This window comes from Rhodococcus sp. NPDC003318, assembly GCF_042879035.1.
Classification (GTDB): domain Bacteria; phylum Actinomycetota; class Actinomycetes; order Mycobacteriales; family Mycobacteriaceae; genus Rhodococcus_G.
In genome coordinates this window covers 1-55,477 of sequence record NZ_JBIAOU010000013.1, presented here as the reverse complement: position 1 = coordinate 55,477, position 55,477 = coordinate 1, and the positions used below count along the sequence as shown (strand labels likewise).

The 55,477-nt window shown below is 70.2% G+C and carries 54 protein-coding genes (1 of these 54 cut by a window edge); 30 read left to right on the top strand and 24 right to left on the bottom strand.

All coding sequences use genetic code 11. The features are described from left to right. The 5 genes from ACFYVR_RS19395 to ACFYVR_RS19375 all read right to left on the bottom strand — a co-directional run. Positions 1 to 232 carry the 5' portion of a phage holin family protein gene (locus tag ACFYVR_RS19395; protein ID WP_387476107.1) on the bottom strand. Its footprint begins 221 nt before the window's first position, so 232 of the gene's 453 nt are visible here — the first part of the coding sequence; its start codon is at positions 230 to 232; its stop codon lies off the left edge, out of view. 177 nt (positions 233 to 409) lie between these two features. Beyond that, positions 410 to 1,255, bottom strand: a complete 846-nt coding sequence (locus ACFYVR_RS19390; RefSeq protein ID WP_387476105.1) for an MFS transporter — start codon at positions 1,253 to 1,255, stop codon at positions 410 to 412. A 118-nt stretch (positions 1,256 to 1,373) separates the two neighbouring features. Continuing rightward, positions 1,374 to 1,913 (bottom strand): carboxymuconolactone decarboxylase family protein, encoded by a 540-nt coding sequence (locus ACFYVR_RS19385; RefSeq protein WP_387476103.1) that lies wholly within the window; start codon positions 1,911 to 1,913, stop codon positions 1,374 to 1,376. Between the two features lie 182 nt (positions 1,914 to 2,095). Next, a complete protein-coding gene (ramB, locus tag ACFYVR_RS19380) occupies positions 2,096 to 3,514 on the bottom strand; it encodes an acetate metabolism transcriptional regulator RamB (RefSeq protein ID WP_387476101.1) in 1,419 nt (472 codons plus the stop codon). Between the two features lie 271 nt (positions 3,515 to 3,785). Further along, entirely contained in the window at positions 3,786 to 4,649 is an 864-nt protein-coding gene (locus ACFYVR_RS19375; protein ID WP_387476099.1) for a TetR/AcrR family transcriptional regulator, read from the bottom strand. 55 nt (positions 4,650 to 4,704) lie between these two features. Between ACFYVR_RS19375 and ACFYVR_RS19370 the strand changes: the two genes are divergently transcribed. After that, positions 4,705 to 5,700: an ABC transporter ATP-binding protein gene (locus ACFYVR_RS19370; protein WP_387476097.1), complete on the top strand. Its 996-nt coding sequence runs from the start codon at positions 4,705 to 4,707 to the stop codon at positions 5,698 to 5,700. After that, positions 5,697 to 6,521 carry an ABC transporter permease gene (locus tag ACFYVR_RS19365; RefSeq protein WP_387476095.1) on the top strand — a complete coding sequence of 275 codons (825 nt, stop codon included), beginning with the start codon at positions 5,697 to 5,699 and terminating at the stop codon, positions 6,519 to 6,521. Before ACFYVR_RS19370 ends, ACFYVR_RS19365 begins: the two co-directional genes overlap by 4 nt. A gap of 140 nt (positions 6,522 to 6,661) precedes the next feature. On the opposite strand, the gene ACFYVR_RS19360 is transcribed toward ACFYVR_RS19365, so the two are convergent. Both ACFYVR_RS19360 and ACFYVR_RS19355 read right to left on the bottom strand, forming a co-directional pair. Continuing rightward, on the bottom strand, positions 6,662 to 7,450 hold the full coding sequence (locus tag ACFYVR_RS19360) for a hypothetical protein (protein ID WP_387476093.1): 789 nt from the start codon (positions 7,448 to 7,450) through the stop codon (positions 6,662 to 6,664). A 213-nt stretch (positions 7,451 to 7,663) separates the two neighbouring features. Next, positions 7,664 to 8,578, bottom strand: a complete 915-nt coding sequence (locus ACFYVR_RS19355; RefSeq protein WP_387476091.1) for an MBL fold metallo-hydrolase — start codon at positions 8,576 to 8,578, stop codon at positions 7,664 to 7,666. A 670-nt stretch (positions 8,579 to 9,248) separates the two neighbouring features. On the opposite strand from ACFYVR_RS19355, the gene aceA reads away from it, so the two are divergent. The 7 genes from aceA to ACFYVR_RS19320 all read left to right on the top strand — a co-directional run bounded on the left by aceA (position 9,249) and on the right by ACFYVR_RS19320 (position 16,499). After that, positions 9,249 to 10,538, top strand: coding sequence for an isocitrate lyase (gene aceA, locus ACFYVR_RS19350; protein WP_387476089.1), 1,290 nt, complete (start codon positions 9,249 to 9,251; stop codon positions 10,536 to 10,538). A 166-nt stretch (positions 10,539 to 10,704) separates the two neighbouring features. After that, positions 10,705 to 11,601: a 3-hydroxybutyryl-CoA dehydrogenase gene (locus ACFYVR_RS19345; protein WP_387476087.1), complete on the top strand. Its 897-nt coding sequence runs from the start codon at positions 10,705 to 10,707 to the stop codon at positions 11,599 to 11,601. Positions 11,602 to 11,697: 96 nt separating this feature from the next. Next, positions 11,698 to 13,980, top strand: coding sequence for a 5-methyltetrahydropteroyltriglutamate--homocysteine S-methyltransferase (metE, locus tag ACFYVR_RS19340; RefSeq protein WP_387476085.1), 2,283 nt, complete (start codon positions 11,698 to 11,700; stop codon positions 13,978 to 13,980). Between the two features lie 208 nt (positions 13,981 to 14,188). Next, a complete protein-coding gene (locus ACFYVR_RS19335; RefSeq protein ID WP_387476083.1) occupies positions 14,189 to 15,229 on the top strand; it encodes an NAD(P)-dependent alcohol dehydrogenase in 1,041 nt (346 codons plus the stop codon). A 102-nt stretch (positions 15,230 to 15,331) separates the two neighbouring features. After that, the gene (locus tag ACFYVR_RS19330) at positions 15,332 to 15,898 is read left to right on the top strand and encodes a type 1 glutamine amidotransferase domain-containing protein (RefSeq protein WP_387476081.1); all 567 of its coding nucleotides are present in this window, start codon (positions 15,332 to 15,334) and stop codon (positions 15,896 to 15,898) included. A 113-nt stretch (positions 15,899 to 16,011) separates the two neighbouring features. Beyond that, positions 16,012 to 16,281 (top strand): hypothetical protein, encoded by a 270-nt coding sequence (locus ACFYVR_RS19325; RefSeq protein ID WP_387476079.1) that lies wholly within the window; start codon positions 16,012 to 16,014, stop codon positions 16,279 to 16,281. After that, entirely contained in the window at positions 16,278 to 16,499 is a 222-nt protein-coding gene (locus tag ACFYVR_RS19320) for a hypothetical protein (RefSeq protein WP_387476077.1), read from the top strand. The genes ACFYVR_RS19325 and ACFYVR_RS19320 overlap by 4 nt, the downstream gene beginning before the upstream one ends. 3 nt (positions 16,500 to 16,502) lie before the next feature. On the opposite strand, the gene ACFYVR_RS19315 is transcribed toward ACFYVR_RS19320, so the two are convergent. Then, positions 16,503 to 17,360 (bottom strand): polyphosphate kinase 2 family protein, encoded by an 858-nt coding sequence (locus ACFYVR_RS19315; RefSeq protein WP_387476075.1) that lies wholly within the window; start codon positions 17,358 to 17,360, stop codon positions 16,503 to 16,505. 46 nt (positions 17,361 to 17,406) lie between these two features. Next, positions 17,407 to 18,084, bottom strand: coding sequence for a TetR/AcrR family transcriptional regulator (locus ACFYVR_RS19310; protein WP_387476255.1), 678 nt, complete (start codon positions 18,082 to 18,084; stop codon positions 17,407 to 17,409). Positions 18,085 to 18,256: 172 nt separating this feature from the next. Between ACFYVR_RS19310 and ACFYVR_RS19305 the strand changes: the two genes are divergently transcribed. The 6 genes from ACFYVR_RS19305 (at position 18,257) to ACFYVR_RS19280 (ending at position 23,468) form a co-directional block, all read left to right on the top strand. Beyond that, positions 18,257 to 19,519 (top strand): DUF445 domain-containing protein, encoded by a 1,263-nt coding sequence (locus ACFYVR_RS19305; RefSeq protein WP_387476253.1) that lies wholly within the window; start codon positions 18,257 to 18,259, stop codon positions 19,517 to 19,519. An 84-nt stretch (positions 19,520 to 19,603) separates the two neighbouring features. Continuing rightward, positions 19,604 to 20,038, top strand: a complete 435-nt coding sequence (locus ACFYVR_RS19300) for a helix-turn-helix domain-containing protein (protein WP_387476073.1) — start codon at positions 19,604 to 19,606, stop codon at positions 20,036 to 20,038. Then, a complete protein-coding gene (locus ACFYVR_RS19295; RefSeq protein WP_387476071.1) occupies positions 20,035 to 20,937 on the top strand; it encodes a heparin-binding hemagglutinin in 903 nt (300 codons plus the stop codon). Before ACFYVR_RS19300 ends, ACFYVR_RS19295 begins: the two co-directional genes overlap by 4 nt. Positions 20,938 to 21,064: 127 nt before the next feature. Further along, a complete protein-coding gene (locus ACFYVR_RS19290) occupies positions 21,065 to 21,367 on the top strand; it encodes a DUF2516 family protein (RefSeq protein WP_387476069.1) in 303 nt (100 codons plus the stop codon). A 129-nt stretch (positions 21,368 to 21,496) separates the two neighbouring features. After that, positions 21,497 to 22,420, top strand: a complete 924-nt coding sequence (locus ACFYVR_RS19285) for a diiron oxygenase (RefSeq protein WP_387476067.1) — start codon at positions 21,497 to 21,499, stop codon at positions 22,418 to 22,420. A gap of 58 nt (positions 22,421 to 22,478) precedes the next feature. Continuing rightward, positions 22,479 to 23,468, top strand: coding sequence for an alpha/beta fold hydrolase (locus ACFYVR_RS19280; protein ID WP_387476251.1), 990 nt, complete (start codon positions 22,479 to 22,481; stop codon positions 23,466 to 23,468). Between the two features lie 215 nt (positions 23,469 to 23,683). On the opposite strand, the gene purU is transcribed toward ACFYVR_RS19280, so the two are convergent. The 3 genes from purU to ACFYVR_RS19265 form a co-directional block, all read right to left on the bottom strand. Continuing rightward, on the bottom strand, positions 23,684 to 24,574 hold the full coding sequence (gene purU, locus ACFYVR_RS19275) for a formyltetrahydrofolate deformylase (protein ID WP_387476065.1): 891 nt from the start codon (positions 24,572 to 24,574) through the stop codon (positions 23,684 to 23,686). A 71-nt stretch (positions 24,575 to 24,645) separates the two neighbouring features. Further along, positions 24,646 to 25,464, bottom strand: coding sequence for a class I SAM-dependent methyltransferase (locus ACFYVR_RS19270; RefSeq protein WP_387476063.1), 819 nt, complete (start codon positions 25,462 to 25,464; stop codon positions 24,646 to 24,648). A gap of 29 nt (positions 25,465 to 25,493) precedes the next feature. Then, positions 25,494 to 26,018: a GNAT family N-acetyltransferase gene (locus tag ACFYVR_RS19265; RefSeq protein ID WP_387476061.1), complete on the bottom strand. Its 525-nt coding sequence runs from the start codon at positions 26,016 to 26,018 to the stop codon at positions 25,494 to 25,496. A gap of 74 nt (positions 26,019 to 26,092) precedes the next feature. Here ACFYVR_RS19265 and deoC point away from each other — a divergent pair, with 74 nt between their 5' ends. Then, entirely contained in the window at positions 26,093 to 26,797 is a 705-nt protein-coding gene (deoC, locus tag ACFYVR_RS19260; RefSeq protein ID WP_387476059.1) for a deoxyribose-phosphate aldolase, read from the top strand. Positions 26,798 to 26,804: 7 nt separating this feature from the next. Here the strand turns inward: deoC and ACFYVR_RS19255 are convergent, their stop codons facing one another. Further along, on the bottom strand, positions 26,805 to 27,581 hold the full coding sequence (locus ACFYVR_RS19255) for a DUF2993 domain-containing protein (protein ID WP_387476057.1): 777 nt from the start codon (positions 27,579 to 27,581) through the stop codon (positions 26,805 to 26,807). 120 nt (positions 27,582 to 27,701) lie between these two features. Here ACFYVR_RS19255 and ACFYVR_RS19250 point away from each other — a divergent pair, with 120 nt between their 5' ends. Further along, positions 27,702 to 28,295: a type IV toxin-antitoxin system AbiEi family antitoxin gene (locus ACFYVR_RS19250; RefSeq protein ID WP_387476055.1), complete on the top strand. Its 594-nt coding sequence runs from the start codon at positions 27,702 to 27,704 to the stop codon at positions 28,293 to 28,295. Between the two features lie 8 nt (positions 28,296 to 28,303). Here ACFYVR_RS19250 and ACFYVR_RS19245 read toward each other — a convergent pair whose 3' ends face one another. The 4 genes from ACFYVR_RS19245 to ACFYVR_RS19230 all read right to left on the bottom strand — a co-directional run bounded on the left by ACFYVR_RS19245 (position 28,304) and on the right by ACFYVR_RS19230 (position 30,703). Continuing rightward, positions 28,304 to 29,089: a class I SAM-dependent methyltransferase gene (locus ACFYVR_RS19245; RefSeq protein WP_387476053.1), complete on the bottom strand. Its 786-nt coding sequence runs from the start codon at positions 29,087 to 29,089 to the stop codon at positions 28,304 to 28,306. A gap of 7 nt (positions 29,090 to 29,096) precedes the next feature. Continuing rightward, entirely contained in the window at positions 29,097 to 29,600 is a 504-nt protein-coding gene (locus tag ACFYVR_RS19240) for a DUF2505 domain-containing protein (protein WP_387476051.1), read from the bottom strand. 69 nt (positions 29,601 to 29,669) lie between these two features. Continuing rightward, a complete protein-coding gene (locus ACFYVR_RS19235) occupies positions 29,670 to 30,173 on the bottom strand; it encodes a DUF2505 domain-containing protein (RefSeq protein WP_387476049.1) in 504 nt (167 codons plus the stop codon). 29 nt (positions 30,174 to 30,202) lie between these two features. Beyond that, positions 30,203 to 30,703 carry a DUF2505 domain-containing protein gene (locus ACFYVR_RS19230; protein ID WP_387476047.1) on the bottom strand — a complete coding sequence of 167 codons (501 nt, stop codon included), beginning with the start codon at positions 30,701 to 30,703 and terminating at the stop codon, positions 30,203 to 30,205. On the opposite strand from ACFYVR_RS19230, the gene ACFYVR_RS19225 reads away from it, so the two are divergent. Next, the gene (locus ACFYVR_RS19225; protein ID WP_387476045.1) at positions 30,702 to 31,817 is read left to right on the top strand and encodes a UDP-N-acetylmuramate dehydrogenase; all 1,116 of its coding nucleotides are present in this window, start codon (positions 30,702 to 30,704) and stop codon (positions 31,815 to 31,817) included. The two genes, ACFYVR_RS19230 and ACFYVR_RS19225, sit on opposite strands and share 2 nt — an antisense overlap. Positions 31,818 to 31,864: 47 nt before the next feature. Next, positions 31,865 to 33,139 carry an Ig-like domain-containing protein gene (locus ACFYVR_RS19220; RefSeq protein WP_387476043.1) on the top strand — a complete coding sequence of 425 codons (1,275 nt, stop codon included), beginning with the start codon at positions 31,865 to 31,867 and terminating at the stop codon, positions 33,137 to 33,139. Positions 33,140 to 33,320: 181 nt separating this feature from the next. Here ACFYVR_RS19220 and ACFYVR_RS19215 read toward each other — a convergent pair whose 3' ends face one another. From ACFYVR_RS19215 to ACFYVR_RS19200, 4 genes are all read right to left on the bottom strand, one after another. Then, on the bottom strand, positions 33,321 to 34,355 hold the full coding sequence (locus ACFYVR_RS19215) for a DUF2804 domain-containing protein (RefSeq protein WP_387476041.1): 1,035 nt from the start codon (positions 34,353 to 34,355) through the stop codon (positions 33,321 to 33,323). A 6-nt stretch (positions 34,356 to 34,361) separates the two neighbouring features. After that, a complete protein-coding gene (locus ACFYVR_RS19210) occupies positions 34,362 to 35,105 on the bottom strand; it encodes an SDR family NAD(P)-dependent oxidoreductase (protein WP_387476039.1) in 744 nt (247 codons plus the stop codon). Between the two features lie 83 nt (positions 35,106 to 35,188). Continuing rightward, the gene (locus ACFYVR_RS19205; RefSeq protein ID WP_387476037.1) at positions 35,189 to 37,507 is read right to left on the bottom strand and encodes an arylsulfatase; all 2,319 of its coding nucleotides are present in this window, start codon (positions 37,505 to 37,507) and stop codon (positions 35,189 to 35,191) included. Next, positions 37,507 to 38,451 carry a TauD/TfdA dioxygenase family protein gene (locus tag ACFYVR_RS19200; RefSeq protein ID WP_387476035.1) on the bottom strand — a complete coding sequence of 315 codons (945 nt, stop codon included), beginning with the start codon at positions 38,449 to 38,451 and terminating at the stop codon, positions 37,507 to 37,509. The genes ACFYVR_RS19205 and ACFYVR_RS19200 overlap by 1 nt, the downstream gene beginning before the upstream one ends. A 550-nt stretch (positions 38,452 to 39,001) precedes the next feature. Between ACFYVR_RS19200 and ACFYVR_RS19195 the strand changes: the two genes are divergently transcribed. The 7 genes from ACFYVR_RS19195 (at position 39,002) to rffA (ending at position 46,354) form a co-directional block, all read left to right on the top strand. Continuing rightward, positions 39,002 to 40,312 (top strand): ROK family protein, encoded by a 1,311-nt coding sequence (locus ACFYVR_RS19195; RefSeq protein WP_387476033.1) that lies wholly within the window; start codon positions 39,002 to 39,004, stop codon positions 40,310 to 40,312. After that, a complete protein-coding gene (locus ACFYVR_RS19190) occupies positions 40,309 to 40,434 on the top strand; it encodes a hypothetical protein (RefSeq protein ID WP_387476031.1) in 126 nt (41 codons plus the stop codon). Before ACFYVR_RS19195 ends, ACFYVR_RS19190 begins: the two co-directional genes overlap by 4 nt. 294 nt (positions 40,435 to 40,728) lie before the next feature. Then, positions 40,729 to 41,268 (top strand): ABC transporter substrate-binding protein, encoded by a 540-nt coding sequence (locus tag ACFYVR_RS19185; protein WP_387476029.1) that lies wholly within the window; start codon positions 40,729 to 40,731, stop codon positions 41,266 to 41,268. Further along, positions 41,262 to 43,496, top strand: a complete 2,235-nt coding sequence (locus tag ACFYVR_RS19180) for a hypothetical protein (protein WP_387476250.1) — start codon at positions 41,262 to 41,264, stop codon at positions 43,494 to 43,496. Before ACFYVR_RS19185 ends, ACFYVR_RS19180 begins: the two co-directional genes overlap by 7 nt. Continuing rightward, positions 43,493 to 43,960 carry a GtrA family protein gene (locus ACFYVR_RS19175; protein WP_387476027.1) on the top strand — a complete coding sequence of 156 codons (468 nt, stop codon included), beginning with the start codon at positions 43,493 to 43,495 and terminating at the stop codon, positions 43,958 to 43,960. Before ACFYVR_RS19180 ends, ACFYVR_RS19175 begins: the two co-directional genes overlap by 4 nt. A gap of 193 nt (positions 43,961 to 44,153) precedes the next feature. After that, positions 44,154 to 45,218: a glycosyltransferase gene (locus ACFYVR_RS19170; protein ID WP_387476025.1), complete on the top strand. Its 1,065-nt coding sequence runs from the start codon at positions 44,154 to 44,156 to the stop codon at positions 45,216 to 45,218. After that, positions 45,215 to 46,354 carry a dTDP-4-amino-4,6-dideoxygalactose transaminase gene (rffA, locus tag ACFYVR_RS19165; RefSeq protein ID WP_387476023.1) on the top strand — a complete coding sequence of 380 codons (1,140 nt, stop codon included), beginning with the start codon at positions 45,215 to 45,217 and terminating at the stop codon, positions 46,352 to 46,354. The genes ACFYVR_RS19170 and rffA overlap by 4 nt, the downstream gene beginning before the upstream one ends. 29 nt (positions 46,355 to 46,383) lie before the next feature. On the opposite strand, the gene ACFYVR_RS19160 is transcribed toward rffA, so the two are convergent. After that, entirely contained in the window at positions 46,384 to 47,241 is an 858-nt protein-coding gene (locus ACFYVR_RS19160; RefSeq protein ID WP_387476021.1) for a class II glutamine amidotransferase, read from the bottom strand. Between the two features lie 98 nt (positions 47,242 to 47,339). Here ACFYVR_RS19160 and ACFYVR_RS19155 point away from each other — a divergent pair, with 98 nt between their 5' ends. Continuing rightward, complete coding sequence (locus ACFYVR_RS19155; protein WP_387476019.1) at positions 47,340 to 48,206, top strand: alpha/beta fold hydrolase; 867 nt, start codon at positions 47,340 to 47,342, stop codon at positions 48,204 to 48,206. On the opposite strand, the gene ACFYVR_RS19150 is transcribed toward ACFYVR_RS19155, so the two are convergent. Both ACFYVR_RS19150 and ACFYVR_RS19145 read right to left on the bottom strand, forming a co-directional pair. Then, positions 48,169 to 49,059, bottom strand: a complete 891-nt coding sequence (locus ACFYVR_RS19150) for an RNA polymerase sigma-70 factor (protein WP_387476017.1) — start codon at positions 49,057 to 49,059, stop codon at positions 48,169 to 48,171. The genes ACFYVR_RS19155 and ACFYVR_RS19150 overlap by 38 nt on opposite strands. Then, positions 49,056 to 50,222: an NAD(P)/FAD-dependent oxidoreductase gene (locus ACFYVR_RS19145; RefSeq protein WP_387476015.1), complete on the bottom strand. Its 1,167-nt coding sequence runs from the start codon at positions 50,220 to 50,222 to the stop codon at positions 49,056 to 49,058. The genes ACFYVR_RS19150 and ACFYVR_RS19145 overlap by 4 nt, the downstream gene beginning before the upstream one ends. Positions 50,223 to 50,353: 131 nt before the next feature. Here ACFYVR_RS19145 and mshA point away from each other — a divergent pair, with 131 nt between their 5' ends. The 3 genes from mshA to ACFYVR_RS19130 all read left to right on the top strand — a co-directional run. Further along, positions 50,354 to 51,685, top strand: a complete 1,332-nt coding sequence (mshA, locus tag ACFYVR_RS19140; RefSeq protein ID WP_387476013.1) for a D-inositol-3-phosphate glycosyltransferase — start codon at positions 50,354 to 50,356, stop codon at positions 51,683 to 51,685. A 13-nt stretch (positions 51,686 to 51,698) separates the two neighbouring features. Next, positions 51,699 to 52,253, top strand: coding sequence for a YbjN domain-containing protein (locus tag ACFYVR_RS19135; RefSeq protein WP_387476011.1), 555 nt, complete (start codon positions 51,699 to 51,701; stop codon positions 52,251 to 52,253). Between the two features lie 156 nt (positions 52,254 to 52,409). Beyond that, the coding region (locus tag ACFYVR_RS19130; protein WP_387476009.1) for a protein kinase at positions 52,410 to 55,477 on the top strand (3,068 nt) is incomplete at its 3' end.

Here is a 55,477-nt window from a genome sequence, read left to right as displayed (position 1 = left end):
ACAGTAGGAGGAGCACCCCGGCGCCGGAGACACCGACACCGGCGCCGATGCGTGCACCCTTGCCCTTCATCTCGGCCGCGCCGTGTCTGATCTCGGTGCGCACCAACGCCGTCACCTGATCGGTGAGCCGCTCCACCAGCTGCACGGTCGACAGGTCGTCGACCTGCCGTGCCGGTCCGGGAGGTTCGCCTGTCCGTGGCGGGGCGTGTCCGGTGTGGCTGATCTCGGCCATGCTCGCTCCTCTCGCCGCACGGTGTGGTCCCGGTCCTCGACAGCGTTCCCAGCGGTCCGTCGGCCCAAACCGACCCCGCAGAACGCCGAGGTCCGCCCTAGTGGATGCCGACGGCACCCTCGGCGGGCAGGTCGTCCTTCCCCGCCCTGACCAGTGCCGGCGCGATCGGGCAGACGATCACGAGAAGGGCTGCGGCCCAGCCGAACACGTGCACGTATCCGGAGATCTCGACCGGGAACGGGTGCGCGGCCGGGTTCGCTTCGGCGTACGACGACTTCGCGGCGACGTAGATCGTCGTGAACAGCGCGGTGCCCAGGGTGCCGCCGATCTGCATGGTGGCGTTGCCAGGGCGCTGGCGGCGCCGGCGTCGTGGTCGCGGACACCGACCAGGGCGACGTTCTGCATCGGCGCGATCATCAGGCCGATCCCGAACCCCGACACGAGCAGTGCGGGCAGCACGACGGTCCGGTAGGAGCTGTCGACGTCGATGCGCGTCAGCATCGGCACCAGCCCCGCTGCCGCGACGACCGGGCCGACGGCCATCGGAATCTTGGGCCCGACACGGGTGCTGACCTGCGCCGCGACGCGGGCGGCGATCGTGATCGCGACCGTCAGCGGCAGCGACGCCACACCCGAGACGAACGGGCTCATCCCGAGCGCGACCTGCAGGTAGAACGTCAGGTACAGGGTGCCGCCGATCAGGACGGAGCCGACAACCACCGACCCGATCAGGCCGGGCGCACGATTGCGGTCCCACGGAATGTGCAGCGGGAGAAGGGGGTGCGACGACCGCTTCTCGACCGCCACGAAGGCGGCGAGCGTGAAGATCGCGATCGGAACGTTCACGAGCAGGCACGAACGGCAGTCGGCGTACTCGGTCAGCAGGCCGCCGAGCAGCAGGCCGACCGCCGCGCCGCCGCCGGAGATCGCGCCGTACACCGCGAACGCCTTCGCACGCTCGGCACGGCCGGAAGATGTCAGCGTAACGACGTCGGTGCTCGCTTCGTACGCGAGCGTCGGCATCCTCACATCCGCTTGCGGCAACCGTCCCCCGGTGTGAGCACGCCGCGCCGCCGCTACCCGCGGGTGTGCACCTTTCGACGCGTGCACCCGCAGGATGCGTCGCCGTACGGCGGGTGGATCAGCGGAAGGTGTCGCGCTCGATGCGGAGGGTGTCGATGGTGGTCGCGAGCATGTCGTATTGCCCTACCAGCAGGACGAATTCGATCAGCCCGCGCTCGTCGAGGTGCGCGGCGAGGGCCGACCAGGTGCCTTCGGCGAGGTTCTTCGTGGTGATCAGGTCGTCGACGCCGGCGAGCAGTGCCCGGTGACGCGGACTCCACCCCGGCGCGTCCGGGCCGGAGAGGACCCGGGCCAGGTGGCCGGGGGTGACGCCCGCGCGGCGGCCGAGCCGCGCGTGGTGGTCCATCTCGTAGTCGCAGCCACGCAGGTGCGCGACGCGCAGGATCACCAGTTCCGTTTCGTGTCGCGAGATTCGGCCGCCGGGACGCAGGAACGTCGCGCCGAAGTGCAGCCATCCGCGGTAGGTGCCGCCGGCGCGACCGAGCGTGCTGAACAGGTGCGCGTCGGGCGTGCCCGACACCAGCGACACCACCTTCCACACGGCCCAGTTGACGGGGCCGAGTCGGCGCAACCGGCCGGGGGTGATCCGCGCGCTCATCGCGTCCGGTTCGAACGTCGTCGGGTGAGTCGGACCGGCGCCCGTAGCGCGTCCCCTCCGAGGTAGTGGATCGGTCTGCGATGCACCGTGATTCCCTTCTCGCGGGCGGAGTCCGCCGTCGGGGACGGCTGCGGGCCGCCCGGTACGCAAACTAACACCACAGCCACCCGTGATGCCCCGGTTCAGGTCTCGGCGATCAGGTACGGCGACACCGAGCTGCGGTGCTCGTTGATGTCGAGTTCCTTGCCGAGCGGCGGGAACGCCCGCTGCGGACAGTTGATCCGCTCGCAGACCCGGCAGCCCGACCCGATCGGGGTCGCCGCGGCCTGGTTGTCGAGGTCGAGGCCGTCGGCGTACACGGTGCGGTGCGCGTGCCGCAGCTCGCACCCGAGGCCGATCGCGAACGTCTTGCCCGGCTGCCCGTACCGGGTGGCGCGGCGTTCGACGGTCCGCGCGACCCACAGGTAGCTGCGGCCGTCGGGCATCTGCGCGATCTGCGTGGTGATCTTGCCGGGGTAGGCGAACGACTCGTAGACGTTCCACAGCGGGCAGGTGCCGCCACTGGACGAGAAGTGGAATCCGGTGGCGGACTGACGCTTCGACATGTTGCCCGCCCGGTCGACGCGGACGAACGACCACGGCACCCCGCGGAGCTTGGGGCGCTGCAGGGTGGAGAGCCGGTGACTGATCGTCTCGTACGACTGAGAGAAGAACGCGGAGAGGCGTTCGATGTCGTACCGGAAGTCCTCGGCGATCTCGTGGAACGGGCCGTAGGGCAGCACCGTCGCCGCGGCGAAGTAGTTGGCCAGGCCGAGCTTGGCCAGCGAGCGGGCCGCGTCGGAGGTGAAATTGCCCTCGTCGACGAGTTTCTCGATCAGGTCGCCGCATTCGAGATAGGCGAGCTCGGCGGCGAACTTGAACACCTTCTGCCCGCCGGAAAGGTGCGGCGAGATCTCGAGGACGCGCGCGTCGGGGTCGAAGCGGTGCAGGACACCCTCGCCGAGGTCGATCCGCTGGACGATCTGGACGTCGTGCACCGACTGCAGCCGCTTGGCGATCTCGCCGGCCACGTCGCCGCGGTGGAATCGCATCTTCGCCGTCAGATCCTCGGCGGCGGTGTCGAGTTCGTGCAGGTAGTTCTGCCGCTGGTAGAAGTAGTCGCGCACCTCCTCGTGCGGCATCGTGATCGAGCCGGAGCCGCTGCCGTCGCTGTAGCGGTCCTCGGTGGCCGCCGCGAGTTGTGCGGTGGTGTTGCGGTAGCGGCGGTGCATGTTGACCACGGCCCGCGCGAGCGACGGGTGCCCGGACACCATGTCCGCGAGTTCCTGCGGGTCCGCGTCGAAGCCGATCTCCTGGTCGAGGGCCACCTCGCGCAGCTCGGCGATCAGGCGGGTGTCGTCCTGGGAGGAGAAGAAGGTGGTGTCGACGCCGAACACCTCGGTGATGCGCAGCAGCACCGGGACGGTCAGCGGTCGGACGTCGTGCTCGATCTGGTTGAGGTAGCTCGCCGAGATCTCGAGCGTCTGCGCGAGCGCGGCCTGACTCATGCCCCGCTCGGTCCGCAGCTGGCGGAGTCGTGCTCCCACGAAGGTCTTGGCCATTACACGAGGCTAGAGCCGGTCCGAGCCCTTCGCAACCATGGGTTAGCAGGATTAGCGGTTCATTGCCGCCGTGAAGTGCGTGGCAGGTGCTGCGTCGAGGTTCTCCCGGCCGCTGTCGGTGGCATTCGTCGCCGTTCCGGCGGTCGCGGTCAACCAGGGCATGTCGATCAGTCGGCTGGTGATCGCGAGCGTCGCTGTGGCCGGGGGTATCCGAATCCAGGTGCCGGCCGGCGCCCCCTGCGGCTCTCGGTTCCCCCGCCGTTTCCACCCCTCAGTTCGACGTGTCCTCCGGCGAGTTCGCCGGGGACGCGCAGCCCGCGACGTCGGGGTCGGGCCACGGCACCCGCATGCAGTCGTCGAACGACGGGATGGTCGCGCCGCCGGACTTCTCGATGAGCAGTTCGATGGTGTCGAGGAGGGCGCCGATCCGCAGGTCGAACGGGGTCGCTGCGTCGTCGAACGCGCCGACCGTCCACAACCGCGTCATGGTCGGATAGCGCGCAGGATCGAAGGTGTTGCGCCAGAAGTCGGTCTGCGCCGCCCAGTAGGTCTCGTAGTCGGTGCCCTGGCTGTGCGCGTCGGCGTCCTCCGCGGCGGCCGCGCGGGCGAAGCCGGACACCGCCTGGTTCAGGATCGCGATCGTCTCGACGACCTGGCTCGCGGACAGTCCGGTCTCGACGAGGATGCGATACCCCGACTCCTCGGCGTCGAACACGTGCGGCGCCAACGGCATTCGCCAGGTGTTCACGGACGTCAGCCAGGGGTGGGCGCGCAGCAGGACGAAGTATCCGTGGGCGTAGGCCTCGAGCGCGGGCCGCCAGGGCAGGCCGCGGGCGGGGAGCTCGAAGTCGGCGTACGCCCGGTCGATCATCGCGTCGACCAGGTGCTCACGGCCGGGCACGTGGGAGTACAGCGTCATCGTGCCGACTCCGAGTGCGCGGGCCACCGACCGCATCGACACCGCATCGAGGCCGTGCTCGTCGGCGACGGCCACGGCGGCGTCCACCACCTGCGTGCGATTGACCCGGGCGGGTCGGCCGCGGGTGGCCGGTGGTGTCGCGTCCTCCCACAGCCGGGCGAAGCGCTGGTTGTCCGCCGGTGGCGGCGCCGGCGCGTCCGCATCGAGTTCGCCCATGGAATCTCCTCGACATGCATTGCGGGCATTTATCGTGCAGCGTACCGTAAATCCTGTGACTCAATCGGTACGGCGTACGGAAAATGCGATTCGGGCGCGAGGGCTCACCAAGACCTTTCGTCGCAAGAAGGAGATCGTCGAGGCCGTCAAGGGTGTCGACCTCGACGTCGCCCGGGGCGAGCTGGTCGCGGTTCTCGGTCCGAACGGTGCGGGGAAGTCGACGACGATGCGGATGCTGACCTCGGTGCTCGCCCCGACGTCGGGCACCGCCGAGGTCGCGGGCTGCGACGTCGTCCGGCAGCCGGCCGACGTGCGGGCCAGGATCGGGTACGTCGGGCAGGGCAACGCGGGCGGTTACTCGTACCGGGTGGCGGACGAGCTGCGCAATCAGGGGCGGTTCTACTCGGTGCCCGGCGAGGTCGCCCGCCGCCGGGCCGCCGACCTCCTCGAAGCCCTCGAACTCACCGGGATGGAGAAGCGGACGGTGCAGTCGCTCTCCGGGGGCCAACGCCGACGCCTCGATGTCGCGATGGGCCTGATGAACCATCCACGGCTGCTCTTCCTCGACGAGCCCACCACCGGTCTGGACCCGCATGCACGCGCCAACCTGTGGGAACACGTCCTGCGGCTGCGCGAGGAGAACGACATGACGCTGCTGCTCACCACCCACTACCTCGACGAGGCGGACGCGATGGCCGAGCGGATCGTGCTCATCGACCACGGCACCGTCATCGCCGACGCGACACCCGAGGCACTCAAACGCGACCACGCGGACGATGTCGTCACCGTCGAGTTCGCGGTGGGGCACAGCGCCGCGGCCGCGCGGTCGGTGCTGCCGACCAGCGTCACGTCGGTGACCGAGACGATCACCGACGCCGGAGCCGTCCGGCTCGCACTGAGCACGCACAACGGGCCCGAGTTGGTGCCGCCGCTGCTGCGGACCCTCGACTCGGCCGGCGTCCCGGTCGTGTCGACCGACGTCGAACCGGCCTCGCTGGACGACGTGTTCCTCAACCTGACCGGACGCAGCCTGCGTGAGGAGGCGGCATGACCGAGGTGATCAACCAGACAGCGGAGACGGCCTTCGCCCTGCCCCAACGATCCCGCATCGGCAAGTGGCTCCACGACACCGGAGCGGTGTTCACCCGCGAGATCCTCGTCGTGATGCGGGATCCGTTCACCCTGATCTTCTCGTTGCTGCAGCCACTGGTGTTCCTCGGGCTGTTCGGCCCGCTGCTCGACGGCACGATCGGTGCCGGCGGGATCGAGGGCGAGTCGGCGCTGCAGTGGTTCCTGCCCGGCGTGCTCGTGATGATCGCGATCTTCGGCACCGGCATGGTCGGTGGAAACCTGCTGTACGAGTTGATGACCGGCGCCTACGAACGCATCCTCGCCACCCCGCTCGACCGCTCCTCGATCCTGGTGGGGCGGGCGCTCAAGGAGTTCGCGCCACTCGTCGTCCAGGCCCTGCTCATCACCCTCGTCGCGATTCCCTTCGGGCTCACCTTCCACCCGCTGCACGTCCTCGTCGGGCTGCTGATCCTCGGCGTGTTCGGCATCGGCCTCGGCGCGCTGTCCTACGCGCTCGGACTCGCCGCGAGGAACCGCGAATGGGTGTTCTGGGGCGTGCAGCAGTCGGTGATCTTCCCGCTGCTCCTGCTTGCCGGCATGATGCTGCCCCTCGAATCCGGACCCGACTGGATGCGGGCGGTGTCGCGCGTCAACCCGCTGACCTACATCGTCGACGCCGAACGAGCCCTGTTCACCGGCACGATGTGGGACGCCGACGTCGCGTGGGGGATCGTCGCCGCCGCAGCCACCTGCGCCGTCGGCCTCTGGGTCGGCATCAAGGCGGTCCAGCGCTCGGTCTGACCCCAGCCCTGCCCCGTCTCGCCCCGGCCTCGCGAAACCCCCTGTGCACACATGCGTTCCCGCATGCACAGGGGATTTCGGCGGGGAGAAGGGCGTGTTCGTGCGAGAGCCTGTGTGCAGGAGACGGTCGGTGCCCGCGGTCAGGACCCCGCGAGCACCGGGGCGGCGGACGCGTCGACGGCAGGAAGCCTCAGCGGCACCCCGAACGCCCGATACGTCTTGACCCGGAAGCCGTCGTCCTCCCGGACCAGGTACCCGTCCCGGTTCACCCAGTAGTGCAACTCCTCCGGGGCCTTCTCTTCCAGATCCTTCAGTTCCGACGCGTCCAGGTCCTGTGTTGCGCTCGGCAGGAGCCGCATGGCCAGATCGACCACCGCCTTCGGATCCGGTGTCACGACGAAATGCGTCGTCCGGGATCCGTCCACGTCCCCGCTGCCCTTCACCTCGACACCGATCGCGGTGTCGACCAACGACGTGATCGCGTCGACGTCGAAGAGGACGGACAGCGTCCGCCGGCTTTCCTCGGTGTCCGCCATTCGATACCACGTGCCTGCTTCGGCGCCGTTCACGGCCGTCGAGAACCGGACGAGTGCCGCGTCGTCACGCAGCAGAAGGCTCTGATCGGGTGCCGCCGCGCCGCCGCTGAACTCCTCCCAGAGCACGATCCGTCGCGCCGCGTCGATCTGGCCCTCGGACCTCACGCCGCCCGATTCGGTCGAGACCCGGTACGGACCCGACATCACCGTGCTGGTCATCGCTGCAGTCAGTTGGTCGGCGGGCGGCGCGGACGTGTCCGGCGCGGTGCGGTCGAAGGCACTCACGGGGACCGCGGAACCTGCCGTCTCCCCACCGCACGCGGCGACACAGACGGCGGTGGCGGCCAGCAGAACGCCCACGACGGCGCGACGAGCGGGATGCGACAGGATCATTCAGGTCTCTCGTTCCGAACAGGGTGGGCCGCGCCCGCCCCGGGAAGTCCCGACAGGAACACGCCCACAGGTGCGTGCAGGACACCAACTTGGACGCGACCGCCACGGCGACGGTTCCACCGAACGTCAGCGAGGTCCGGCGAGTGTGCAGAGGTCGCCGCGGATCCCAGGAGGATCCGACGGCAGGCGCACACCCGGCGAACCGGGGCCGGGTCAGGCCCAGGGGTTCTCGCGGGCGAAGACGGTGGGGAAGCTCAACTCGACGCCGTCCGCCGCGGCGAGGCGGGTGAGCACCGCCATCGTCCGGTCGAGGTCGTCGCCGGCGTAGGGGAGCGCGCGCAGCGGCCGGGTGAGGGGTCGGAAGAAGTCGTCCCAGTGCGTCAGCACGGCTCGCCGCGCGCCGACGGTTCGGATCGTCTCGTTCCAGTACGTCTCGATGTACTGCTCGGACTGCAGGCCCAACTGGCCCACACCGAGGTACGCCACGTCGGCCCGCCTGCCGTCGAGCGAGCCCGCGACGTAGCCGGCACTGCCCTGGACGAGCACCGAACGCCCCGTCCCCGGATGGCGCACGATGATCGACCACGCCTCGCCGCACCGGTACGCCGCTGCTCGGACCGGCGGTGTCACGGGCGCCGTGATCTCACCGGGGTAGCGGTCCGGCGGGCAGTGGTGGGACTCGATCAACGTCACCTCGAACACGCCGAGACGTTGCGCGTCGCCGGGAGTCGCGCGGACGATCCGGCCCTCGGGCAGGCCGTGGCCGCGTCCGATCTGGACCGTGGACGCGCCGCCGACCAGCGCGGCTCCGGTCTTGCGTGCCACGACCGCCGAGTCCAGTGCGTGATCGAAGTGCGTGTGCACCGGAATCACCGCGGCGAGCGCGCTCACGCCGGCCCGGTCCAGGGCCTCGTCGATCCGCGTGAGGTCCGGTGCGATCCGGCCGAACGCGACCCGGGGCAGTGACGGCCGGGAGAAGTAGCCGTCGGTCAGGATCGCCGAGCTGCCGCCGTCGATCAGCAGGCTGGAGACGCCGAGGAACGTGACCGCGAATCCACCGTCGGCGGGCGGCACGTCGAACCGGTCGCGGTACGCGGAGATGTCGGGGCGTCCGAGTCGCAGTCGCACACCCCGACGGTATCCGCGTCCGCGACGCCCGCGCGTGCGTCCGCGTGACCTGTCGGCAGACCCCGTGTGCAGCGGTGTCACGGCGTCGGCGAGGCGTCGGGCCGGCGCACACAATCCGTGCGCACAGGGTCCGTGTGCGCAGGGTCCGTGTGCAGAGGGGTTTTCGCCCACGCACAGGGGAGATGTGCGCGCAGTAGGAGTGTGCGCGCGGCAGAACCCGTGTGCACAGGGTTCTGCCACAACGGACGTCCTTCGCAACCGGCGAAGATCGGACGCCGATTGCCCTGGTCTCCGCCCGTTGTGCAAGTCGGGCAGCGGTGATTGTCCTCACATGCGCTGGGTTGGCTGTGTGATTTCGGGCGCCGCGGGGTCGCGCCTCGGCTGCGTGCGGTTGCCGCGCGGATCGGCTCTCCTGCCTGCGCAAACGGACTACTCGTCAGTAACTTACTGTCTGGTTATACGACCGAAAACCCAGTGCTTAAATTTGCAAAGTTAGCAAGCGATGGTGGAAACGTAGCCAAGATTGGCATTAGTAACAGGTAGACGGCAGTTTTTACGTGTGCCACTCTCGATACGTACATCAGAGAGGCCTGGCAAGCATGTGAAGCCGTACGGACGTACTGGACGGAGCATCCTCAAGGGCCGGCAGATCAGAGAGAGTGGAGTCTTGATGTCGACCACCGGCACCCCGAAGACCGCAGCTGAGATCCAGAAGGATTGGGACACCAACCCTCGCTGGAAGGGCGTCACCCGCAACTACACCGCCGACCAGGTCGTCAAGCTCCAGGGTTCCGTCGTCGAGGAAGCCACCCTGGCCCGCCGTGGCTCGGAGATCCTGTGGGACCTGGTGAACAACGAGGACTACATCAACTCGCTCGGCGCCCTCACCGGCAACCAGGCCGTGCAGCAGGTCCGCGCCGGCCTCAAGGCCATCTACCTCTCCGGCTGGCAGGTCGCCGGTGACGCGAACCTCTCCGGCCACACCTACCCGGACCAGAGCCTCTACCCGGCCAACTCGGTGCCGCAGGTCGTGCGCCGCATCAACAACGCGCTGCTGCGCGCCGACGAGATCGCCAAGGTCGAGGGCGACACATCCGTCGACAACTGGCTCGCCCCGATCGTCGCGGACGGTGAGGCCGGCTTCGGTGGCGCGCTCAACGTCTACGAGCTGCAGAAGGCCATGATCGCCGCCGGTGTCGCCGGTTCGCACTGGGAGGACCAGCTCGCGTCGGAGAAGAAGTGCGGTCACCTCGGTGGCAAGGTGCTCATCCCGACCCAGCAGCACATCCGCACCCTGACCTCGGCGCGTCTCGCGGCCGACGTCGCGGACGTCCCGACGGTCGTCATCGCCCGCACCGACGCCGAGGCCGCCACCCTGCTGACCTCCGACGTCGACGAACGTGACCGCGAGTTCCTCGACGGCACCCGCACCGCCGAGGGCTTCTACGGCGTCAAGAACGGCATCGAGCCCTGCATCGCGCGGGCCAAGGCCTACGCGCCGTACGCGGACCTGATCTGGATGGAGACCGGCGTGCCGGACCTCGAGGTCGCCAAGCGGTTCGCCGAGGCCGTGCGCAGCGAGTTCCCGGACCAGCTGCTCGCCTACAACTGCTCCCCGTCCTTCAACTGGAAGGCGCACCTGGACGACTCGACCATCGCGAAGTTCCAGAAGGAGCTCGGCGCGATGGGCTTCAAGTTCCAGTTCATCACCCTCGCCGGCTTCCACTCGCTCAACTACGGCATGTTCGACCTGGCGCACGGCTACGCCCGCGAGGGCATGACCGCCTTCGTCGACCTGCAGGAGCGTGAGTTCAAGGCCGCCGAGGAGCGTGGCTTCACCGCCATCAAGCACCAGCGTGAGGTCGGTGCCGGCTACTTCGACACCATCGCCACCACGGTCGACCCGAACACCTCCACGGCTGCCCTGAAGGGCTCCACCGAGGAAGGGCAGTTCCACTAAGCTCGTCCGCCTCTCCGGGGACTTCAGCGCACCAGTCAGGCGGCCCGCACTTCGCGTTGCGGGCCGCCTGTCCGGAATTCGGGGCATGTGGGCGTACCCGGTGAGTTACCCATGTTCTTGCCAAATCTGTTGTCACCGAACCACACGTACGCTGAGGAGTTACGACGTGACCAGCGAGAAGATTCAGCGCGTCGGGGTGATCGGCGCCGGACAGATGGGCGCCGGGATCGCCGAGGTGTGTGCCCGCGCGCACGTCGACGTCCTGGTGTTCGAACAGACCCGTGAGCTCGCCGCCGCAGGACGCGCGCGCATCCTGCGCTCGCTCGACCGCGGCGTGAGCACCGGCAAGGTCACCGAGCGTGAGCGGGAGCAGGCGGCCTGGCGGCTGCGTTTCACCTCCGACCTCGGCGACTTCGCCGACCGGCAGTTCGTCGTGGAGGCCGTGGTCGAGGACGAGAAGGTCAAGAGCGAGATCTTCGCCGAGCTCGACCAGATCGTCACCGACCCCGACGCGGTTCTCGCGTCCAACACGTCGTCCATCCCGATCATGAAGCTCGGCATCGGCACCAGCCGGCCCGAGCGTGTCGTCGGCATGCACTTCTTCAACCCGGTGCCCGTGCTCCCGCTCGTCGAGCTGGTCACCACGCTCAAGACCAGCGCTACGGTCTCCGAGCGCGCCGAGCGGTTCGCCTCCGACGTCCTGGGCAAGCAGGTCGTGCGCTCCGCCGACCGGTCCGGGTTCGTCGTCAACGCCCTGCTGGTGCCGTACCTGCTGTCCGCGATCCGCATGGTGGAGTCGGGTTTCGCCACCAAGGAGGACATCGACAAGGCGACCGTCCTGGGCCTCGCGCACCCGATGGGTCCGCTGGCCCTGACCGACCTGGTCGGCCTGGACACGGTCAAGTCGATCGCGGACTCGATGTACCAGGAGTTCAAGGAGCCGCTGTACTCGGCGCCGCCACTGCTGCTGCGCATGGTCGAGGCCGGTCTGGTCGGCAAGAAGGTGGGCCGGGGCTTCTACGAGTACGCCGACAACGGGCGGATCGCGAAGAAGGCCGGCTAGCCGCAGAATCCGTCGGTCGAGAATCCGTCGGTCGAGCATCAGTTGGTCGAGCATCAGTTGGTCGAGCATCCCGGCGCATCAGGAAGGGCAGCACCGATGTCGAGCAGCGCAGCCACTTACGGCTCCAGCGTCCTGGGCTACCCGCGGATCGGCCCCCGGCGTGAACTCAAGCGGGCGCTCGAGGCGTACTGGCACGCGCAGATCCCGCAGGCGGAGCTCGTCGCGGTCGGACGCGAGTTGCAGGAACAGACCTGGAGCGAGCTCGCCGCCACCGGGCTGACGCAGGTTCCGGGCAACACCTTCTCGTACTACGACCACGTCCTCGACAACGCGCTGCTGTTCGGCGCCGTCCCGTCGCGGTTCGCGCCGCTGCAGGGTGAACTCGACGAGCTCGACTTCTATTTCACGATGGCACGCGGGCGTCCCGACTTCCCGCCGCTCGAACTGGTGCGGTACGTCGACACCAACTACTACTACCGTCAGCCGGAGCTCGACGAGAAGACCGTCTTCTCGCTGCACGCCGAGGCGGTGACGGACGAGTTCGCGCGGGCGAAGGAGCGCGGCATCGAGCTGCGCCCCGTGGTGCTCGGGCCGGTGTCGTTGCTGCTGCTGTCCAAGGTGGGACCGGATGCGGCGGAAGGGTTCTCGACGCTCGACCTGCTCGACGCGCTGCTGCCGCAGTACGAGGCGCTGTTCGAGATCCTGGCCAAGGCCGGCGCCACCTGTATCCAACTCGACGAGCCGATGTTCACCCAGGACCGCAGCGGCGACGAACTGGCGGCGCTCGAGCGTGCGTACGCCGCGCTGTCGCACGCGCCGCTGCGTCCGCGCATCCTCGTGACCGGTCCGTACGGCAACCTGGGGGAGGCCCTGCAGATCCTCGCCGCCACCTCGATCGAGGCCGTCGGTCTGGACCTGGTGTACGGCCGGATGTCGGCCGACGAGCTGGCGACGATTCCCGGCCTGCGTCGCAAGCGTCTGTACGCCGGCGTCGTCAACGGTCGAAATGTCTGGCGCGCAGACAATGTCGTCACCCTGACGTACCTGTCGCAGCTGCGGGACGTGATCCCGGACCTGGTGGTCTCGACGTCCTGTTCGCTCATGCACGTGCCCTACGACGTGCTCGCCGAGTGGGACATCGAGGGCGACGTCGCGGACCGTCTCGCGTTCGCCAAGCAGAAGGTCGGCGAGGTGGTGTCGTTGGCGAAGGCGCTCACCGAGGGCCCGTCCGAGCGGTGGCGCAAGAAGCCGACCTCGGTGCACTTCAAGCAGAAGCACGAAGTGCGGTCGCGGGTCAACGCGATCCGACCCGAGCATCGCGTCCGCGCTCCCTACGAGGAGCGTCGGGCGGCGCAGCAGGCGCGGCTGAACCTGCCCCTGGTACCCGCGACCACGCTCGGGTCGTTCCCGCAGACCACCGAGATCCGCAAGGTGCGTTACGACCTCGGCGAGGGTCGGCTCGAGTACCCGGACTACGTCAAGCGCGTCCAGGAGGAGATCGAGCGCACCATCCGCCTGCAGGAGGACATCGGACTCGACGTCCTCGTGCACGGTGAGCACGAGCGCAACGACATGATCCAGTACTTCGCCGAGCTGATGGACGGATTCGCGTGTACGCACGCCGGCTGGGTGCAGGCGTACGGGTCACGGTGCGTGCGTCCGCCGATCCTGTACGGCGACGTCCGTCGGCGCGGACCGATGACCACCTCGTGGATCGGCTACGCGCAGTCGCTGACCGACCGGCCCGTCAAGGGCATACTGACCGGCCCCGTCACCATGCTGGCGCGCTCGTTCGTCCGGCAGGATCAGCCGCTGCACGAGACCGCCGACCAGCTGGCGCTGGCGATCCGCGACGAGATCGCGGACCTCGAGGCGGCGGGCATCGCGATCATCCAGGTCGACGAACCCGCGATCCGAGAACTGTTGCCGCTGCGCGCCGGTGGACGTTCCGAGTACCTGGGCTGGGCGGTGGACGCGTTCACCCTGGCGACCGGCGGTGCGAAGCCGCAGACGCAGATCCACACGCATCTGACGTACACCAGCCGCGCCGAGGTGGTGGACGCGATCGAGCGGATGGACTGCGACGTCACCGCGATCGTGGCCACCCGGTCCATCGAGTGGGTCCTCGACGCGATCAAGGAGCGCAAGCTGACCCACGGCGTGGGACCCGGTGTGTACGAGTCCCGTTCGGCGAGGATCCCCGACATCGACGAACTCGACGGGCTGCTCACCGAGGCCGCCGAGTCGGTGGATCTGGACCGGCTGTGGGCGAACCCGGACGGCGGACTCAAGACGCGGCACTACTGGCAGCTGGAGCCGTCGCTGCGGAACCTGGTCGCCGCCGCGCATCGACTGCGGCGTCGGGCGGCGGCGGGCTGAACGCCGCGAAAGTCGTGCACACCGTTCGCGGCCCGTGAGTGGTCGCGGCCGCGGACGGTGCGGCCCGAGGGGCCCGGACTACTGTGGGTCCGGGAGGAAAGGCCCCGAACCGAACCGGTTCGGGGCCTTTTCCTGTCCCCGGCGACGGCGGGCTCCCGGAGTCGCGCCCGGTTGGCGCGGTCACCGATGTCCGGATAGACATGTAGGCATGCTCACCGTTTCCGCGTACGCCGCGACCGCCGCCGACGCGCCCCTCGAGAAGACCACCGTCGAACGCCGCGACCTCGGCCCGCTCGACATCCTGATCGAGATCAAGTTCGCCGGCATCTGTCACTCCGACATCCACACCGCCCGCAACGAATGGGGCGGCACCCGCTACCCCGTCGTCCCCGGCCACGAGATCGCCGGCATCGTCACCGCCGTCGGCTCCGACGTCACCCGGCACAAGGTCGGCGACCGGGTCGGCGTCGGCTGCTTCGTCGACTCCTGCGGCACCTGCGGGCCCTGCGAGGCGGGCGAGGAGCAGTACTGCGCCAACCGCGTCACCGCCACCTACAACTCGGTCGGCAAGGACGGCAAGGTCACCCAGGGCGGCTACTCCACGCACATCGTCGTCACCGAACGCTTCGTCGTCTCCATCCCCGACGGGCTCGACCTCGCCGCCGCCACCCCGCTGCTGTGCGCGGGCATCACCCTCTACTCGCCGCTGCGGCACTGGAACGCGGGCCCCGGCTCGAAGGTGGCCGTCGTCGGCATGGGCGGCCTCGGCCATGTCGGCGTCAAGATCGCCCACGCGATGGGCGCCGAGGTCACGGTGCTCAGCCAGTCGCTGTCCAAGCAGGAGGACGGCCTGCGATTCGGCGCCGACCACTACCGCGCGACCGCCGACCCGGCGGTGTTCAAGGAACTGCGCAGCAGCTTCGACCTGATCCTCAACACCGTGTCGGTCAACCTCGACATAGACGCCTACCTGAGCCTGCTCGCGCTGGACGGCACCCTCGTCCTCCTCGGCCTGCCCGAGAAGCCGATCTCCGTGCGCGCGTTCTCCCTCGCGGGCAACCGTCGCAGCCTCGCGGGCTCCAACGTCGGCGGCCTCCGCGAAACCCAGGAGATGCTCGACTTCTGCGCCGAGCACGGCATCGTCTCCGAGATCGAACTGATCTCCGCCGACGAGATCAACGACGCCTACGAGCGGGTGCTCCGCAGCGACGTGCGCTACCGCTTCGTCATCGACGCCGCCACCTTCTAGATGGCGGGCGCCAGTGGTGCACTTTCGGACGCCCCGACATCCGAAAGTGCACCACTGCGCGGAAGCGCATAATGGAAACACCTCTGGTGAAGGGTCGGGGCGATGAACAGGCAACTTCACGGACATCGTGTGGCGATCCTCGCCGCCGACGGTGTCGAACAGGACGAACTCGTCGCACCACGGCGTGCGGTCGAGGAGGCGGGCGGCACCACCGAGTTGCTGTCCATCTCGCCGGGGGAGATCCAGGCGTACCGGGCCGACGTCGTGGTCGGGGACCGCTTTCCGGTGGACCGTCTCGTCGGACGCGCCAGCGTCGACGACTACCACGCGCTGATCCTGCCCGGCGGCACGCTCGGTCCGGACCGGCTGCGCACCGACGACCACGCCGTCGCCTTCGTGCGGCACTTCATGCACATCGGCAAGCCGGTGGCGGCGATCGGCCACGCCCCCTGGATGCTGATCGAGGCCCGCGCCGTCGGCGGGCGCACACTCACCAGCTGGCCGAGCCTGCGCACCGACATCGTCAACGCCGGCGGAGTCCACGTCAACGAGAAGGTCGTCGTCGATCGGAACCTCGTCACCAGCCGTGGGCCGCTGGATCTTCCGTGCTTCTGTTACGCGCTGGTCGGCAAGTTCACGCAGCACCCGCAGCCCGTCGGCCAGTTCTGACGCCTGCCGTCACGCACCCTTGTCGGGCTCGGTTCGGCGGGCGTAGCGTCGAACCGAGATCCGATCCTCGACCCGAGGAGGGATCCGATCCTCGACCCGAGGAGGAGTGAACGATGAAGCTGCATCTGTTCAGTGAGTGGTCCGGATACGTACTCGGTCTCGCTGCGGTCATCACATTCGCCCTCGCAGTCGTCGCGATGGCGTCCGGTTTCGAGGGGTGGGCGTTGGTCGCCGGGATTGCCTGCCTCGCCTCGCTCGCCGTCGGGCTGAGTGTGGTCGGCGGTGCCCTGCACCACGACCACAAGCAGCGCAGGCACGAGCCGCGGTTCCCGCTTCCCGGTGGCCTCGCCTGGCCCGGCCGCAACGAGGGAGTGGGTCGATGAGTCTGAACACGGTGGCCGTCTGGGTCGGCTTCGGCTGCGCGCTGCTGGCCGTGGTGGCGACGGGTATGTTCCTGGTCGCCGCGGGATCCGGTCACGGCGGCTGGGCCGTGCTGGCCGGCGGATTCTTCGTGCTCGTGGTCGCCACCGCCGCCCTCGTCGTCGGTGGGACCGTCCACCACGACCACAAGCTGGGACGCGAAGGCCCGCACTTCCCGTAACAGTCAGGACCCGGCGAGTCGGCGTTTCTCGGCCTCGACGTCGAAATTGGCGGCGGGCCAGTCCAGGTCGAGACGCTGCAGGGCGCCGATGAGCAGTTCGGTCACGGCCAGCCTGCTGTACCACTTCCGGTCGGCGGGAACGACGTGCCACGGTGCGTGCGGTGTCGACGTGCGATCCAGCATCGCCTGGTAGGCCTCCTTGTACTGGGGCCAGAACTCGCGTTCGGTGATGTCACCGGGGTTGTACTTCCAGTGCTTGTCGCGGCGTTCGAGGCGTTCGGCCAACCGCGCCTTCTGCTCGTCCGGAGAGACGAACATCGCGACCTTCACCAGCGTCGTGCCCGACTCGACGAGTTCGTGCTCGAACGCGTTGATCTCGTCGTAGCGGGCCTCCCACTCGCTGCGCGGCACCAGGTCGTGCACCCGCACCACGAGGACGTCCTCGTAGTGGGAACGGTCGAACACCCCGAGCTGTCCCTTGCGTGGCAGTGCCTTCCGGATCCGCCACAGGTAGTGGTGGCGCTTCTCCTCCGGGGTCGGGACGCCGAACGACGCGTGGTCGACGCCCTGCGGATCGACGTGGCCGATGACGTGCCGAACCACGCCGCCCTTGCCCGCGGTGTCCATGCCCTGCAGTACCAGCAGCACCGACCGCTGCTCGTCGCGGGCGCGGGCGTTCGCGAAGAGCTTCTCCTGCAGATCGGACAGCACCGCGCCGCGCTCCTCGAGCAGCCTCTCGCCGACCGACTTGCCGCCCACGAAGCCGGGGGTGGCGGTGGTGTCGAGCCCGTCCACGTCGGTGTCCGGCCCGACCCGCAGTGCCTCGGTCGCCGGGAGCTGCCAGCCTTCGCGTGTACCCACGCGAGTGACTCTGTCACGCCCGGCGCCGGTTCGTCGGGACCGGCGGTCAGAGACTCTCGGTGCCGCTCTTGAGCAGCGGGTGCGGCACCGAGCGGAACCGCGCCGGCGACCCCGCGACCGCCGCGATCCCCGTCACGCCGCCCCAGGCCATCATCACCAGGTAGTCGATCAGGTCCTCGGCCCTCATCGACCGGTTCGAGATCCACCAGTGCGTGGCCAACTGGACCGCCCCGACGATGCCGTACGCCCAGGGCAGGGAGCCGCCCGAGTCCATCTCCATCTGCCGCAGCCGCAGACCGAGCACCGCGGACAGCGCCTCGGCGATCATCCGCTCCGACTCGGCGACCACGTCCCGGTTCGCGCCCGAACTGTTGGCCATCACGTAGAGGTACACCTCGGTGTCCTCGGAGACCGTCTCCACGTAGGCGGTGATGGCGACGCGGACGAGTTCGTATTCGGCCATGTCGGCGCCGATCGCGGCGTACATCCGCGGAGCGAGGACCGTCTCGACCCAGCGGGTCATCGTCGCGCTGGTGAGGTCGTTCTTGTCGTTGAAGTAGCGGTACAGGACGGTCTTGGAGACGCCGATCTCCGACGCGATCTCGTCCATTCCGATGTCCCGGCCGCGGGCCCGGATCGCGGACAGGGTGCCGTCGACGAGTTCCTCCCGACGGGCGATCTTGTGCTCGCGCCAGCGTCGCTTGCGGCCGTCGGTCTTCGGCAGCTCGGGGCCGACATCGGTGACCTCAGGGGTGTCGAGGTCGGGTGCGGTCTTCTTCGGCAAGGGGTCGCCATCCGTTCAATTCGATCTTTTGGGTGCAAGTTTAAGGCCACGTACCAGTCCGGGCGGATGCTCACCCCGGTGTCGTGACGAATTTCGGCACAATGGCCAGGTGATGCAGTTGTTGAGTGTTGACGACACCGCCAAACAGCGGGATCTGCGCCGAATGAAGGCGGTCGCGACCGGATTCCTGGCCTTCGCGACGGTGGTGTACCTGTTCTGCCGGTGGGCGGAGACGCGGGGTGCGGGCTCCTGGGTCGGGTACGTGCGGGCGGCGTCCGAGGCGGGCATGGTCGGCGCCCTCGCCGACTGGTTCGCGGTGACCGCCCTGTTCCGGCATCCGCTGGGACTGCGGATCCCGCACACCGCCATCATCAAGCGGAAGAAGGACCAGCTCGGGTCGAGCCTGGGCAACTTCGTCGGCGCCAACTTCCTCGCACCGGAGGTGGTGTCGCAGAAGGTGCGTGCCGCGCAGGTGCCGTTGCGGCTGGGAACCTGGCTGGCCGAGCCAGTTCACGCCGAGCGCGTCGCGGCCGAGACGGCGACGCTGCTGCGCGGTTTCGTCGGGGTCCTGCGCGACGAGGACATCCAGCAGATCATCGACAACACCATCGTGCGCCGCATCGCCGAGCCGGCGTGGGGGCCGCCGATCGGCAAGGTGCTCGCCGAGCTGCTTGCGCAGAACCGGCAGCTGCCGCTGCTCGACATGCTCGCCGAGCGTGCCCACCAGTGGGCGCTGGGCAGCCAGGAGACGATCGACCGGATCATCGACCGCGACAGCCCGTCCTGGTCGCCGAAGTTCGTGGACCTGCTGCTCGGTGAGCGGATCCACAAGGAACTCGTCGAGTTCACCTGGAAGGTGCGGTCGAACCCACAGCACGAGGTGCGGTTGGCGGCCAACCGGTTCCTGATCGAGTTCGCGCACGATCTGCAGCACGACCCGGCGACGATGGCGAAGGCCGAGAAGATCAAGACCGAGCTGATGGGTCGTAAGGAGGTCACCGGCGCGGCCGAGGCGGCGTGGAAGGTGGCCAAGCGGATGATCCTCGAGTCTGCGGACGACCCGAACAGCTCGCTGCGGGCCAAGACCCGCGACACCGTCATCCGGCTGGGGGAGCGGCTGCGCGACGAGCCGGAGCTGCGCGCGAAGGTCGAGGGCTGGCTCGACGCGGCGGCCCGGTACGTCAGCGCCAACTACACCCCCGAGATCACCGGGATCATCACGGACACGGTCGCCCGGTGGGACGCGGAGGAGGCGAGCCGCAAGATCGAATTGCAGGTCGGACGCGATCTGCAGTTCATCCGGATCAACGGCACCGTGGTCGGTGCGCTCGCCGGGCTGGCCATCTACACCCTCTCGGAGCTGCTGTTCTCCTGACCGCCACCCGACTGCTAACAGGAGTGCTTGCAATTGTTAGCACCCTTCCGTACCGTGGATGGTGCATGTCGTGAAGGGGAGAACATGACCGACGAGACCCGGTCGACCGGTGACAGTGCGGGAGAAGTCGCGGCTCGGGTGGTCAGCTCGGCGGCGCAGGACATCGGCAGCTTCATCAAGTCGCAACGCGAGGCCGCGCAGGTGTCCCTCCGGCAGCTGTCGCAGCTCGCCGGTGTCAGCAATCCGTACCTGAGCCAGATCGAACGCGGATTGCGCAAGCCGTCCGCCGAAGTGCTCGGTCAGATAGCGAAGGGCCTCCGGATGTCCTCGGAGGTGCTGTACATGCGGGCTGGACTGCTCGAGCAACGCCCAGCCAGTCCGGTGCGGGACGCACTGCTCTCCGACGTCTCCATCACGGAACGTCAGAAGCAGGTGCTCCTCGAAATCTACGAATCGTTCCAGCGGGAGAACCTCCCGTCGACGGAACCCCAGGCCGATGAACAGGAGAACGAACGATGACCGAACTCAAGGGTTTCGACACCGTGAAGACGCCGATCCTCGCCGCGGTCGGTGCCGGTGACGTCGTGGTCCAGGCCGTCGCCGACCTCGTCGCGCAGGTCCGCGAGCGCGCCACCACCGCGGGCGACGACCTCACCGTCGACGCCGCCCGCGACCGCTTCGACAAGCTGGCCGGCGACGTCACCGACGGCGTCGAGGCGCTGCGCGAGCGTCTGGCGGGCCTGCCGTCCGAGCTGCCCGAGGAGCTTGCCGAGCTGCGCGAGAAGTTCAGCGCCGAGGAGCTCCGCAAGGTCGCCGAGGCGTACCTCAAGATCGCGTCCGACATCTACGCCTCGCTGGCCGAGCGTGGTGAGGAGACCGTGGAGCGGCTCCGCAAGCAGCCCACCATCGAGGAGGGCATCGGGCGCGCCCAGTCCGCGCTCGGTGACGCGGCCGAACTGACCGAGGAGGCGCTCGGCACCGTGGCCCGGCAGACCCGGGCCGTCGGCGAGCAGGCCGCCAAGTTCGCGGGACGTGCCGCCGAGAGGATCGGCGACGTCGCGGACGAGGTGTCCGACGCCGTTTCCGGTGCCGGCGAGCAGGTCGCCAGCCGCTTCGCCGGCGCCGGCGAGAAGGCCGAGGCCACCGCCGAATCCGCGGCCAGCAAGGTCGAGGCCTCCGCACCGAAGGTCGCCGCCGCCGTCAAGCCGGCGACGCCCGAGTCCGAGTCCGAGTCCGAGCCCGAATCCGCGTCCGAGTCCGAGCCCGCGAAGCCGGCCGCCACCAAGGCCGCGCCCGCGAAGGCGGCGCCCGCCAAGCCCGCGCCGGTGAAGGCGACCGCCGCCAAGCCGGTCCCGACGAAGGCGACCCCGGCCAAGGCGCCCGCCAAGAAGGCCGCTCCGAAGCCGCCCGAGGCCTGACGCTCCGAAGTCGCCCGAGGCCTGAACCGCGACGGTCGTGTCCGAACGGCGCGACCCGACCGGCGTGACCGAACGTCGAACGTCCACCCCCGTGCAGCCCGCTGCACGGGGGTGGACGTCCAATAGAATGGAAAACGTGACCACCGCCTACAACCTCACCGCGATGATCATGATCGCCCTGCGCCTGCTCGCGCTGGGGGCAGGCGCGTTCGCGATCTTCCACGCGATCCGTCAGCGCACCGACGCGTTCACCGCGGTCGACAAGCTGAGCAAGCCGATCTGGCTGGGCATCCTCGTCGTTGCGACACTGATCGTGTTCGCATTCGGGGTGGTGTCGTTCTTCGGGCTCATCGCGGTCGTGGCGATCGGTGTGTACCTCGTCGACGTGCGTCCGCGGGTCGACGAGATCCAGCGCGGCCCGCGCTGGTGAAGCGTTCGTGAGAACGTAAGTCACAGATACCGTTGACAACAGGTATCTGCTCGTCGCATTGTTGAAGTGACCGTCGTCGCGCCGGTGATGCCGGCGCCACGATCGCAGCACTCGACGAGGAGCGCCGACATGTCGATCACGCACGATCGCCGGCACGAATCCCGCCCGGTCAAGGCAGGTGACCGGCAGGAGACCGCAGCCAGACTGCTCGCGTCCGCGGCCCGCAAGTCCTACGACCCGCTCGTCGAAGTCGACTGGGACGCGCCGATCCCCGACGACCTCTACGGCATGACCCCGGAATGGTGCAGCCTGTACGGCACCGATCTGTGGGACTCGATGACCGAACAGCAACGCGTCACGCTCACCAAGCACGAGGCCGCGAGCATCGCGGGCACCGGCATCTGGTTCGAGATGATCCTGATGCAGATGCTGCTGCGCGACATCTACTCGCACGACCCCTCGACACCGCACGTCCAGTTCGCACTCACCGAGATCGCCGACGAGTGCAGGCACTCGACGATGTTCGCCCGGTCCGCCGCCCGCTTCGGCGTCCCGTCGTACCAGCCGCGCGGCTGGATCCGGCAGTCCGCCCGCGTCTTCAAGGCCACCGCGACCGGGTCCCTGGCGTACGGCGGCACGCTGTTCGCCGAGGAGATCCTCGACATGATGCAGCGCGACTTCATGAAGGACGACCGCGTCCAGCCGATCACCCGCACCGTCAGCCGGATCCACGTCCTCGAGGAGGCGCGGCACATCAGGTTCGCGCGCGAGGAGACCGTCCGCCGCGCCGCGAACGTCTCCCGGTTCGCCCGAGCCCGGATCCGCCTGCTGCTCGGCATCACCGCCTACTTCGTCGTCACCAGCCTGGTGAACCCCAAGGCGTACGCGGCCGCCGGCCTCGACCCGAAGCAGGCGCAGGCCGCCGCGCGGGCCAACAAGCACTACCACGCCAGGATCCGCGAGGGCAGCGCGAAGACCGTCGAATTCCTCGACGACGTCGGGCTGATCGGCGGCCCGTCGAGGCAGCTGCTGCGACGCGCCCACATCATCTGACCTGCACACTCACCCAACACGCTCGGAGGTACCCACGTTGTCGGTTCGGACACGGCAGATGCTCGTCGGCGCCGCGGTCGGCACCGCTGCACTCGCGGCGGTGACCGCGGTCCGGTCCCGGCGGAGGCTCGACCGGACCCCGTCCGCCGAACCGAATCCCGCCCTCGCCGACCCGATCCTGCATCCCGAGACCCTCGATGTCGTCTCGGCGGACGGGCACCGCATCCACGCCCTCGCCTACGGCGACCCCGACGCCCCACCGATCGTGTTCGCCCACGGCTGGACCTGCTCGACGACGTTCTGGTACCCGCAGATCAACGCACTCGCCGACGACCACCGGGTGATCGTCTACGACCAGCGCGGCCACGGCCGCACCGCACTCGGGTCGGCCCGGCTGACCGCCGAACTGCTCGGCGACGACCTCGACGCGGTGCTCTCCGCCGCGGTGCCCGACGGTCGGAAGGCGGTCGTCGTCGGGCACAGCATGGGCGGCATGTCGATCATGTCGTGGGCGTTGAAGTACCCGCAGCGGGTGCCGGAGAAGGCGAGCGCGGTACTGCTCGCGAGCACCGGCCCGGACCGCCTGATCGACGAGACCACCGTCATCCCGCGCGGCAAGCGGGCACCGGTCGTGCCGGCGCCCGTCGCCCGCGCCATCCTCGGCTCGACGGTGCCGCTCATCGAGACTCCGCTGACCCGCCGCGGAATCCAGTACGTCGCGCTGGCACCGGGGTCGACGCGTCAGCAGGTCGACTTCTGCGCCCGCATCGTGCGGGAATGCGCCCCCGCGACCCGCGGCGGCTGGGGCCGGGCGCTGAGCACCCTCGACGTCGGCGACGCCCTGGACAACCTGACCGTGCCCACGACAGTTCTCGTCGGGAGCGCCGACCGGCTGACACCGCCGGGCCACTCGGTGCGGATGGCGGACCGCCTCGACGCGCACGACCACCTGTCCCGGCTGATCCGGCTGCCCGGCATCGGCCACATGGCGACCATCGAGAGCCACGACGAGGTCAACGCCGAGATCAGGCGGCTCCGCCGCCTGTGAGTCCTTCCGGTGTCCCTGGGGGCCGGTAGGACTCACGGGCGCGCAGCGCGGCTAGGGCACGTCTCCCAATTCCCTTGTCGGCGCTCCTGGCGCCCAATCGCCGCCCCGCTGCGTTGTCGTCGGCGCCGATACAACCCCGGTATCGGCTTCTCCTCCGCCTTGCTGGACGACGATTGTTCTGCCAGGAGCATCCGAGTGGAATTGGGAGACATGCCCTAGCTGAAGACGACGGTCTTGCGGCCGTGCACGAGGATGCGGTCCTCGAGGTGCCAGCGCAGGCCTCGGGCGAGGACCAGCTTCTCGATGTCCCGGCCCTGCCGGACCATGTCCCGGATCTGGTCGGCGTGGTCCACCCGGATCACGTCCTGCTCGATGATCGGGCCCGCATCCAGCTCGGCGGTGACGTAGTGGCACGTCGCGCCGATCAGCTTCACGCCGCGCGCGAACGCCTGGTGATACGGGCGGGCACCGACGAACGACGGCAGGAAGCTGTGGTGGATGTTGATCGCCCGCCCGGCCCAGTGCTCGCACAGCTCTGCGGGCAGCACCTGCATGAACCGGGCGAGGACCACGGCGTCGGGGTCGTGCGCGTCGACGAGCTTGCGGACCTGCTCGAACGCGGGCCCCCGCTCGGCCGGATCCTTCGGGAACGAGACGTAGTGGAAGTCGATGCCGTGGCGCCGCGTCACGTCCTCGAGGTCGGGATGGTTGCCGATCACCGCGGCGATGTCCGCGGGCAGCTCGCCGCCCGCCGCGCGCCCCAGCAGATCGTGCAGGCAGTGACCCTCCTTGCTGACCAGCAGGACGATCTTCTTCCGCTGGCCGGTGTCGTGCAGCGACCAGTCCGTCTCCGGGCCCAGCTCGGCGGCGACGTCGGCGAACTGCTCGCGCAGCTCGTCCAGACCCAGCGAGATCGACGACGCCCGCACGGCCTGACGGGTGAAGAACCACCCGGACTCCGGGTCGGCGTGGTACGCGGCTTCGACGATCGAACCTCCGACCTCGGCGAGGAACGTCGAGATCCGGGCGACGATGCCCGTCCGGTCGGGGGTGCCGAGGGACAGCACGTAGCGGCGGTCGTCCTCGGAAGCGATGGGCCTGTTCATGCCGACAGTCTCTCAGGTGCCTCGGCACCGGTGGCCGTGACACCGCGACGTGTCGGTCCACCGCACCGCGGTCAGCGCACCACCACCGCGGTCGCCACCAACGTGCCCGCGTCGACGGTCTCGATGTCGCGTTCGGTGAGCAGACCGAGGAACTCGCGGCGCACCGCCTCCACGGTGTCCGCGTCGAGCGGCAGCAGCGAGCTCCGCAGCGCGCCGCCGAGGACCATGTCCCACACGAGCTCCGGGGTCGCGGGAAGCAGGTTGGACAGCTCGTTGATCTCCACCGACGCCGCGCCGTACCCGGTCAGCCACGACCGCAGCGCATCGGCCGTGTCGAACCGGGCGAGGGCGGCAGCACGGCTCGGGCGCGCATCCGGGACGTGGCGCGTCAGGGCGTCGAAGTAGGTGCTCGCGAACTGTTCCAGGGCGCCGCGACGCCACACCGTCAGCCCGACCCGCGCGACCGGACGCAGCATCCGGACCAGCCGGGCCAGAGCCAGATTCGGGTGCGGCAGGAAGAAGACGCCGTACGAGCAGGCGAGCGCGTCGTAGCCGCGCCGCGGCACGGAACTCGGTGGCTCCCACTCGGTGGCGTCGGCGCGGACGAACTCGATGTTCTTCAGCGCGCGGTCCGACGCCACCAGCCTGCCCTGCTCGAGCAGGTCGTCGGCGAGGTCGACGGCGTGCACGAGCCCGGTCGGTCCGACCGCGGCGGCCGCGGGGATCGCCGACGCGCCCGCGCCGCAGCACACGTCGAGCACCGCCTCGCCCGGCCGCAGCCGCAACTGGAACGCCAGCGCCTGACCCGCCGGACCCCACACGCTCGGCGACAGCCGGCTGAACTCGCGGGCGCCGGCGTTGAACACGGAAGCGAGCTCGTCCGCACTCATACCGTCACCGTAGCCCCTTTCGGAGCCTCTCAGATGTCGTAGAAGGGCTGCGCGTACCGGAACCGGCCGGTGAGGTCGGGTGTGTGGGCGGTGAGGGGACGCACCTGGAAGTGGCTGACCCACTCCGGGATTCCCGGGTCGATCCCGACCTCGGCGCCGGGCACGAAGCCGAAGCGGGGGTAGTAGTCGAGGTGACCGAGCAGTGCGACGAGCGGCTCGCCGAGGGCGTCGGCGGCGCCGAGACTCGCGTGCATCAGCGCCGCGCCGACACCGGAGCGCTGCCGGTCGGCGAGCACTCCGATCGGGCCCAGCGCGAGGGCGGGGCGTCCACCGACCGTGGCCCGCGTGAGGCACACGTGCCCGACCACGGCGCCCGCGCCGTCCTGCGCGACCATCGACAGCTCCGGCAGCCACGCGTCCGACGCGCGCAGCGCCGCCACCAGCGCGACCTCCACCGGTTCCGACGCGTCCGGCGGCACCTGGTCCGCGAACGCGGAGCGGTGGATCGCGGCGATCGCGTCGACGTCGGCGGGGCGTTCCCTGCGGATCAGCACGACCGCCAGTGTCGGCGGCCCGCGCTGCCGCCCGCAACCCGATTTCGGTGCAGGTGTGTGGAAGGCTCGGGGCCATGTCGCCGAACCCCACCCCCGCCGCGGAACTCACCAGGGCCGCCGTCGCCGCGATGGTCGATCACACCCTGCTCAAGCCGGAGGCGACCGCGGCGGACGTCGCGGCGCTCGTCGAGGAGGGGCGGGCGCTCGGCGTGTACTCGGTGTGCGTGTCGCCGTCGATGCTGCCGCTGCGCGACAGCAGGCAGCTGCCGCTTCGCGACAGTGGTGTGAAGGTCGCCGTCGTCGCGGGATTCCCGTCCGGGAAGCATCATTCGCTGATCAAGGGATCGGAGGCGCGGCTCGCGGTGCAGCAGGGTGCCGACGAGGTGGACATGGTCATCGACGTCGGCGCCGCGGTCGCCGGCGACTACAACGCGGTGCTCGCCGACATCCTGACCGTCCGGGAGGGGATCGCCGGGGAGGCGGTGCTCAAGGTGATCCTCGAGACGGCGGTGCTGTCGGACGAGGCGATCGTCGAGTGCTGCCGGGCCGCGGAACGGGCCGGCGCCGACTTCGTGAAGACGTCCACCGGTTTCCACCCGGCGGGCGGGGCGACCGTCGACGCCGTCCGGCTGATGGCGCAGACCGTGGGGGACCGGCTCGGCGTCAAGGCCAGCGGCGGCATCCGCACCGCCGAGGCGGCCCGCGCCATGATCGAGGCCGGCGCGACGCGCCTCGGGCTGTCGGGCACCCGCGCCGTCCTCGACGGTTTCCCCGTGTAGCGCCCGATCACGTCAGCAGCGAGCAGCCCTCCGGTGCCTGGGCGCCCGGCTCGGGCGCGGGCAGCGTGTAGGCGCCGCCGGCCAGCGACAGCTCCAGGCCGCTGTCGGTGACGGTGAGCGACTGCGCGGTCATCCCGAGCGGGAACTCCTGCAGGCTGGCGGTGAGGATGTCGACGATGCCGCTGACCAGGTCGGTCGGCAGGCCGAGGCCGAGCACCTCCGCGCCGACCGTCTGCACGTCCACGAGACCGCCGGAGACGGTGGGCTTGACGGTCAGTGCCGCGAGCCCGCCGAGCACCTTGAACTGCAGGGTGCCGGCCGACGCGTCCGAGGTGACGCCGCTGACGAGCGTGCCGAACGGTTGCGCGGCGATGGTGGCGGCGATGCCGTCGGTGGACCAGTCGACGTCGGCGGTGGAACTGCCGACGGTCCCGCCCGAGGTGTCGCTGGTGGTCAGGTCGATGTCGTTGACGCGGGCGCTGACGTGCATGCCCTCCGCTGGACCGAAGCTCGAGTCGTCGCTGGTGATGGTGATGTACGGGACCTTCTTGTCGACGGCCTGCAGCAGCACGGGCTTGGCGCTGAGCCCGACGTCGACCTGCGAGCCGAGTTGGCTCTCGAACTGGTCGGCCATGCACTGCTTGACGTTGTGGCGGACGTAGAGTTCGCCGCCGATCAGCGCGGCGACGAGGGCGACGATCACGACGAGCGCGACGGTCAGGGCGGTGTTGCGCCCGCGTCGCTGACGCTGGGGACCGGAGGGAGCGTGCGCGGTGGAGGCCATTGCACGGATTCTTCCCGAGTTCTCTGTGCGCTATCTGAGAACTTCCTCGGCGATTTCGTGTGGAATCCGCCACGCGTCGAATATGTGACCTGTACCACAGTTTCGACGTACTGTGTCGTCATGGACGTGACGCCGGAACGGAAACGACGCGACCACGACCTGCGTGCGCGGGCCGAGGTGCAGGACGGATACTTCACCGCCGCGCAGGCCCGGGCCTGCGGATTCTCCGCAGAGGAGATGGCTGACGCGGTCGTGAGCGGGACGTGGGCCCAGCCCGACCTCGGGCTGTTCCGGCTCTCGCCGTGGCGGGCCGGCGACCTGGACGAGGTCGCGCGCTGCTGCGTCCGCCTCGACGGCGCCGTCGTCTCCCACCAGAGCGCAGCCGAACTGCACGGGCTCGGCCACCTGCACCCGAGCTTCCTGCACGTCACCGCCCCGGACGAGACGCACCTGCGGCTGGACCGCGTCGCGGTGCACCACTGCGATCTGGCGGCCGAGGACACCGAGCACACCGGTGCGTTCCTGATCACCACGCCGCTGCGGACGGTGCTCGACCTCGCCGACGGCGGCGTCTCCCAGTGGGTGCTCGACGAGGTCGTCGGTGACGCGCTGGCGATCGGCCGGCTGGACCGCGACGAACTCGAAGCGGGCTGCGACGAGAGCTCGACCCGGGTGCGGCAGCGGGTGCGGCGCGCCCTGTCGGCGTGGGCCTGACGGCGCCGTCAGGCCGGGCGCGGTGCCACCGCCGACCACGGCACCGTGAGCACGTTGTCGCGGAGGCGGCGGCGCGGAACTTCCACCGGAAGGCCTTGCGCGCGTAGTAGGTCCAGTGCCGCGCGCCAGCGTATGCGCGGGCCGAACGGGGCATGTGGGGCGGCGGTCGCCCATGCGCGGTCCGCCGCGAGCAGCAGATCGTGGACGCCCTCCCCGGGCACGTTGCGGTGGATCAACGCCTTCGGCAGCCGCTCCGCGACGTCGCCGGGCCGCTCCACGTCGAACGGGTCCCAGGCCAGCGTCAGCGTCCGCGGCCCGTCCGCGCCGAGCACCACCCAGGCGGATCGCCGACCCAGTTCGTCGCAGGTCCCGTCGACCAGCAGGCCACCCGGCGCCAACCCGGACACGATCTTCGACCAGGCGCCCGCGACCGCGTCCTCCGGATACTGACGCAACACGTTGAACGCCCGCACCAGGTTCGGACGCAGGCCCGCGAGTTCGAACCCGCCGCGGGCGAAGCTGACACCGTCCCGTCCGGGGACCACGCGGTCGGGGTCGATCTCGAGCCCGACCACCCGCAGACCGGGCCGGACCGTGCGCAACCGCGCGGCGAGTTCGAAGGTGGTGTCGGGGCGGGCGCCGTAACCGAGGTCGACGACCAGCGGATCGGGCGTCCGGTGCAGCAGGTCCACCACCTGCGGTCGGTGCATCAGCCAGCGGTCGCTGCGTCGCAGCCGGTTGATGCCGGTGGTGCCGCGGGTGATGACACCGTCCGGTTTGGCGGCGCGGTTCATGCGCGTTCTAGGACTGCTTCGCGAGCCAGTCGGCGGTGACCGTCGCCTCGGTGCGCAGCAGGTCCACGAGGTTGACGAGCATCAACTGCTCGAGCTTGGCGCCGACGAACGGGAGGTACACCTTCGCCTCCGACGAGGTCCTCAGCGTGGCGCCGGTGTCGGTGCCGAACAGCGACATGGTGCCGGTCAGGCTGCCCGGCCCGGCCGGGATGGACGCCTCGTAGGTGCCGGTGACGGGTTCCCCGAAGGCGCTGTAACGCTCCTTGCGGGTGATGATCATGTCCTTCTTCATCACCGTCTGCGCGATGTCGGGCAGGGTGTCGCGCGGAATGACGTGGTGGAACACCAGGTCGATACCGGAATCGGTGACCTCGAACTTCTCGACCTCGTTGTCCGAGAACTTCCGCAGTTCGATCATCCGCGCCTCCCAGTACTCCCGGTCGGTGAGCGCGGCGTAGACCTGCTCGGTCGAATGGGTGTAGCGGGCGGAGTAGTCGATGCGTCGAGCCATGACCGGCAAGGCTACCGGCTCTGCACGCATCGACCACACCGCTCCCCGCTGGTCGGGCGGGCGGGTGGATCAGGCGTTCGCCGCCACCCACTCCTCGACCGTCTGCTGATCGCGACCGAGGATGCCGAGGATCTGCTCGCTCGCCAGGCCCTCGATGCTGCCGCCGATCAGCTTGATGTTCACCTCGACCTCACCCTCGATCTGCAGGGTGGCGCCGTCGGCGGTGGCGGTGAGCACGGCGGTGCCCTTGGCGGTGATCGGGATGCCGGTGGTGACGGCGGAGAAGGTGCCCTCGGCGCGCTGCCCGTCGAACGGGCCCCACACCTCGCTGCGCACGACCGACACGTCCCCCTTGATGACCTTGCTGACGATGGCGGGGAAGGCGCTGGTGTCGATCGCCTGCGCGAGGCCGACGTCGATGGTGCCGTCGCCGGCGGTCAGGTGGTCGAGGGTGAGTCCGTTGTCGGCGCCCTGGGCGACCCGGTGCTGCCAGAAGTTCGCGTCGGTGAGGGTGCGGTGCACGGTCTCGGCGGGCAGGGAGTAGTTGGCGGTGAACTCGATGCGACGTGACATAGTGCCGCAGACTACCTGGCCCGTGAGGGTCAGTTCTCGGTCAGCCAGCGGGCGGTGAATTCGTCCTCGTGGTCGAGCAGTTCGGTGATCTGGTCGGCGATCACCGATTCGATCTTGCCGCCGATCAGTGGCAGCCCGACCTGCACCTGCCCGTCGAGGGTCACGGTCGACCCGCTGCCGTCCGCGGTGAGCGTCAGCGTGCCGGTCAGCTCACCGGGCATCCCCTCGACGTGCGCGGTGAACGTGCCGGTCGCGGTGTCGCCGTCCAACCGGCCCCAGTCCTCGGTACGGGTGATGACCAGGTCGCCGGGCCGGATCTTCGTCACGATCGACGGCAGGTGGTCGGCGGGGATCGCCTGGCGCAGCTCGACCGCGACCGTGCCGTCGCCGACGTCGAGACGGTCGATTCGGGCACCGCTGCCGCCGACCTCGGCGATCCGGTCACGCCAGTACCGTTCCGCGGTCAGGGCGGCGTGGACCTGCGCGACGGGCTGCGGGTAGCTGGTCGAATGCGGAATGCGGCGAGCCATGTCGGGCACGCTACCGTTTCCAGTCGTGCGGGTAGTGGAGGACGTGGCGACCGAGTTCGGTGCCGAGCTGGATGTGGACGTGCCGCTGTCGGGCCTGACGACGCTGCGGCTCGGCGGACCGGCGCGGGCGATGCTGACCTGCCGGGACACCGACACCGTCGCCGGGGTCGTGCGGGCCCTGGACGCGGCGCGGGTTCCCACGCTGATCCTCGGTGGCGGCTCGAACCTGCTGGTCGGCGATGCCGGAGTCGACGCCGTGGTGGTCCGCGTCGCCAACGACGCCGTCACCCTCGGGGACGCGCTGGTCACCGCGGAGGCGGGTGCGGTCTGGGACGACGTCGTCGCGCGCTCGATCGCCGCGGGACTCGGTGGCCTCGAGTGCCTGTCCGGGATCCCGGGTTCGGCGGGCGCGACGCCGGTGCAGAACGTCGGCGCGTACGGCGTCGAGGTGGCGTCGCTGCTGCGTCGGGTGCAGCTGCTCGACCGGGCCTCCGGGCAGGTGCGGTGGGTCGGGCCGGAGTCGCTCGGGCTCGGATACCGCACCAGCGTGCTCAAGCACACCGACACCGCGGTCGTGCTCGCCGTCGAGTTCACCGTGAACTCCGACGGGCTCAGCGCGCCGCTGCGGTACCGCGAACTGGCCGCCGCGCTGGGCGCCGAGGAGGGCGAACGGCGACCGGCCGCGACGGTGCGCGAGGTGGTTCTCGGTCTGCGGGCGAGCAAGGGGATGGTCCTCGACCCTGCCGACCACGACACGTGGAGCGCCGGGTCGTTCTTCACCAACCCCGTCGTGCCCGACGACCGGCTGCCCGCGGTGCTGGGCGCCATCGCCGCCCGGCTCGGTGACGGGGTGCGCGTCCCGCAGTTCCCCGCGGACGGCGGCACGAAGCTGTCGGCGGGGTGGCTGATCGAACGCGCCGGCTTCGCCAAGGGGCATCCCGGACCGGACGGCGCGGCCCGCCTGTCGACCAAGCACACCCTCGCGCTGACCAACCGCGGCGACGCGTCCACCGCTCAGCTGCTGGCATTGGCGCGGGAGGTGCGGACCGGCGTGCAGGATGCGTTCGGGGTGCGTCTGGAACCGGAGCCGGTGGCGGTCGGCTGCGCCGTCTGACCTGCTCGAGCCGGTGCGTCGACGGTCACACTGGTCGCGTCGGTACCGTGGATTGCGTGGTTAACCAGGGCATCCGGACTAATCGGACACGAGTGTTCTCGCTGCTCGCTCTGCTGACGGCGCTGGTCGCCGTCCTCGCGGGCTGCAGCTCCAGCGGCACCGCCGTGCCGTCCGCGCAATCCGAGCAAACTCCCGTCGTGACCGTCACGCAGACGCCGGCCGCCGGCGCCGAGGACGTCAGCCCGACCGCACCCGTCTCGGTCACCGCCACCGACGGCACCCTGCAGGGCGTCGCCCTCACCAGCCCCGCGGGCAACCTGGTGCAGGGTGCACTGTCCCCGGACCAGCGCACCTACACCGTCACCGAACCCCTCGGCTACGGCTCCACCTACACCTGGTCCGGCACCGCGGTCGGCGCCGACGGCAAGTCCGTGCCTGTGGGCGGCGCGTTCACCACCGTGGAGCCGCAGTCCGTCACCTCGGTGACCACCAACATCGGCGACGGGCAGGAAGTCGGCATCGCGGCCCCCGTCATCTTCAGGTTCGACGCCCCCGTCGCCGACAAGGCCGCCGTCGAGAAGGCGATGTCGATCACCACCGACCCGCCGACCGTCGGGTCGTGGGCGTGGTTGCCCGACGACGGCGGCTCCCGCATCCACTGGCGCCCGGAGAACTACTGGACGCCCGGCACCACCGTGCACGTCGCCGCGAACCTGTACGGCCTGGACTACGGCGACGGCGCCTACGGCGAATCCGACGTGACCCTCGACTTCACCATCGGCCGCAGCCAGATCGTCAAGGCCGAAGCCACCAGCCACCGCATGCAGGTGATCCGCGACGGCGTCACGATCATGGACATCCCCGTCAGCTACGGCGAGGGCGACGAGGAACGCAACGTCACCCGCAGCGGCATCCACGTCGTCACCGACAAGCACGAGGACATCCTGATGTCGAACCCGCCGTTCTACGAGAACGTGCGCGAACGCTGGGCGGTGCGGATCTCCAACAACGGCGAGTTCATCCACGCCAACCCCGCCACCACCGGCGTGCAGGGATCGGCGAACGTCACCAACGGCTGCATCAACCTGTCCCTCGCCGACGCCGAGGAGTATTTCGGGATCGCGCTGTACGGCGACCCGGTCGAGGTGACCGGCACCCGCATCGACCTCTCCGCCGCCGACGGCGACATCTACGACTGGGCGATCGACTGGGACACCTGGCAGTCGATGTCCGCGCTGCCCGACGCGGCCGACACCGCCGCGGCGGGCGCCGGCGCAGCGGTCGGCGGCACCCCCGCACCCGCCGCCCTCCCTGCCGGCTGACCCGATCCACCCCACCCACCGGCCCACCCACCCCTGGCTGAAGGTGGCCTTCGTGCGGGTGACGCGCATGAAGGTGGCCTTCGTTCGGATGACGTGCCGCCGCCGTTGTCCGGCTGAAGGTGACCTTCGTTCGCTCTGACAGCACGAAGGGCGCCTTCAGCCGGAAGGAGGAGGGTGGCGGCTACCAGCGGTTGCGGACCTGTTCGGCGAACCCGATCAGGTCCCGGACCTCGACGCGGCCGCCGTCGTCGAGGATCACGTGGCCGTTGTACCGGCCGAAGACCTGGTGCTGGATCGAGGCGAGCACCTTGAGGTCGGTGCCGGCGGCGCGGTCGAGGATCGGGGTGAACGTCATCTCGAACCGGCCGTCGTTGCTGGTGAACGTCCAGTCGGCGCTGTCGTGGGCGGCGCCGTCGGCGACACCGGGCGGCAGGTGGAACGTCACCTCGTCGAGTTTGTGGCCGACGCCGCCGACGAACACCATGTTCTCGGTGCCCGCGCCGGTGTCGCCGAAGCCGTGTCCGATGTTGAAGCCGAACGGTTTTCCCTCCACGACACCGGACGCCGAGCCCCAGTACCAGGTGTTGTCGTAGGTCCAGACCCCGCGACCCCAGTCGAGGACCCCGAACGCGGTGTCGGGCTCGAAGCTGTACGTCCGGTCGCCGACGGTGATCGTGCCGCTCACGGGCAGGCAGTTGATCTTCTGGTTGTAGTAGAACGCCTTCGGGGCGCCGGGGAACGGTGTCGCGACCACCATCCGGTCCATCGGCGGCTGCGCGAGGACCAGTTCGCCGCGCAGCCCGCGGCCACCGTCGAATCGGGGATGGTCCACGGTGACGACGCGGGCGGCGGCGATGTGCCGGTACTCGATCCGCAGGCCGCGGTGCTGGACGAGGACGTCACCCCGGTCGGCGCTGGCGGGCAGCTTCATCCGACCCAGGGGGAACGGCGTCATGACGTTCTCGGTGACCTCGGTGCGGGCGGCGAAGTCCAACCACGACACCCCGAGCAGGCCCATGTACCCGTTGTCGGCGACGGTCAGCGCCAGTCCGCGTTCGGGGGTCAGGACGCAGTAGTAGTCCCATTCCTTGATCCGCAGCCGGTTCGCGGCGATCGCGGCGCGGTCGTAGCGGCGCACCTCCGATTTCGCCCACCCGGGTTCCGCCAGCCGGCCGTGCTCGTCGAGCAGGTCGCCGGGCCGCAGCTCGCGTCGCACGCGACGCTACTTCCGGGCGAAGCGGGTCGCCGACGCCTGGTCCCGCGGGCGCAGCACGATCTGGTCGAGGTTGACGTGTGAGGGGCGGGACGCGACGAACCCGATCACCTCGGCGACATCGGCGGCGACCAGCGGGGTGATGCCCTCGTACACCTTCGCCGCACGTTCCTCGTCGCCGTCGAAGCGGACGAGGGAGAACTCGGTCTCCACCGCGCCGGGGGCGATCTCCGTCAGCCGCACCGGCTGGCCGAGCAGTTCGCCGCGCAGCGTCCGGTGCAGGACGGCCTGCGCGTGCTTCGCCGACGTGTAGCCGGATCCGTTGTCGTACGCCTCGAGGGCCGCGGTCGAGGTGATGGTGACGATGAGGCCGTCGCCGGACTCGATCAGCTTGGGCAGCAACGCCTTCGTGATGCGCAGGGTGCCGAGCACGTTCGTCTCCCACATCCACCGCCAGTCGTCGAGGTCGGCGTCCTGCACGGTGGCCAGGCCTTTCGCGCCGCCCGCATTGTTGACCAGCACGTCCACCCGTGGCACGACAGCGGCGAACGCGTCGACGGAGTCGTCGTCGGTGACGTCGAGTTCGAGTGCGGTGCCGTCGATGTCCCGGGCGAGGCGCTCGAGACGGTCCAGTCGGCGGGCGCCGACGATCACGTGGAAGCCCTGCGCGGCCAGGGTGCGGGCGGTGGCCTCCCCGATTCCGGAGCTCGCTCCGGTGACGACGGCGACCTGTGCTTCAGGAGAGATGCTCATGGTTCATACCCTAGGCGCCTGCGCCGCCCGTGAGTCCTTTCGACCCGCCTGGGGACCAGAAGGACTCACGGGCGGAGCCGCACTCAGTCGGCGGTGAACTCCGCTTCGCGTTCGATCGCGCGGACCGCGGCGGGTGGGACGCCGACGGGGCCGGGGGAGTAGGTCACCGACGTCAGGTCACCCGTGTAGCGGAACGGGCCGCGGCGCTCACGCAGGTCCCACGACACCGGGCCGCGGGCGTCGACGCCGACCGAGATGCCGGTCCACGGTGCCATGCCGACGAGCTGCACCTGCCCGAGCAGTTGCGCCGCGTCGGTGCCGTCGACGCGGATCGTGAAGTCCCAGCGCAGGCGTGGTACCACGACCGCCGACACTTCGATCGTCCGCGCACCGGCGGGAACCGGTCCGGCGTCGACGGCGGTGTACTGACCGTAGCTGTTGACGCCGAACACCAGGTTCCCGTTCTCGACGTACAGCAGGTACCCGCCCTGCACGTCGCCGTGCGCGACGAGGACGCCCTCGTCGCCGGGCGTGTAGCCTGCGGAGCCGCCCAATTCAACACGGATGTCGAAGTCGCGGAAGGTGATCAGCTTCGACGACCGGTACCGCTCCAGTGTCGGGGTGCCCGCCAGGATGCGCACCGGCCGCGCCAGCGCCTCCTCCGCGGGCCGGCGGGTGAACAGTCCCGCCGGGGTGGCGAGGGGGAACACCGTGTTCGCCCACGCCGAGTCGTCCCATGCCGCAGCGAGTTCGGCGACCTTCTCCGGGTACCGGTCCGCGACGTTGTGGGTCTCGGTGGGGTCGGTCCGCACGTCGAACAGCTGCCACTGCGGGTCGTCGACGTTCGCGCCGGGATGCAACGCGAGCAGTTTCCAGCCGTCGCGGTAGAAGCCGCGGTTGCCCACCATCTCGGTGTACTGCTCGGTGTGGGTGCTGATCGCCGCCCGGTCACGCAGCAGCGCGGACGCGTCGACGCCGTCGAAGGTCTTGACGGGCAGCCCTTTCCGCTCGGTCGGCGGTGTGACACCGGCGAGCGACAGCAGTGTCGGGGTGAGGTCGGTGACGTACGCGAACTGGTCCCGGACGCCGTTGTCCCCGGCCTGTTTGCGCAACCCCTCCGGCCACGACAGCACGAACGGTACCCGCACGCCACCGGCGAACGACTGTCCCTTGTAGAACCGGAACGGTGTGTTCGACGCCTGACCCCAGCCGCGCGGGTAGTGCACGCCGAGCTTCGCGGACCCGATCAGCGACTCGTCGTGCGGGACGTCCCCGATCCACTCCGGGTCGGGGACACGGGCGAATTCGGCGAAGTAGCTGCGGGTGCCCTCGGGTCCGCCCTCGGCGGTGCCGCCGTTGTCGGAGGTGAACACGACGATGGTGTTGTCGAGTTCACCGAGATCGTCGATGGTGTCGAGGATCCGGCCGACGGACTGGTCGACGGAGTCGACCATCGCCGCGTACACCTCCATGTACTTCGCGAACCGGCTCTGCTGCGCAGAGGTCAGCGAATCCCATTCCGGGACATCGTATCCGGGCTCGACGTTGCGGGGTGCCTGTTCGGTGCCCTCCGGGAACAGTCCCTGCGCCAGCTGCGAGGCGAACCGGCTCTGCCGCACCGCGTCCCAGCCCTGCGCATACCTGCCGCGGTACTTGGCGATGTCGGATTCCTTGGCCTGCAACGGTCCGTGCATCGCGACGTGCGCGAAGTACAGGAAGAACGGCTTGTCGGGCTCGTGGGCCCGCAGGTCCTTGATGTAGGAGACGGCCTTGTCGGTCAGGTCGTCCGTCAGGTAGTAGCCCTCCGGGTACTCCTCGACGTCGACGACCGAGTTGTCCGACACCAGCTGGTTCGGGTGGAAGAACGAGTTCAGTCCCTCCAGCGATCCGTAGTAGCGGTCGAACCCGCGTTGCGTCGGCCAGGAGTCGCGGCCGGCGCCGGGACGCAGGTTCGCGTCCCGCACCAGGTGCCACTTGCCGACCGCGTAGGTCGCGTACCCGCTCGACCGCAGGATCTCCGGCAGGGTCTGGGTGTCGTCGGACAGTTCCAGGCGCAGACCGGGGAATCCGGGGTCGGCGTTCGCGACGAATCCGTATCCCGCGCGGTGCGGGTTGACGCCGGTGAGCAGCGCTGCGCGCGACGGTGAGCACAGCGGGGTGGTGTGGTAATTCGTCAGCCGGACACCGGAATCCGCGAGCCGGTCGAGGTTGGGGGTGTCGATCTCGGAGCCGAACGGCCCGATGTCGCTGAACCCCATGTCGTCGATCAGGACGACGACGATGTTCGGGGATCCCGGCGTGGCCGACGGCGCCTCCGGCCACGCGGGGATCGAGTCGTCGATGGTCCGGCCGATCCGGCCGGTGAAGCCCTCGTATCCTCGGGCGTGGGGAGGAACGGTCATCAGGCGTCGACCCGCGCCGGGTTGTCGATGGGGGAGAAGTGCGACGCGTCGCCGGCGACGATCTTGCTGCGCTCGCCGTGGATGTTCACCGGCACGTCGCCGGCGAGGGTGATCCGGGTGAGGCGTCGGCGCTGGCCGTCGTAGTCGTCGATCGCGTAGTGCTGGGTGGCGCGGTTGTCCCAGATCGCGACGTCGCCGGGCGCCCAGTTCCAGCGGGTGGTGTTCTCGAGCTTGGTGACGCGGGCCTGCAGCAGCTGGAACAGGGCCTGCGACTCGGTGGAGCCGAGGCCGACGAAGTTCTTGATGAAGTGGCCGAGCAGCAGGGTCCGCTCGCCGGTCTCGGGGTGGACGCGGACCACGGGGTGCTGCGTCTCGTAGTAGGTGGACTGGAATTCGCGGCGGTACTCCGCGGTGTTCGCGTCGACCTCCTCGGCGGTGCCGGCGGCGTAGTCGTAGACGTTGGTGTGGGTGGCCCACAGGTTCTCCACCAGGGCCTTCAACGGCGCAGGCAGCGCCTCGTAGGCGGCGGTGGTGGACGCCCAGGTGGTGGAGCCGCCGTAGGTCGGCAGCACGTCGGCGCGCAGGATGGACGCCTTCGGGATCCGGTCGACGAACGTGACGTCGGTGTGCCAGCTGTTGGCGCGGCCGTACTCGGAGTCGATCGGCAGGATCGTCGCGCCCTTGGAGGTGACGGTCGGGTGCGCGGTCGTCGGCTCGCCGAGCAGCTGCGCGAACTCGTACTGCGACTCCTCGGTCAGGTGGTGTTGGCCGCGGAAGAAGACGACCTTGTGCTCGAGCAGCGCCGAGCGGATCAGGGAGACCGTGGCCGGGTCGAGGTCACCGCCGAGTGTGACGCCGTCGATCTGCGCGCCGATGTGCGCACCCAGTTTGGTGACCGATGTGGCGCCGGTCGCGTCGTTGCGGGAGGCGAAATCGATGGACATGGTGGACCTTTCGTCGTCGCGGTGGGGTGACCCGGTTCTTCCGTCATGGAACCGGACGGGGCAGGCGGGGCACAGGATTTCGGTCACGGTGATTTGTTTCCCCTCCGCCGCAGGGGAATCCGGGCGACATTTCCCCACGATCGAGGGAAAATCTGGGCGACATTTCCCCTGTTTTCCAGGGGAATGTTCGAGGGTATTTCCCCTCCGCCGCAGGGAAATTGGGATCACATTTCCCCCAGTTGTCAGATAATTCCCTCGGGTGCTACCTTGTCGTCATGACTTCAGGCCGGCCTTCCCCCATGCGCGTCACGTACGTGACCTCCGCACTGGGCTCACGCCTGCCTCTTGCGCGGGAACTGTGTTGTTCCCCCCGCGGTATCTGTAGCTAGTCCGCGCTGTCCCAGTCCGCACGTCGAATCGGCCCGCAGGCCCGACGTCGCGGCATCGGGTTCGTGCCCGAATCCCTCCGCTCGGTACTCCCGAGCCGGTCGCAGCGCGCCTCCACCGTGTCGGTCCGCCCCTCTCCGGGGTACGAAGCGCAAGGAATTCCGTGTCGATCTCCACTCTGCAGTCCACCGCTGTCCTCTCCCGCTCGTCCGCTCGTGGTTCCGCCCTGGGCCTGGCCCGCGGCGTCCGCCCGGCGTTGAACCCCGCGAACCGCGTCCAGATCGTCGCGCCCGAACTGCGCATCGGCGATTCGCCCGCCGCCGCCGTGTTCCGGGTCGCCTGCACGAACGGACCGATCGCCCGGGACGCGGCGGCCAAGTCCACCGGACTGAGCACGGCGACCGTGAATCGCCAGGTCGCGGCGCTGCTCGGCGAGGGTCTGCTGCGTGAGCGCGCCGACCTCACCGCATCCGGCGCGGTGGGCCGTCCCCGGGTGCCGTTCGAGGTCAACCACGAGCCCTACCTGACCGTCGGCATCCACATCGGTGCGGTCGTCACCGGCATCGTCGCCAGCGACATCCGTGGCCGACTCCTCGGCTCCGTCGAGATCCCCACCCCGACCGGGCCGCAGGACCTCGCGCTCGCGCAGATCACCCGCAGTGCCCGGATGTTCGTGGGCCGCTGGCACAAGCGTCGTCCCCTCTGGGTGGGTGTCGCGCTCGGTGGCCGCGTCGACGCGACCACCGGCGTCGTCGACCACCAGCGGCTCGGCTGGACCGGCGCCCAGGTCGGGGCGATCATCGGCGAGGGTCTCGGGCTTCCGGTCTCCGTCGCCGCGCACGTCGAGGCGATGGCCGCGTCCGAGCTCCTGCTGGCCCCGCAGCGTCCCGGCGAGAGCGCCGGGACCGGCACCAGCATGTACTTCTACGCCCGCGAAACCGCCGGTGTCGCAGTCACCATCGACGGACGGGTGCACACCCCGTCGAGTGGCCCCGGATCCATCGTGCACCTGCCGACCGGATCGTCGGCGCTGTGCTCCTGCGGTGCACGCGGCTGCCTCGAGGCCACGGTCAGCGACCGCGCCATGATCGAGGCGGCCCGCGACGCGGGAATCCTCAACGGCACCAACGGGCGCCCCGCCATCGCGGCGGTCTACAAGGCTGCGGCATCCGGTTCCCTTGCCGCACACGAACTTCTCGTCGAGCGGGCGCGGATCCTCGGTCGTACCGTGGCGATGCTCCGCGACCTCTTCAACCCGGACCGGGTGATTCTCGGTGGTCAGGCGTTCACCGAGTACCCCGCCGGCATTCCGCATGTCGCCGAAGCGTTCGCGCGCACATCGAGCTTGGTGCGCAAGGACATTCGGATCACCGGCTTCGGCAACCGCGTTCAGGAGTTCGCGGCGGGCGTCGTCTCGCTCAGCGCACTCCACGCCGACCCCCTCACCTCCATTCGAAGGACTTCCGTTCAGTGACCAGTTCACCCCTCCGCGCGCGCCTCGACCGGCGCGCGTTCTTCCGCGGCGCAGGGCTGACGGCCACCGCCGTCCTCGGTACCGGGCTTCTCGGCACCTGCTCCTGCGCGGTCGAGGAGTAGAAGGCCCGGCGCCACCACCCCGTCCGCGCGGCACCTCGAGGCAGGTCGCCGGTGTGGCGTTCATCGCTACCCGGCTGCTCGAGCTGACCGCGTGTCCGAGTACGCCCCTGACATTCGAACGCAACGAGAACTACCGGATTCCGGAGCGCCCGACACCTCGAGGGCGTCGAGGTGTCGTCCCGGATCCGCAGGCCCTGCTCGGCTCGCTCGGGTCGGGGCAGGTGCAGGTCGTCAACGGCCTGCGCCACCGCGGCGTCGAGACCCTCGGCAAGACCGGGGTTCCAGTCCATCCCGGTGGAGGGTGCCGAGCTGCAGGTGCACGTCGGCGCCAACGTCACCAACCCGGCGCTCGCCGACGTGCGGATCCGGCAGGCGATCGCGTACGCGGTCGATTGCGAGCGGATCGTCACCGAGGTGTTCCGGGGGTCGGGCTACCCGGTGAACCTGCCGTCCCCAAGTCGTCGCCGGCGTACGACGAGGCCCGCAACGCCACTTACAAGCGAGATGTCGCCATGGCGAAGCGGGTTCTCGCGGAACCGGACGGCCGAGATCGAACGCAACCTCGCCGCACTCGGCACCGGGACCATCGCCTCGTCGGTCGGCCACCCGCAGACCTGCGGCAGGAACGAACGCGCCCACCGGACCCTGCGCAAGTGGCTGACCGAGCAAACCCGCCGCCGCAACACTGCCCGACCTGCAGACTCAACTGTCCTCGAGGTCCTGAGACAGATCTGTCCTGGATGTCCTGACACATGGAAGGTCGCTCCGACCACCGAACTCGCACACAGGCGCCCGAGGCGCCGCCGGGTCCGGCTTTGTATGGTCTGCTGGTGATTCGTAGTCTCGGCCGGTCGGAACGTGCCCGGTATCAGTGGGGCGCGGGCGTCGCGCTCGGGGTGACGGCGGGCTGGGTGGGCGTACTGCTCGCCAACGTTCGGCACTTCTACACCGACGACACCGAGGCCCAGTACGCCCCGCTGTGGGTGATGCTCGGGCGGAGTCTGCGCGAGGGGCGGATTCCGTTCATGGTGCCCGAGCACTGGCTGGCCGGGAACTACACGATCGAGGAGGCCGGGCTGCTCAACCCGGTGCAGTGGGTGGTCAACGTCCTCGCACCGTCGGTCGACAACCTGCTCGTGTACAGCACGGCGGTCAAGCTGGCCTTCGCGATCGTCCTCGCCCTGGGCGTCTACCGCATCTGCCTGGAGTACGGCGCGAGACCGGCCTGGTCGGCCGTCGCGGCGGTGGCGTTCCCGTTCTCGGGGTGGCTGCTGTTCTTCGACGCGTCGAGCTGGTTCACCGCGTTCGCCGGCACGGCGTGGCTGACGCAGGCGTGGGCGAGCGGTGTGCGTTACGCGCGGGGACGCAGCGGACCGATCCCGGTGTTCGTGTTCCTCTACCTGGCGATCTCCGTGCAGTACGTGTTCCCGGCGGTGGAGTCGGCGCTGATGGTGGTCGCGGTCGCGGTCGGCGAGGTCCTGTACCAGCGGCGCTGGGTTCCGTCGGTGAAGCTGCTGCTCGCCGCGGGGTGCGCGGGCCTGGCCGGGCTCCTCACCTACCTGCCGAGCCTGCTCTCGGCGTACGTGACCTGGCGCGGCGCCGAGGACGTCGTCAACGACCGGTTCCTCACGGTGCCCTGGTCGGAATCGCTCAACGCCAGCCTGCCGAGCACGCTGCCCGCGTTCACCTCGTGGTGGGGGTACGTGCAGCCGATGCCGGTCGTCTACGTCGCGTGGTTCCTCGTGCCCGCGCTCGCGTTCGTCGACTGGGGTCGCGCGCGGCGGGCGTGGCGCGAGCTCTCCGCGGTCGGTCTGTTCACGGTGATCGTGTTGATGTGGACCGCCGGGCCGGGCGTCATCGGTCCGCTGCGCTGGCCCGCCCGGGTGCTGCCGATGGTGGCCCTCGGGCTGTTGATCCTGGTGTGCACCCTGCTCGGGCGGTTCGCCACCCTCGCGGACCGGTCCCGTCGGCTGACCGCGGCCGGTGTGCTCGTCGCGTTGCTGTTGGTGCGGTCGGCTTCCGCGGCGCCGGACCGGATCGGTCTCCACGTCGCGGCCGCGGCGGGCGTCGCGGTGCTCGGCGGTGCGGTGGTGTGGCTGGGCCTGCGCAAGGGTGTCGCGGCGGCCTGCGCGCTCGTCGTGGTGTCGATCCCGCCGATCGCGTTCCTCCAGGTGTGGGCGGCGCAGCCGACACCGATGGGCTGGAACATGCCGGAGCGGCGCTCGGAGATGATCGCCGCGTTCCCCGAGTTCCCCGGAACGACACTGCAGCTCGCCGACTGGGGCCGGGTCACGCCCGAAGACCGCACGCTGTCCGGTGCGTTCGGGTCGCTGGTCGCCGGGAACTACGCGAAGAACCTGGAGCAGACCTACGTCGGCGGATACACCCCCAACGGCAACTACAACTTCGGGCAGATGCTGTGCATCCGCTGGGACACCGGGGTCTGCCCGGAGGCGTTCGGGCAGGCCTTCGCGGTCGAACCGACCACCGGCAGACGCATCGTCGACCTGATGCTCGTCGACCGTGTCGTCCTGCAGAACGCGCTGTACCCCGACGCGCGTGCGCAGCCCGCGCCGTCCGGCTGGAAGTGGGTCGACCAGCCCGGCCACGACCAGTGGATCTCCGTGCTCGAACGCGAGGACGGCCCGATCTCGACGCGCAACGGCCGGGTGGCCGCGGCCGAGGGGGTGTCGGCGACGTCGCTGAGCGAGTCGGATCCGACCAGCCGGGTCCGGGTCGACTCGGACACCGGGGGCCGGGTCGTGTTCGCCCGGCTCGGGTGGCCCGGTTACCGCGCCACGCTGAACGGAACGCCGATCGACTTCGACGTGGTCGCGAAGAACTTCGTCTCCGTGACGATTCCGCCCGGCACCACCGACGCCGAGCTCGTCGTGACGTGGCGTCCCCCGGGCTGGAAGATCGGCGGCGCCGCCGCGGTGCTCGGGCTCGTCGGGGTGACGGTGCTGCAGGTGCTGTACGTCCGGGATCGCCGCCGCCACGCCGGTGACCGGGCGGATGCCGCGGTGCCGCCGGACCTCGAGACCCCGATCGGTGCGCGATGACGTCGACGCCGGTGGGCGGCCCGGAACCGCGGTACCGGTCGGTACGCAGGCAGGGGATCGCGTTCGCGATCGTCGGCGGGTTCAACACTCTGCTCGGGATCGCCCTGACGGCGATGTGGCTGACGGTGCTCGGCGACGACGTTCCGTCGGCGGTCGCGGTGGCCCTCGCGTACTGCATCAGCGTCGTCGTCGCGTTCGCCTTGCACCGCACCGTCGTCTTCCGCGTGCGCGGCTCGCTGTTCCGGGACTTCGTCCGGTTCGTGGTGGTCAATTCCGGTGGTCTGGCGGCCAACATGGTGCTGCTGCAGCTCGCCGTGTCGGTGCTGCACGCACCGTCGCGGCCGGCGGCGGTGGTGGTGATGGGCGCGGTCGCGGTCGGGACGTTCGTGGGGCACCGGTACTTCACGTTCCGGCGGACCGAACCGGACCAAACTCGTGAAGACGCCGAATTGCCCAATCGTTAGTCTTGTTTCGCACATTTCCACCGGTTTCCAACGCGTGGCCGTTCCGTTACTCTGCGAGATCGACTCCAGCGCAGCCGAAGCACGTGCTCGCATGACACAGAGTGGGTGTAACGCAGATTAACGGGATGATTCGCCTGCGGTTGGCTGCCGCGACCACGCCCACGCCCGCGCCGTCCTCGGTCGACGGTTCGTGGTGACGCAGCACGACGCCACCCCCGGGGGCGGGCGGCAGTCGGTGTCCGTGGTCGTTCCGGTCTACCGGGGAGAACAGACCGTGGCCGCGGTCGTCGCCGAACTCGACCGGTACCGGACCGGGGCCGTGACGGCGAGGGGGATCGCCTACACGATCGACGAGATCGTGCTCGTCCACGACAACGGACCCGACCGCTCCGACCGCGTCATCGCGGAACTCGCGCAGCGGTACCCGCAGGTGCGCCCGGTGTGGCTGAGTCGCAACTTCGGTCAAGACGCGGCAACGATCGCCGGGATGGCCGTCGCCCGAGGTCACTGGATCGTCACGATGGACGAGGACGGCCAGCACGACCCCGCGTTCATCGCGGATTTCCTCGACGGTGCCTACCGCTCCCGCGCCGACCTCGTGTACTCCCAGCCCACCAACACCCGGCCGCACGGCCCGCTCCGCAACCTCACCTCCCGCGGCGCCAAGATCGTTCTCGCCACGGTGTTCGCCTTCCCGGCCTCCACCCGGTTCGAGAGTTACCGGTTGATCCGCGGCGACATCGGACGCAGCCTCGCCGACGTCGCGGCGAACGGCACCTACCTCGACGTCGCGCTCACCTGGGTCGTGGGCAGGACCGTCTCGGTGCCCGTGGTGCTGCGCGCCGAGTACCGGGAGGAGTCCGGCTACAACTATCGGCGCCTGGTGTCCCTGTTCTGGAAGATGTTCCTGTGCAGCGGAACCCGCGGTCTGCGGCTGGTCAGCCTCATCGGGGTGGCCCTCGCCCTGGCCGGTGGGATCATGGCGGCCGTCGTCGTCTGGCAGGCCCTGTTCTCCGACAGCGACGACCCCGCGGGCTGGGCGTCGACCATCGTGGTGCTGCTGCTGTGCTCGGGAGCGACGTTGCTGTCGCTGGGGCTGATCGCCGAGTACCTCGGAGTCGGTCTCCACATCCTCGCCGGCAGACCCCTCTACCTCACGGTCGCGTCGCCGCCGCCGCGGTTCGACGACGAACGCGCCGTGCCCGCGCAGTCCGAACCGCCGCCGTCGCGCACCGACACCTTCCGGGAGGCGCCGTGACCGGCGATCGCGTCATCTTCAGCCGCCCATACGTGGCGCGGCGCGAGATGGACAACCTCGCAGCGGCCCTCGCCTCCGGGCACCTCCACGGCGACGGTCCGTTCACCGCGGCGGCGACCACGAAGCTGAGGGAGATCACCTCGGCGCGGCACGTCCTGCTGACCACGTCGTGCACGCATGCACTGGAACTGAGCGCCATCCTCCTCGACCTCGCCCCCGGCGACGAGGTGATCGTGCCGAGCTTCGCGTTCACCTCCGCCGCGACGTCCCTGACCCAGCGCGGCGCCACACCCGTCTTCGTCGACATCGACCCCGACACGGGGAACGTCGACCCGTCCGCGGTCGCCGACGCGATCACCCCCCGCACCCGTGCGGTGGTCGTCATGCACTACGGCGGCGTCGCCGCCGACATGGAGTCGCTCCTCGGCCTGGCGGCCGCGCACGGGATCACGCTGATCGAGGACAACGCCCACGGGCTCGGCGGCACGTGGCGGGGCAGGCCGCTCGGCACCATCGGCACCTTCGGGACGCAGAGCTTTCACGACACCAAGAACGTGCACTGCGGTGAGGGCGGAGCGCTGCTGCTCACCGACGACCTGCTGGCCGGGCGCGCCGAGATCATCCGGGAGAAGGGGACCGACCGTGCGCGGTTCCTGCGCGGCCAGGTGGACAAGTACTCGTGGCAGGACGTCGGCTCGAGTTACCTGCCGAGCGAGCTGAACGCGGCGGTGCTCGACGCCCAGCTCGACGAGTTCGAGACCATCCAGTCCGAGCGGCACCGCGTGTGGAACAGCTACGCGTCCGCGCTGGGCGACTGGGCGCAGCAGCGTGGGGTGACGCTGATGACGGTGCCCGACGACTGCGGGCACACCGCGCACCTGTTCTACCTGCGCATGCCCGACGAGAGCCGACGCGACGGACTGATCGACGATCTGGCGGAGCAGGGTGTCGTCGCTCCGTTCCACTACGTCCCGCTCGACACCAGCCCGGCCGGCCGGAAGTACGGCCGCACACCCCGACCCTGCACCCGCAGCGCAGAATTCGCGTCCACCATCGTCCGGCTCCCGCTCTGGCCCGGGTTGGACGACGATCGGATCGGCCGCGTCGTCGACGCCGTGACGCGTCACGTCTGGTGACCGGGTCGATCCGGTCCGACGGAGCCGGTTCAGCGGCCCGACTGTGACGCCGCGGCGGTCGCGTCGAGATCCGCCAGCGTGAGCGGACGCGCCGGCGGGTGGTCGACGACCACCTCGCGGGTGACGGTGAGGTCCGCGGCGACGTGCAGCAGTTCGCCCGGCGCGAGCGGCTGCCAGTCCGGGTTCTCGTCCATCCGTTCACTGGCGATCACCACGGCGGGCGCGTCGGAGAGGTCGCCCGACCGGACGCGCACGGTGCCCGCGGCGCTCGCGTGTTCGAGGTGCCGCCCGACGTCGCCGGCCCGCTGCAGGACGAACAGGTCGTGGGTGTCGGGGTAGCGGACGGCCCACAGTTCGTCGGCGGTGGTCAGGACGAGGTTCGCCGCGAGCACCGGCAGCTCGGCCGCGACCCAGCGCAACGCCGTCGCGATCCCGGCGGTGACGTCGCCGCACGCGTCGGCGTGCTTGGTGATCAGCGCGAAGAGTCGTTCGGAGTCGGTGTCGCCGCGCACCAGCGACCGGTACGGGCCGAGTTCGGCGTCCAGCTTCGGCAGGTCCTGGATGACGCCGTTGTGCGCGAAGATCCGGCCGCGCTGGGTGAACGGGTGCGTGTTGACGTCGGTCAGGCCGCCGGTCGACGCGTACCGGATGTGCGCGACGAAGGTCGCGGAGTGGCGTTCGCGGGCCTCGGTCGCGAACGCCGCGTCGGCGTAGGCGGCGAGGGGCTGCTTCTCGACGCGCGGGTCGCCGTCCACGGTGAAGGTGCCGAGACCGGTGCCGTCGGGTTCGCGTCTGCTCTGGGCGGCGAGGCTGTCGGATGCGTCGAGCAACCAGAACGTGGCCCGCACCCGCGCCGGTGCGCTGGACATCCCGAACAGCCGACACATGTCTCCACGGTAGGTGGGGCTCCGCCCCAGTGGTGCAGTTTCGGATGCAGTGACCTCCACAAGTGCACCACTGCGCGGAGCGCTCTACGGTGACCCGCATGGCACTTCGCGAAACGACAGGCATCGACGGCACCGACATCGTGTACCGCGTCACCGGGCCCGCGGACGGGCGTCCGCTCGTCCTGCTGCACGGGTGGGCGCAGTCGATGAGCTGCTGGGGTCCGGGCGTCCTGGACGCCTTCGCCGCGGCGTACCGGGTGATCGCCGTCGACCTGCGCGGCCACGGCTACTCCGGTGCCCCGGAGGCCGGCTACGACGATCCGAAGATCTGGGCCGGGGACGTCGCCGCGGTCCTCGCCGCCGAGCACGTCGACGGCGGCGCGGTGCTCGTCGGCTGGTCGTACGGCGGGCTGGTCATCGCCGACTACCTCGCCGAGTGCGGCACCGACGCCGTCGCGGGCATCGTCCTGGTCGGTGCGATCACCAGCATCGGCCGCGGCCAGAAGGGCGGGCGGGTCGGCGCCGCGATGCGGGACGCGATGCCGGCGGCGCTGTCCGAGGATCCGCGGGAGGCGATCCGCGCGCTCGGCAGTTTCGGCAACGCGCTCACCGGCGCCGCGGAGGGCGCCGGTGTCGCGTCGCAGGCGCTGTTCGGTGCCAGCCTCTCGACGCCGCCGCGGGTGCGGGCCGCGCTGTTCGCGCGCGAGACCGGCCACGACGACCTGCTCACCGACCTCGACGTGCCCGCGCTGGTCCTGCACGGCACCGCCGACACCGTCGTCGACGTCTCCGCGGGCCGGCACGCCGCGGAGCTGCTGCCGAACGCGACGGCCTCCTTCTGGGAGGGCGTCGGGCACGGCCCGTTCGTGGAGGACCCGGCGCGGTTCGTCGCCGAGGTCGGTGCGTTCGTGGACGCGTTGGGCCGGGTCAGCGCAGCAGCGCCCGCGCCTGGTGGACGCGGGTGAGCTTGTCGGGATTGCGGACCAGATAGATCCCCGACACGAGACCGTCCACCACCTCGATCATCGCGACGGTGTCGACGGTGTCGCCGACGTGGATCGTCACCGCGGGAATGTTGTTGAACGTGGCCGGTTCGATCCGCACGTCCGCCGGGCCGCCGCGCACGATCCCCGCAATGAACCGGGCGACGTGATCGCGTCCGCGGACGGGGCGGCGGGCGGCGCTGACCTTCCCGCCGCCGTCGGAGAGCTGCACGACATCCGGTGACAGCAGGTCCATGAGGGTCTGGATGTCGCCGGTGGCGGCGGCGCCCAGGAACCGGCCGACGACCTCCTGCGCCGCCGCGGTCGGCGGCTCGAACCGTTTGCGCCGGGCCTGGACGTGGGCGCGGGCGCGGGACGCGATCTGCCGGACCGCGGTTTCCGACTTGCCGACCGACTCGGCGACCTCCCGGTGGCTGAACCCGAACACCTCGTGCAGGACGAACACCGCTCGTTCGTCGGGGCCGAGGGTTTCGAGCACCAGCAGCATCGCCATCGTCACCGATTCGGCGAGCACCACGTCCTCGGACGCGTCCGGTTCGGTGCGGATCGGTTCGGGCAGCCAGGTGCCGACGTACTCCTCGCGGCGTCGCTGCGCCGAGCGGAGCTGGTTGAGCGCCTGCCGGGTGACGATGCGGGCCAGGAAGGCGCGCGGGTTCTCCACCCCCGTGCCGTCGACCTCGGACCAGCGCAGGTAGCTGTCCTGCAGCACGTCCTCGGCGTCGGCGGCGCTGCCGAGGATCTCGTAGGCGATGGTGAACAGCAGCGGCCGGTACTCGGTGAAGATCTCGACGGAATTCATCTCGACGGAACTCATGCGGACACTTCTACTCCCTCGGGCGCCGACTTCGGCCCCGACATCGCGCGGTAGGTGGGTGCTTTCTTCGAGATCCAGCCGCGGGTGGATCGGCAGATGCGTTCCTTGACGAAGGCGGCGGTGCGACCGCGCAGGACGAGGGGGCGGGGACGGTCGTCGGGGTGCACCGCCTGGACGACGCCGGCGCGGCGGCCGAGGCTGACGCACTGCAGCACGAGACCGATCGACAGCGGGGTCGGTGCCTGCCCGGCCAGGGCGGCGAGCACCGTGTCGGCGCCGTGCGCGCCGAGGGGGATCGCGGCGTGGCAGCTCATCCGCAGGTGCCGCGCCACCGACTCCGGAGGCGCTACGGCGTCACCGATCCCGACGATGTCGGGGCGGCCGAGGCAGGTGAGGGTGGCGTCGGTGCGCAGCCGACCGAGATCGTCGACGGGCAGTCCGCTGCGCCGCGCGAGGTCGGGGACTCCGAACGGGCCGGCCCACACCGCGACCTCGGTGGAAATGGCGGTGCCGTCGGCGAGGGTCACCGCGTCGGGCGTGATGCCGGTCGCCGCGACGCCCTCGTGGACGTCGACGCCGAGCCGCTTCAGTTTCCGCAGCACTGCCCGTCGGCCCGCATCGGACAGTCCCGCGCCGACGGGTCCCGCCGACACCAGGTGCACCCGCAGGTCGCGGCCGCTGTCGGCGATCTCGGCACTGGTCTCGATGCCGGTCAGGCCGCCGCCGACGACGGTGACGACGGCGTCCGGCCGCGCCGTGCGGAGGCGGTCGCGCAGCCGTCCGGCGTCGTTCAGGCCGGCGACGGTGTGGGCGTGCTCGATGCCCCGCACGGTCGCGGCGCTGCCGGGTCCGCTGCCGACCGCGTACAGCAGGTGGTCGAAGTCGACGGCGGCGCCGTCGGTGAGGGTCACGCTGTGCTCACCGATCAGGTCGACGGTGCCCGTCACCAGCCGGATGTCGGGGTGGAGCAGGGTGCGCAGCGGGACCGTCGCGTCGCCGGTTCCGGCCGCGAACTCGTGCAGCCGGATCCGTTCGACGAAGTCGGGCAGCGGGTTGACGACGGTGACGGTGACATCGGCGGGTGCGGCGGCCCGGACCCGGTTGGCCGCGGTCACCCCGGCGTACCCGGCGCCGACCACGACCACGTTGCGTGTGCTGTTCATGCCGATTCCTCTCCCCGGTGAAATCTGTCGTTCCCGTGACACCGACCGGCCGCGAAACGTGACAGTGACTTCGGTCACGGCGGGGTTCGGGGCGCGGTGCCGGAGCCGATTTCGACGCAGGGCAAGATGGAGTGGTGACGCCTGCACAGAATCACCGACTGCGCCGCGTAGCGGTCCTGTCGGTGCACACTTCACCCTTGGCTCAGCCGGGGACCGGTGATGCGGGCGGTATGAACGTCTACGTCCTGCAGAGCGCGCTGCAACTCGCGCGCCGGGGCGTCGAGGTGGAGATCTTCACCCGCGCGACGTCCTCGCAGGACGCGCCGGTGGTGGAGGCGGCGCCCGGGGTACTGGTCCGCAACGTCGTCGCGGGACCGTTCGAGGGCCTCGACAAGCACGACCTGCCGACGCAGCTGTGCGCGTTCACGGCCGGTGTGCTGCGCGAGGAGGCGCACCACGAGCCCGGCCACTACGACCTGATCCACTCGCACTACTGGCTGTCCGGGCAGGTCGGCTGGCTGGCCCGGGACCGGTGGGGTGTGCCGCAGGTGCACACCGCGCACACCCTCGCCGCGGTGAAGAACGCGTCCCTCGCCGAGGGCGACACCCCGGAGCCGGTGGCGCGGCAGATCGGGGAGCAGCAGGTGGTAGCCGAGTCGGACCGGTTGATCACCAACACCGCCGACGAGGCCGGGCAGCTGGTCGACATCTACGGCGCCGGCCGCGAGCGCATCGACGTCGTCGCCCCGGGCGCGGACCTGAGCCGCTACCGGCCGGGGGACCGCGCCGCGGCCCGCGCCGAGCTCGGTCTGGACGCCGCTGAGCTGATCGTCACGTTCGTCGGCCGCATCCAGCCCCTCAAGGCACCCGACGTGCTGCTGCGTGCGGCGGCCGCGTTGCACGAGCGCGAGCCCGGTCTGCCGCTGCGGGTGCTGGTGGTCGGCGGCCCGTCGGGGACGGGTCTGGACCGCCCCGATTCGCTGATCGAACTCGCCGCGGAGCTGGGCATCACGGCGCGGGTGACGTTCCTGCCGCCGCAGCCGCCGGACCGTCTGGTGCAGGTGTACCGGGCGTCGGACATCGTCGCGGTACCGAGCTACTCGGAGTCGTTCGGGCTGGTCGCGCTCGAGGCGCAGGCCAGCGGGACACCGGTCGTCGCCGCCGACGTCGGTGGGCTCGGGGTCGCGGTCCGCGACGGGGTGAGCGGGCTGCTGGTGCCCGGACACGACACCGGCGACTGGGCCGACGCGCTGCGGTCCGTCCTGGTGGACGCGGACCGGCGGGCGCAGATGGCGCGGCAGGCGCCCGTCCACGCGGCGAGCTTCTCGTGGGAGCACACCGCGGACGGTCTGCTCGACAGCTATCACCGGGCGGTCGCCGGGTTCCGGCGTAACCGTGAACTGTCCCCGCGCCGCGCCCGGAGCCTGTGGAAACTGCGGAGACTGGGCGGGGTACGAGCATGAACGGGGTGCGGGCATGAGCGAGACGGTGACGGGGACGGCGACGCTGATCGACACGGCGCTCACCGAACGCGACCTCGACCACACCCGTCCGGCGCCGCACCAGTTCGTCGTCGAACTGCCGGGCGAGCACAAGCTCAAGACCACCTGCCTGCTCACCGTCGGCAATCACGGGGTGCGGGTCGAGGCGTTCGTGTGCCGGAAACCGGACGAGAACTTCGAAGGTGTCTACAAGTACCTGCTGCGCCGCAACCGCCGGCTGTACGGGGTGCACTACACGATCGACAAGGTCGGCGACATCTACCTCGTCGGTCGGATCAGCACGCACGCCGTCACCGGTGACGAACTCGACCGGGTGCTGGGGCAGGTGCTCGAGGCCGCGGACGGCGACTTCAACGTGCTGCTCGAGCTGGGATTCGCGAGTTCGATTCGGCGGGAATGGGATTGGCGCGTCTCGCGGGGTGAGTCGCTGAAGAACCTGGAACCGTTCCGGCATCTCGTCGAGGGCGGCGACCGTCGGCCGTGGCCCCTCGCGGACGCACCCGCGTCGGACGGGGACCTGCCCGACTGACCGTGGCGGGCTCCGGCGCCGTTCTTCGTGAGACGAGACGCCGCCGGGCATATTCTGGCGGGGGAAGGCGTGCCCGACGTCGGCGAGCGTCCGGCGGGTGCGCACGGTGTGATGAGTGATCCGCTGCGAACGCGTCGTGACCCCGAGGCTCACGTCGTGGCCGAGTTGGGCGATGCGGGTTTCGAGGACGTCGAGGAGATCGGGCGGGGCGGATTCGGCGTCGTGTACCGCTGCCGTCAGCCGACGTTGCATCGCACGGTGGCGGTGAAGGTCCTCGCCGTGGAACCGGACGAGGAGAACCGGGCGCGGTTCCTGCGTGAGCAGCGCGCGATGGGCCGGTTGACGGGCCACCCGAACATTGTCGGGATTCTCGACGTCGGGACGACGGCGAGTGGTCACCCGTACCTGGTGATGGGCTATCACCAGCAGGATTCGATCGACGCGCGGATCCGTCGGCACGGGCCGCTGTCGGTGGAGGAGGTCCTGCGGCTGGGGGTGCGGATGGCCGGTGCGCTCGAGTCCGCGCACCGGATGGGGATCGTCCACCGCGACGTCAAGCCCGCGAACATCCTCGTCACCGACTACGGCGAACCGGTGCTGTCCGACTTCGGCATCGCGCACATGGACGGCGGCTTCACCACCGCGACGGGCAGCATTGCCGGGTCGCCTGCGTTCACCGCGCCGGAGGTTCTCGGTGGTGACCCGTCGACGCCGGCGGCGGACGTGTACGGTCTCGGCGCCACGCTGTTCGCCGCCTGCACCGGGCATGCGGTGTTCGAACGCCGGTCGGGGGAAGACGTTGTCGCGCAGTTCATCCGGATCGCCACGGAACCCGTACCCGACCTGAGTGAGCTCGGTGTCGGCGGCGACGTCGCGGCCGTCCTCGAACGCGCGATGGCACGCGATCCGGCGGAGCGGCCGTCCGCGTTCGAACTCGGTGAGCAGCTTGCGCGGCTGCAATCCGATCGGGGGTTGCCGGTCGACGAGGTCGTGGTGGCGCGAGAAACCGGCCCGACCGCGGCGGGCGACGCCGGACCGCTGCCGCTCGTGGCCCATGCGACGGACTCGGCTCGGGTGTCGGGACGGGTGGCGCGGCAGGCCGGAGCGGGCACCTTCCCGGCGGAGGTGACGACGTTCGTCGGGCGTCGTGCGGAGGTGCGGGAGGCGCGGGCGTTGCTGGGGCAGGCGCGGTTGGTGACGTTGACGGGGATCGGTGGGGTGGGCAAGACGCGGTTGTCGTTGCGTGTCGCGGTGGCGGTCCGGCGCGACTTCTCGGACGGGGTGTGGCTGGTCGACCTGGGGGACGTGCAGGACGGGGCGCTGATCGGGGAGGTCGTCGCGGCTGTGCTCGGGGTGCGGCCGCAGCCGTGGCGTCCGCTGATCGAGGTGCTGGTCGACGCGTTGTCGTCGCGGGAGATGCTGGTGGTGCTCGACAACTGCGAGCAGGTCGTCGCCGACGCCGCCACGTTTGTGGACGAGCTGTTGACGACGTGCCCGAAGCTGCGGGTGCTGGCGACCAGTCGGGAGGCGCTCGGCATCCGCGGTGAGCAGGTGATGCGGGTGCCGCCCCTGGCGGTTCCCGAACCGGGCGACGTCGCGTCGGGTGACGCGGTCGGCCTGTTCGCCGACCGCGGCGCCACGGCACTGCCCGGGTTCGTGGTCAGCGATGCCAATGCCTCGGCGGTGGTCGGCATCTGCCGGCACCTGGACGGGTTGCCGCTGGCGATCGAGTTGGCCGCGGCGCGGTTGCGGGTGATGTCGCCGGATCAGATCCTGCAACGGTTGACCGATCGGTACGCGCTGCTCGGTCGTGGCAGTCGTGACTTGCCGGGCCGGCAGCAGACGCTGCGCGCCTGCATCGACTGGAGTTACGAGCTGTGCACCGAGGCCGAGCAGCGTCTGTGGGCGTGCCTGTCGGTGTTCGCGGGCAGTTTCGAGCTGGACGCCGCCGAACACGTCGCGGCCGGTGAGGTCGACGAGGTCGTCGACGTGCTGACCGCCCTGATCGACAAGTCGATCCTGATCCGTGAGACGGCCGGGTCGGCGGTGCGGTTCCGGATGCTCGAGTCGCTGCGGGAGTACGGCCGGGAGAAGTCCGAGCAGGCCGGGACCCGGGCCGCGCATGCTCGCCGGCACCGGGACTGGTACCACAGGCTGGCGCTCGATGCGGATGCCGAGTGGATCGGACCGCGGCAACTCGACTGGATCGACCGGCTGGACCGGGAACAGCCCAACCTCCGCGAGGCGCTCGAGTTCGCCCTCGGGTCCACCGCTGCCGACGTGCTCGACTTCGTCGTCGCGCTGCAGCAGTTCTGGTTCGCGTGCAACGGTCTGGGGGAGGGGCGGTACTGGGTCGATCGGGTCCTCGCGGCGGCGGGCGACGAGGCGTCGCTCTCGATGGTGAAAGCGTTGTGCCACAACTGCATACTGGCCGAGGTTCAGGGAGACGCCGCCGCGGGAGCGGCGTCGGTGGCGCGCGCCGAGGCGGTCGCCGCCCGGTTGGCGGACCCGGTCGCGCACGCCTGGGTGGACCTCGCGAAGGGACGTCACAGCGCCTTCGTCGGAGACCTGGCCGGAGCTCGGGGACCGCTGGAGCGGGCGCTGGAGGCGTTCTCCGCGTGGGGGGACGTGGGAGCGCAGGTGTTGGTCCTTCTCGCCGTGGGGTGGGTGCGCGAATTGGGGGACGGCGGGGCGGGCCTCGCCACTTACGAGGAGGTGCTCGCGATCACCGAGTCCCACGGCGAGGCGGTGTACCGCTCGCAGGCACTGTGCGGGATCGCCGTGTCGTCGTGGCGGCGAGGCGACCGGCAGCGGGCACGGCGCGCGGTGGAGCAGGCGCTGCGGCTGATCCGGCCGCGACGCGACCCCTTCATCGCGTCCGCGTGCCTCGAGGTGATGGCCTGGGGAGCGTCCGCCGACGGCGACCACCGCCGCGCCGCCACCCTGATGGGTGCTGCGCAGGCGCTGGGACAGGTGGGCAACTCGATCGTGGTGTTCGCGCACATGCTCGACCCGCACGCGGAGTGCGAGGGTCGGGCGCGGGAGTCGATCGGGTCCGCGGCGTTCGACCGCGCGTACGCGGTGGGCCGGAAGCTCGACTTCGACGAGGCCGTCGACCTGGCGCTGGGGGAGCGGTCGCGGCCGGCGCCCGCCGCCGCGGCGTCGCCGACGGACCTGACGCGACGTGAGCGGGAGGTGGCCGGGCTGGTCGCCGAGGGACTGAC

Excerpts from the sequence above, each read along its gene's own strand:
- ACFYVR_RS19320 (WP_387476077.1), top strand. The coding sequence starts at position 16,278 with ATGAGTCTGAACACGGTGGCCGTCTGGGTCGGCTTCGGCTGCGCGCTG.
- ACFYVR_RS19330 (WP_387476081.1), top strand. The coding sequence starts at position 15,332 with ATGAACAGGCAACTTCACGGACATCGTGTGGCGATCCTCGCCGCCGAC.
- ACFYVR_RS19150 (WP_387476017.1), bottom strand. The coding sequence starts at position 49,059 with ATGAGTTCCGTCGAGATGAATTCCGTCGAGATCTTCACCGAGTACCGG.
- deoC (WP_387476059.1), top strand. The coding sequence starts at position 26,093 with ATGTCGCCGAACCCCACCCCCGCCGCGGAACTCACCAGGGCCGCCGTC.
- ACFYVR_RS19205 (WP_387476037.1), bottom strand. The coding sequence starts at position 37,507 with ATGACCGTTCCTCCCCACGCCCGAGGATACGAGGGCTTCACCGGCCGG.
- ACFYVR_RS19255 (WP_387476057.1), bottom strand. The coding sequence starts at position 27,581 with ATGGCCTCCACCGCGCACGCTCCCTCCGGTCCCCAGCGTCAGCGACGC.
- ACFYVR_RS19240 (WP_387476051.1), bottom strand. The coding sequence starts at position 29,600 with ATGGCTCGACGCATCGACTACTCCGCCCGCTACACCCATTCGACCGAG.
- metE (WP_387476085.1), top strand. The coding sequence starts at position 11,698 with ATGTCGAGCAGCGCAGCCACTTACGGCTCCAGCGTCCTGGGCTACCCG.
- ACFYVR_RS19335 (WP_387476083.1), top strand. The coding sequence starts at position 14,189 with ATGCTCACCGTTTCCGCGTACGCCGCGACCGCCGCCGACGCGCCCCTC.
- ACFYVR_RS19200 (WP_387476035.1), bottom strand. The coding sequence starts at position 38,451 with ATGTCCATCGATTTCGCCTCCCGCAACGACGCGACCGGCGCCACATCG.
- ACFYVR_RS19305 (WP_387476253.1), top strand. The coding sequence starts at position 18,257 with ATGCAGTTGTTGAGTGTTGACGACACCGCCAAACAGCGGGATCTGCGC.
- ACFYVR_RS19175 (WP_387476027.1), top strand. The coding sequence starts at position 43,493 with ATGACGTCGACGCCGGTGGGCGGCCCGGAACCGCGGTACCGGTCGGTA.
- ACFYVR_RS19225 (WP_387476045.1), top strand. The coding sequence starts at position 30,702 with ATGTCGGGCACGCTACCGTTTCCAGTCGTGCGGGTAGTGGAGGACGTG.
- aceA (WP_387476089.1), top strand. The coding sequence starts at position 9,249 with ATGTCGACCACCGGCACCCCGAAGACCGCAGCTGAGATCCAGAAGGAT.
- purU (WP_387476065.1), bottom strand. The coding sequence starts at position 24,574 with ATGAACAGGCCCATCGCTTCCGAGGACGACCGCCGCTACGTGCTGTCC.
- ACFYVR_RS19160 (WP_387476021.1), bottom strand. The coding sequence starts at position 47,241 with ATGTGTCGGCTGTTCGGGATGTCCAGCGCACCGGCGCGGGTGCGGGCC.
- ACFYVR_RS19270 (WP_387476063.1), bottom strand. The coding sequence starts at position 25,464 with ATGAGTGCGGACGAGCTCGCTTCCGTGTTCAACGCCGGCGCCCGCGAG.
- ACFYVR_RS19235 (WP_387476049.1), bottom strand. The coding sequence starts at position 30,173 with ATGTCACGTCGCATCGAGTTCACCGCCAACTACTCCCTGCCCGCCGAG.
- ACFYVR_RS19245 (WP_387476053.1), bottom strand. The coding sequence starts at position 29,089 with ATGAACCGCGCCGCCAAACCGGACGGTGTCATCACCCGCGGCACCACC.
- ACFYVR_RS19250 (WP_387476055.1), top strand. The coding sequence starts at position 27,702 with ATGGACGTGACGCCGGAACGGAAACGACGCGACCACGACCTGCGTGCG.
- ACFYVR_RS19290 (WP_387476069.1), top strand. The coding sequence starts at position 21,065 with ATGGAAAACGTGACCACCGCCTACAACCTCACCGCGATGATCATGATC.
- ACFYVR_RS19295 (WP_387476071.1), top strand. The coding sequence starts at position 20,035 with ATGACCGAACTCAAGGGTTTCGACACCGTGAAGACGCCGATCCTCGCC.
- ACFYVR_RS19145 (WP_387476015.1), bottom strand. The coding sequence starts at position 50,222 with ATGAACAGCACACGCAACGTGGTCGTGGTCGGCGCCGGGTACGCCGGG.
- ACFYVR_RS19210 (WP_387476039.1), bottom strand. The coding sequence starts at position 35,105 with ATGAGCATCTCTCCTGAAGCACAGGTCGCCGTCGTCACCGGAGCGAGC.
- ramB (WP_387476101.1), bottom strand. The coding sequence starts at position 3,514 with ATGGCCAAGACCTTCGTGGGAGCACGACTCCGCCAGCTGCGGACCGAG.
- ACFYVR_RS19135 (WP_387476011.1), top strand. The coding sequence starts at position 51,699 with ATGAGCGAGACGGTGACGGGGACGGCGACGCTGATCGACACGGCGCTC.
- ACFYVR_RS19230 (WP_387476047.1), bottom strand. The coding sequence starts at position 30,703 with ATGGCTCGCCGCATTCCGCATTCGACCAGCTACCCGCAGCCCGTCGCG.
- ACFYVR_RS19360 (WP_387476093.1), bottom strand. The coding sequence starts at position 7,450 with ATGATCCTGTCGCATCCCGCTCGTCGCGCCGTCGTGGGCGTTCTGCTG.
- ACFYVR_RS19375 (WP_387476099.1), bottom strand. The coding sequence starts at position 4,649 with ATGGGCGAACTCGATGCGGACGCGCCGGCGCCGCCACCGGCGGACAAC.
- ACFYVR_RS19285 (WP_387476067.1), top strand. The coding sequence starts at position 21,497 with ATGTCGATCACGCACGATCGCCGGCACGAATCCCGCCCGGTCAAGGCA.
- ACFYVR_RS19390 (WP_387476105.1), bottom strand. The coding sequence starts at position 1,255 with ATGCCGACGCTCGCGTACGAAGCGAGCACCGACGTCGTTACGCTGACA.
- ACFYVR_RS19365 (WP_387476095.1), top strand. The coding sequence starts at position 5,697 with ATGACCGAGGTGATCAACCAGACAGCGGAGACGGCCTTCGCCCTGCCC.
- ACFYVR_RS19385 (WP_387476103.1), bottom strand. The coding sequence starts at position 1,913 with ATGAGCGCGCGGATCACCCCCGGCCGGTTGCGCCGACTCGGCCCCGTC.
- ACFYVR_RS19155 (WP_387476019.1), top strand. The coding sequence starts at position 47,340 with ATGGCACTTCGCGAAACGACAGGCATCGACGGCACCGACATCGTGTAC.
- ACFYVR_RS19300 (WP_387476073.1), top strand. The coding sequence starts at position 19,604 with ATGACCGACGAGACCCGGTCGACCGGTGACAGTGCGGGAGAAGTCGCG.
- ACFYVR_RS19325 (WP_387476079.1), top strand. The coding sequence starts at position 16,012 with ATGAAGCTGCATCTGTTCAGTGAGTGGTCCGGATACGTACTCGGTCTC.
- ACFYVR_RS19280 (WP_387476251.1), top strand. The coding sequence starts at position 22,479 with ATGCTCGTCGGCGCCGCGGTCGGCACCGCTGCACTCGCGGCGGTGACC.